We start from the raw sequence: 56,151 nt of genomic DNA, 5'->3' as shown, positions 1-56,151 counted from the left end.
GCGGCCGAGGCCGGTGCGGTGGCCGCCCTGGTGAGCAGGGAGGTGCCGCGGGCCCCGCTGGCCCAGATCGTGGTGGCCGACACCACCAGGGCACTGGGAGACCTGGCCGCCGCGGTGCTGTCCCGGCTGCGGAAGAACGCCCGGCCGCCGGTCGTGGTGGGCGTGACGGGCTCGGTGGGCAAGACCTCCACCAAGGACCTGCTCGCGGCGGTGCTGGAGACCTGTGGTGAGGTGATCGCCCCGGTGGGCTCCTACAACAATGAGATCGGCCTGCCCCTGACGGTGCTGCGCGCCACGGAGAACACCGCCGCGCTGGTGCTGGAGATGGGGGCCGATGCACCGGGGAACCTGACCTACCTGACCTCGATCGCAGCACCGGACATCGCGGTGGTGCTCGCCGTCGGCCGGGCTCACCTTGATGGTTTCGGCGATATCGGGGCGGTCGCCCGGGCCAAGGCCGAACTCGTGCAGAACATGCGAGCCGACGGCGTGGCGGTCCTGAACGCCGACGACGCGCGGGTGGCCGCGATGGCACCTGACGCGGCCGGGCGCAGGACCGTGTTCTTCGGCACCGGAGGTGATGCGCAGGTCCGCGCCGAGCAGATCGGCACCGATGATCAGGGGCGGGCGCGCTTCACGCTGCACCTGCACGGGCAGGCACACCCGGTGCAACTGACTCTGTACGGCCTCCATCAGGTCTCCAACGCCCTGGCCGCGGCAGCGGTGGCGTACGAACTCGGAGTAGACGCGGAGCAGATCGCGACCGCGCTCGGTTCGGCGTCCGCCCGCAGTCCGCACCGGATGCACGTGCAACGCAGCGACGCCGGGGTCACGATCATCGACGACGCCTATAACGCGAACCCGGACTCGATGCGGGCGGCGTTGCGCTCCCTGAGCCAGATGGCGGCCGGGTCCGGGGGCCGGGCGGTGGCGGTGCTGGGCCCGATGCGCGAACTCGGACCGGACTCGGCCGCCGAGCACGAAGCAGTCGGTGCCTTCGCCGTGCAGGTGGGAGTGGACCGCCTGATCGCCGTGGCGGAGGAGGCCCGCCCGCTGGCCACCGGAGCGCTGGCGGCCGGGATGCACCGGCGCGAGGTGCAGCGGGCCAGTGGGGTCTCGGAGGCGGTGGCCATGCTGCGCCGGTACCTGCGCTCCGGGGACGTGATGCTGGTCAAGGCATCCAACGGAGAGCAGTTGTGGCGGGTGGTCGAGGCGTTGGAACGAGCCCGATGATCGCCGTCCTGTCCGCGGGTGCCGTGGCGATGCTGGTGTCCCTGCTGGGCACACCGCTGTTCATCCGGTTCCTCGTCAAGCGCGAATACGGCCAGTTCATCCGGCAGGACGGCCCCACCGCGCACTTCACCAAGCGTGGCACGCCCACCATGGGCGGGGTGGTGATCATCGCAGCCACGGTGATCGGCTACGCGGTGGCGAACCTGGTGGCGGGCCGTCCGCCGAATGTCTCCGGTCTGCTGCTGTTGTTCCTCATGGTCGGTCTGGGCGTGATCGGCTTCGCCGACGACTTCACCAAGATCAGCCGGCAGCGCTCCCTCGGGCTGAGCCCGCTGTGGAAGATGATCGGCCAGGGCGCCATCGGTGTCACGTTCGCGGTCCTGGTCCTGCAGTTCCCGAACGAGCGGTACCGCACCCCGGCCTCCACCGAGATCTCCTTCACCCGCGACATCTCGGCCCTGGACCTGGCCTTCCTGGGCGCGGGGGTGGGACTGATCCTGTTCGTGCTGTGGGCCAACTTCCTCATCACCGCCTGGTCGAACGCGGTCAACCTCACCGACGGTCTGGACGGACTGGCCACCGGTGTGTCGATGCTGGTCTTCGGTGCCTACGTGGTGGTGGCGGTCTGGCAGTCCAACCAGAGCTGCCAGGTGCTCTCCCAGGTGGCGTCGCGGTGTTATGAGGTCCGCGACCCGCGCGACCTGTCCATCATCGCCGCCGCCATCGTGGGGGCCTGCTTCGGGTTCCTATGGTGGAACGCCTCACCGGCGAAGATCTTCATGGGCGACACCGGATCCCTCGCCCTGGGCGGTGCGCTGGCCGGGCTGTCCATCCTGACCCGCACCGAGGTGCTGGCCGCGATCATCGGTGGGCTCTTCGTGCTGATCGTGATGTCGGACGTGATCCAGATCGGCTGGTTCAAACTCACCGGTAAACGTGTGTTCAAGATGGCCCCGCTGCACCACCACTTCGAACTCATGGGTTGGGGTGAGGTGACGATCGTGATCCGGTTCTGGATCATCGCGGCACTGTTCGTCTGTGTGGGTCTGGGCATCTTCTACGCCGAGTGGGTCGTCGGATAGCGATGGAGGCTGCCGAGCTCTCCGGTGCGCGCGTCCTGGTGGCCGGGCTGGGGATCAGCGGCGTTGCGTCCGTGCAGGCACTGCACGACGTCGGAGCCCGGGTCAGCGCGGTCGATTCCCGTCCGGAGGTGGCCGGCGCCGCACCACTGCCCGCCGGGGTGATGGTGTTCACCGGGCAGGACTGGCCCGGGCTGGCCCAGCGGGCCCTGGAGGAGAAGCCGGAGGTGCTGATCGCCTCCCCGGGACTGCCACCGCACAACCCCCTGCTGCAGACGGCCGAGCAGAGGGGGGTGCCGGTCTGGAGCGAGGTCGAGCTGGCCTGGCGGTTGTGCCCGCCGGGGGTGCCGTGGTTGGCGCTGACCGGAACGAACGGCAAGACCACCACGGTGAGCATGCTCGCCTCGATGCTGGCCGCCGCAGGACGCAACGCCCCGGCGGTGGGGAACGTGGGTGACCCGATCGTGACCACGGTGCTCGGTGCCCGCGCCGCCGGGACCACCCTGGACGCCCTGGCGGTGGAACTGTCGAGTTTCCAGTTGCACTACACCCACACCCTCGCGCCGCTGGCCAGTGCGTGCCTGAACCTGTCCGCGGACCACCTGGACTGGCACGGCAGCCCGCAGAACTATGCCGCGGACAAGGCCCGGATCTACCAGCGCACCACCGCCGCCTGCATCTACAACGCACACGACGACGCCACCCGGGACATGGTGGCCGCAGCCGACGTCGCCGAAGGCGCCCGCGCGGTGGGGTTCACCCTGAACGTGCCGGCCCTGGGTCAGCTCGGGCTGGTCGAGGACGTGCTCGCCGACCGGGCGTTCACCCCGGGCCGGCGCACCCACGCCCAGGAACTGGCCACCCTGGCCGACCTGGCCCACCTCGGCGGCCCGCCGGTACCGGGTCACCTGGTCGCCAACGCGCTGGCCGCCGCGGCCCTCGCGCTGGCCGCCGACGTCGCCCCGGAGCACATCAGCGCGGGCCTGCGCGCGCTGGCGCCCGGTGCGCACCGCATCCAGGAGGTTGGCAGCCACGCGGGCGTTCGCTACGTCAACGACTCCAAGGCCACCAACCCCGACGCCGCGGCCGCATCGCTCAGTGCGCTGCCGCCCGGGCGCGGGATCTGGATCGCCGGTGGGTTGGCCAAGGACGCCGACCTCGGTCCCCTGGTCGCCGGCAGCGCAGACCGGCTGCGCGCCGTCGTCGTCATCGGCACCGATCCGGCCCCGATCGTTGCCGCACTCGACCGACACGCGCCGCACCTCCCGCGAGTCGTGGTGCCCGCTGGTGAGACTGAACCTATGCACCGTGCCGTCCGACATGCCGCCGATCTGGCCCGCCAGGGCGATGTCGTGCTGCTCGCCCCTGCGTGTGCCTCCCAGGATCAGTTCGACTCCTACGCGGCCCGCGGCGAGGCGTTCATCGATGCGGTCACAGGACTGGGGACGCCCCGGTGACCACGACCCCGACCCGACGCCCGGCGGTGCGCGCGCGCCCGGCCGACCCGCAGACGACGGCGAAGCGCACGTCGCGGAAGCCGGCCAGGTCCGTGCCCGGTACGGCCAGGTCCAAGACGGCCGAGTCCAAGGCCGAGAGACGGACCGCCCGGCAGACCACCGTGGCGGCGGCTTGGGACTCCCCGGTGACCAGTTACTACCTGGTCGGCGGTTCGGCGCTACTGCTGTTGCTGCTCGGGCTCGTCATGGTGCTGTCCAGTTCGTCGGTGTTGTCGCTGCAGTCCTCCGGCACCCCGTTCACCACCTTTCTCAACCAGGCCAGGTTCGCCCTGCTCGCGCTGCCGGTGGCCTGGGGGATCTCTCGGCTGTCGGTGTCCTGGATCCGCCGGCTGGCCTGGCCCGGAATGGCTCTGGCCGCACTGATGCAGGCGCTGGTGTTCATCCCCGGTCTGCAGGTCGCGGCCGGCGGGAACGCCGGCTGGGTGGTGATCGCCGGGCAGAACTTCCAGCCTGCGGAGTTCGGCAAACTCGGCCTGGCCGTCTGGCTCGGGGCGGTGTTGGCCGCCAAGGGCCGCCTGCTGCGGCACTGGTACCACGTCCTCTTCCCAGCGGTGTTCGTGGCCACCGGGATTCTGGCCATGGTGCTGTACACCCACGACTTGGGCACCGCGCTGGTGATCATGCTGCTGGTAGCCGGGGCACTCTGGGTGGCCGGGGTGCCGCTGTCGATGTTCACCCTGGCGGCGATGGCCGGGAGTGCGGCGGCGGCCTTCCTGGTGATCCCCTCGAGCAACCGGCGCGATCGTATCGCGATGCTGTTCGGGATGGGCGACGTCGACCCGATGGGGCTGGGCCTGCAGCCCCGCCGTGCCCTGCAGGGCCTGGGCACCGGCGGGCTGAGCGGGGTGGGGCTGGGGGAGTCCCGCTCGAAGTGGCTGTGGCTGCCCGAGGCCCACAACGACTTCATCTTCGCCATCATCGGCGAGGAACTCGGTCTGCTGGGCGCGCTGCTGGTGCTGGTGCTGTTCACCGCGCTCGCCGTCGGGTTGACCCGGGTGGTCCGGCGCCACCCGGACCGGTTCGTGAAGATCTCCACCGCCGCCATCGGGACCTGGATCCTGGGCCAGGCACTGATCAACATCGGCGTGGTGATCGGGGTGCTGCCGGTGATCGGGTTGCCGTTGCCGCTGGTCAGCGCCGGCGGTTCGGCCCTGGTCACCACGATGGCTGCGCTCGGGATCGTGCTGGCCTTCGCCCGCAACGAGCCCGGTGCCAGAGCCGCGCTGGCGGCGCGGCGCAGTTCCCTGCGTGCCCACCTGGCGGTCGTGGCTCCGCGGTCCCGGCGGTCCTCGTGAGCGCTCCGGTGATCGTGCTGGCAGGGGGTGGCACGGCCGGGCACGTGAACCCGTTGCTGGCGCTGGCCGAACGCCTGCCCGCGGAGTTGCCCGGGGTGCAACTGAAGGTGCTGGGCACCGCGGCCGGGCTGGAGGCCGACCTGGTGCCCGCCGCCGGGCTGGACCTGGTCACGATCGAGAAGGTGCCGTTGCCGCGTCGCCCCAGTGCCGAGTGGCTCACGCTGCCGGGCCGCTGGCGCCGGGCGATGGCCGCCGCCACCTCGGTGGTGTCCGGGGCTGACCTGGTGGTCGGATTCGGTGGGTACGTCTCCGCACCGGCGTACCTGGCGGCGCGGCGGGCCGGGGTCCCGATCGTGGTGCACGAGCAGAACGCCCGCCCCGGGCTGGCGAACAGGCTGGGTGCGCGGTACGCAGCCGCGGTGGGTATTACCTTTCCCGGCACCGCGTTGCGCGGGGGCGAACTCGTGGGCCTGCCGCTGCGGGCGAGCATCGCCGACCTGATCCGACGGCGTGAGCAGGATGCCGATGCCACCGCGCGCGCCGGTGCCCGGGCCCTGGGCCTGGATCCGGACCGTCGCACGGTGCTGGTGACCGGCGGATCCCTGGGCGCGGCCCGGTTGAACCAGGTGCTTCCCGAGATCGGCCCGGACCTGATCGAGGCCGGCGCGCAGGTGTTGCACCTGACCGGCCGGGGCAAAGCGGATCCGGTCCACCAGGCCACCGCCGACATGGCGCAGTCCCATCACTATCACGTGCGCGAGTACCTGATGGAGATGGAGCACGCCCTGGCCTGCGCGGATCTGGTGATCGCACGCGCCGGTGCGGGGACCGTCAGCGAACTGACCGCACTGGGCATTCCCGCGGTCTACGTCCCGCTCCCGATCGGCAACGGGGAGCAGGCGCTGAACGCCGGACCGGTGGTGACTGCCGGAGGCGCCCTGATGGTCGCGGACGAGGACTTGACCGGGGGGTGGCTGGCTGAGCACGTGCTGCCGCTGATGCGCGGGGACGAGGAACTGGCCGGGCTGCGTAGCGCCGCGTTCCGGGCGGGCATCACCGATGGCACCGACCGGCTGGCCCGGATGGTGACCACGGTGCTGGAGCAGCGCGGATGAGGATGCATTTCATCGCCATCGGGGGTGCCGGGATGTCGGTGATCGCCGAGTTGCTGGTGCGTCAGGGCTATCAGGTCAGCGGCTCGGACCGGGCCGACTCGCCCGCTCTGGCCAGGCTCGGGGGCCTGGGTGCCCGGGTGCACGTGGGCCACGCCGCCGAGCACGTGGCGGAGTTGGGCCCGCAGGACGCCGTGGTGATCTCCAGCGCGATCGGCCCCGACAACCCCGAGGTGCGCGCCGCTCGGGACCGGGGCGTGCCGATCCTGCACCGGTCCCAGGCATTGGCACTGGCCGCCCGCGGCAAGGACTTCGTGGCCGTGGCGGGCAGCCACGGCAAGACCACCACCTCGGCGATGCTCGCCGTCGCCCTGCGCGCTGCCGGGCTGGACCCCTCCTTCGCGATCGGGGGGCGCGTGGTCTCCATGGACACCGGCGCGTACCAGGGCGAGGGCACTGTCTTCGTGGCCGAGGCTGATGAGTCCGACGGTTCCTTCGTCAACTACTCGCCCCGGGTAGCGATCGTGACGAATATCGAGGCCGACCATTTGGACCACTACCGCACGGCGCAGGCCTATGCCGGGGCTTTTCTGGAGTTCGCCGCGCGGGTGCAGCCGGGGGGGCTGGTGATCACCTGCGCCGACGACCCCGGCGCGACGGGCTTTGCCGCCGCCCTGAGGGAGCGGGGAACCCGGGTGCAGACCTACGGCGTCAGCACCGACGCGGACGTGCGCATCGACATCACCCACCTCGCCCCGGGACAATCCGGCGCGCGCCTGACCAGCGCGCTCGGCGCGGTGGAACTGGACGTGGCCGTGCCCGGCGAGCACAACCTGGCCAACGCCGCCGCCGCGTGGTGTGCCGGTGTGGAACTGGGCGTGGACCCCGCCCAGATGGCCGCCGCCCTGGGCTCATTCACCGGGACCGCGCGCCGGTTCGAGTTGCGGGGCACGGTGGCCGGGGTGCGGGTGGTGGACGACTACGCCCACAACCCCACCAAGGTCGCCGCAGCGGTGGCCACCGCACGACGCGCGGCTGCCGGAGGGCGTGTGATCGCCGTCTTCCAGCCGCATCTGTACTCCCGCACCCGGGACTTCGCCGAAGAGTTCGCCCGGGTCCTGCGCACGGCGGACCATGTGTTGCTGGCCCCGATCTACCCGGCCCGGGAGGAGCCGTTGCCCGGGGTGACTTCGGCGCTGATCGCCGATCACCTCGACGGGGCCGAGGTGATCGAGGACTTCGCCGCCCTGGCCGCCGCAGCGGCCGCTCGGGCCGCGCCCGGTGATCTGGTGGTCACGATCGGCGCCGGGGACGTCACCGCGCTCCCGGAGCTGATCCTCGCCGAACTGGGGCGACGGTGAGGGCGCCGGTGAGCCCGCGCCCCCCGGGCGGGACGCCGCTGCGACGCCCCGGCAGGCCGGTGGCGGCCGAGGCCGACTCGGGCGCACCACAGCGCCGGATCTCCACCCAGTTCGGTGCCCGGCTGGCCGAACGCCGCCGGGCGCTCCGGCGGCTGCGGTGGCGCACCATCGCGATCGTGGCCGCAGCGGTGCTGGCGGTGGCCGCGGTGGTCTACCTGGTGCTGTTCTCCCCGGTGCTGGCGCTGCGCGCGCAGGAGGTACGGATCACCGGCGCCTCCGACCTGGTCGAGGTCGAGCAGATCCACGACCTGCTGGCCGCACACGACGGGCAGCCGCTGGTCCGGCTGGATACCACGGCACTTGCCCGGGAGGTCGAGGAGGTGACCGGCGTGCTCTCGGCCGATCTGGTGCGCGAGTGGCCACACGGTGTGCAGGTCCAGATCACACCGCGCACGCCCGTTGCGACGGTGCCCGACGAGGGGGAGTACCTGGTGCTCGACGGTGATGCGGTCAATCTGCAGGTGACGCCTGAGCCGCGCGAGGACCTCCCGCTGGTGGAGGTGGAGGTCGGCACCGAGACCTCCGCGGCCTCACTGGAGGCCGCGGTCACGGTGCTGGGCGCCCTGCCACCGGAGTTGTTCGATCAGGTCACCGCCGCCGGCGCGGCCAGCCCGGACCAGGTCGAACTCGAACTCACCGACGGCGCGGTGGTGGTGTGGGGGAGTGCGGAGGAGAACGAACTGAAGGCAGCCGTCCTCACGACGCTGCGTCAGGTACCGGCCGAGGTGTACGACGTGTCGGCGCCACGTAACCCCATCACCCGGGGCTGAGCAGAATCTCAAGGCCGACACGCCCCGCTAGGTCGTTGCCGCCGGGGTGCGGCGGACATAGCGTCATCGCTGTGAGGAAATGACATAACTCTAAACCTTAAGTAGAGGTTGAGGGTTTGACGAGAGGGAAGTGACGTGGCGGCACCGCAGAACTATCTAGCGGTCATCAAGGTAGTGGGTATCGGCGGTGGTGGAGTCAACGCCGTCAACCGGATGATCGAGGTCGGATTGAAAGGCGTGGAGTTCGTCGCCGTCAATACCGACGCCCAGGCACTGCTGATGAGCGATGCCGACGTCAAACTCGACGTCGGCCGTGACCTGACCCGCGGGCTTGGGGCAGGAGCCGATCCCGAGGTGGGCAAGAAAGCCGCTGAGGATCACACCGAGGAGATCGAGGAGGTGCTGCGCGGGGCCGACATGGTCTTCGTCACCGCCGGCGAGGGCGGAGGCACCGGGACCGGTGGCGCGCCCGTGGTCGCGAAGATCGCCCGGTCCCTGGGCGCGCTCACGATCGGGGTGGTGACCCGCCCGTTCACCTTCGAGGGCCGGCGGCGCGGAGTGCAGGCCGACGCCGGCATCGAGGCCCTGCGCAATGAGGTGGACACCCTCATCGTGATCCCGAACGACCGGTTGCTGTCCATCTCCGACCGCGGGGTCTCGGTCCTGGATGCCTTCCGGAGCGCGGACCAGGTGCTGCTCTCGGGTGTGCAGGGGATCACCGACCTGATCACCACCCCGGGTCTGATCAACCTGGACTTCGCGGACGTGAAGTCGGTGATGCAGGGAGCAGGCAGCGCCCTGATGGGGATCGGCTCCTCGCGTGGCGACGACCGTGCCGTGCAGGCCTCGGAACTGGCGATCTCCTCGCCACTGCTGGAAGCCAGCATCGATGGCGCCCACGGGGTGTTGTTGTCGATCCAGGGCGGCTCCGACCTGGGCCTGTTCGAGATCCACGAGGCGGCCCGGTTGGTCCAGGAGGCTGCCCACCCCGAGGCGAACATCATCTTCGGCGCCGTCATCGACGACGCCCTCGGCGACGAGGTGCGGGTCACCGTGATCGCGGCAGGATTCGACGGCGGCAGCCCGACCCCGACGGACGGGAGCAGGTCGATTGCGCACCCGGAGCCCAAGGTGGAGCGGACCCCGGAGCCCGTGGCGCCGGCCGAGCGTGCGGTACCCACCGTGATCGACGCCGACGAACCCGCAACCGCCGGGCGCGTCCCGGTGGCGGCGCACACCAACGGCGCACCGAAAGCCCCTTCGGCGCAGAGCCCCGCGGGCCCCCCGACCCAGGGGCTTGAGGTCCCGCGCATCTTCGACGAGGCGCCCCGCCGGCGGCGGGACGACGATCTGGATGTGCCCGAGTTCCTCAAGTAGGGCCGACGGCGCTGACGCCGACACCGTGATCCGGGTCGACCTCGGCCCGGGTGCGCGCGGACTGTTCACCACCCGCGCCGGCGGTGTCAGCGCGCCGCCGTTCCAGGCGCTGAACCTCGGGGGCGCGGCCGGCGACGACCCGGACCATGTGCGGACCAACAGGGCCATCGCCGCCGAGCTCCTCGGCGGGCCGGTCGCCTACGCCCGGCAGGTCCACGGCACCGACGTGCTCGAGCCGGGCTGTACCGACGGCACCGGTGACGCGCTGCTGGGGACGGGCAGCGGCGTCGGGGTCCTGGTAGCGGATTGCGTTCCGGTGCTGCTGGCCGGGCCGGGCCTGGTCGCCGCGGTGCACGCCGGGCGCCGGGGTCTCCTGGCCGGGGTGGTGCAGAACGCACTCGCTGCGATGCAGGCCCGGGGTGCCGGCGCCTCCCACGCCGTCATCGGTCCGGCGATCTGCGGCCGGTGCTACGAGGTTCCCGCCGACCTGCGCGCGGACGCCGAGGCGGTCGACCCCGCACTCGGCGGCACCACGAGCTGGGGCACCCCCTCGATCGATCTCGCCGCCGGAGTGGCCGCTGTGCTCCGCCGGGCCAGGGTGCCCCACATCGACGACGTGGGCCTGTGCACCTATGAGGACCGCCGGTTCTACTCCTACCGTCGGGACGGCCGAACCGGCCGGTTTGCCGGACTGGTTGCGCTCGGCGGCCGCGACACGCCGCGGTGACCTGCCCTGACGCGGTTCGCTGCTGGTCTAGCGTCGGAACCAACAGAACGCATCCTCACAGCGCACGCTGTGGGCGAGGGAACGAGGAGCACCCATGGCCGGAACGCTGCGCAAGTCGATGCTCTGGCTCGGGCTGTCCGAGCCGGAGGCCGAGGAGCACGAGGACTACGTGGACTACGACGACGAGGAGCCGGGTGAGCAGACCCCTCCGGCAGAAGTGACCCCGATCAGCCGCGCCGCGTCGCACAGGGACTCGGGCAGTCTGCGGCGGATCACGACGGTGCACCCCCGCACCTACAACGATGCCAAGACCATCGGCGAGGCGTTCCGCTCCGGAACCCCGGTGATCATGAACCTCACCGACATGACCGACGCCGAGGCCAAGCGCCTGGTGGATTTCTCCGCCGGCCTGGTGTTCGGGCTGCGCGGCGCTATCGAGCGGGTCACCAACAAGGTGTTCCTGCTCTCACCTGCCACGGTGGAGATTGCCAACGAGGAGCGGGAGCCGGAGACTGCTCAGGCAAGGTTCTTCAACCAGAGTTAGGTCTTGAGTGTCCGTCGTCCTGAGCGTTCTGTATCTGGCTGTACTGCTCTACGTGGTCCTGCTGCTGGTCCGGCTCGTGTTCAACTGGGTGCAGCAATTCGCCCGGGACTGGAAGCCCCAGGGCGTGACCTTGGTTGTGGCTGAACTCACCTTCACCGTCACCGATCCGCCGCTGCGAGCGGTCCGCAGGATCATTCCGCCGTTGCGAATCGGCGCCGTTGCCCTAGATTTGGGCTTCATCCTGGTGTTCATTGCCTGTTCCCTGCTCCTCGGGATTATTCAGCCGCATACGCTGTAGTCGGGCGTATCCTGTAGCAGGGCACGGGCGGAACTCCGCTAACGTACAAGTAGGTGGCATCCGCCACCCGATCAACAATCCGAGGTAGCTGAAAATGGCACTGCTGACTGCGGACGACGTCCTCAACAAGAAATTCCAACCGACGAAGTTCCGCGAGGGGTACGACCAGGATGAGGTCGATGACTTCCTCGACGAGGTCGTGGCTACCTTGCGGGTGGTCTCCGGCGAGAACGAGGAACTCAAGGCCAAACTCGAGGCTGCCGAGGCACGCATCGCAGAACTCAGCGCCGGCACCCCGGCCGACGAGACCGCCAACCTCGGCGTAGTGGCGGCTGCGCACTCGACCGAACAGGCCCCCGAAGAACCTTCACCGGCCGAGCCGTCCGCGGCATCCCCGGTGGAGCCGGAGCCGGAGCCGTCCCAGCCGAGCGCAGCCGATGCGACCCCGGCCGCCGGCATTGCCGCCGCGCAGACCGGCGAACCCGAGTCGGCCACCGGCATGCTGCAGCTGGCGCAGCGCCTGCACGACGAGTACGTCGCCAACGGCAAGGCCGAGGCGGACCGGATCCTGACCGAAGCCCGCACCGAGGGCGAGCAGATCGTCAACGAGGCCGAGGAGAAGCGTACTCGCACCCTGAACCAGCTCGAGGGCGAGCGCTCCCTACTGGAGCGCAAGATCGACGAACTCCGGGTCTTCGAACGTGATTACCGCACCCGGCTGAAGAGCTATCTGGAAGGGCTGCTCAGCGACGTCGAGGGCCGTGGTTCCGGCCTGAGCGGCTATGGCGGCGGGAGTTCGGAGAACGACCTGCGCCGTCCGTGATCGGTGAGCGAGTCCTCGAGTAGCGGTACCGGCGGGAACCGCGCCGCACCCGCCTCCCGGTCCCGGGCGCTGGCCTACCTGGTGGTCCTGACCCTGGCAGTGCTCGGTGTGGACCAGGCCACGAAGATCGTGGTGCTGGCAACCCTGGAACCCGGCGCGTACCACCCGGTGCTGGGGGATTGGTTCGGCCTGCAACTGGTGTTCAACCCCGGTGCGGCCTTCTCCCTGGCCACCGGACTGACCTGGGTGTTCACCGTCGCCGCCACCGTCGTCACGGTGGTGATCCTGGTCGCAGCGCCCCGGTTGCGCTCCCGGGCGTGGGCGATCGGACTCGGGCTGCTGCTGGGGGGAAACCTGGGCAACCTGGCCGACCGTCTCTTCCGCGACCCCGGTTTCGCCCAGGGGCACGTGGTGGACTTTCTCAACTACGCGGGTCTGGTGATCGGCAACGTCGCCGACATCGCGATCGTGGTAGCCGCTCCGATGATCGCGATCCTACTGATCCGCGGGGTGGGGCTGGACGGACTCCGTGAGCACGACTCCGCGGGCACCCCTGCGGTCTCCTCCGCCCCGCAGGAAGACCATGGCTGACCACCGCGCCCTACCGGTGCCCGAGGGACTCGAGGGCCAGCGTGCCGATGCCGCGCTGGGCCGCCTCCTCGGGCTGAGCCGCACGAAGGCCGCCGAGTTGCTCGGCGCCGGCGCGGTGACCATGGACGGGGACGTCGTCGGCAAGTCCGACCGGCTCCGGTCCGGGGCGTGGCTGGAACTCCGGTTGCCCGAGGCGCCCCCTGACGCGGCCCCGGCTCCACCCGAGCCGGTCCCGGGCATGGTGATCCGCCACGACGACGACGACATCGTGGTGGTGGACAAGCCGGTGGGCGTGGCCGCCCACCCGAGCCCCGGCTGGGACGGCCCCACGGTGGTGGGAGCGCTGATGGCCGCCGGGTACCGGGTCTCCACCTCCGGGGCAGCCGAACGCCAGGGCGTGGTGCACCGCCTCGACGTGGGCACCTCCGGGCTGATGATGGTGGCCAAGAGCGAGCGTGCCTACACGGCGCTGAAGCGGGCGTTCAAGGAGCGCACCGTGACCAAGATCTACCACGCCGTCGTGCAGGGACACCCCGACCCCTCGGCCGGCACGATCGACGCCCCGATCGGGAGGCACCCACGGCACGACTACAAGTGGGCGGTGGTGGCCGGAGGCCGCGAGTCCATCACGCACTACTCCACGCTGGAGGCGATGCGCGCGGCCAGCCTGTTGCGGATCCACCTGGAAACCGGACGCACCCATCAGATCCGCGTGCACTCCTCGGCGATCGGGCACCCGTGCGTCGGCGACCTGACCTACGGCGCCGATCCGGTGCTGGCCCGCAGGCTCGGCCTGCGCCGGCAGTGGCTGCACGCGATGGCACTGGGCTTTGACCACCCGGCCACCGGGCAGCCGCTCATCATCGAATCGACCTACCCCGAGGACCTCGCCGGAGCCCTGGAGGAATTGCGGCAGCCATGAGGATCGAACGTGTACATGGACTCTCCGGACTGGCCCGCGTGCACGGTCTGCGCTGGACGGTGTTCGTGGAGGAGCAGGGTGTGCTGCCCGCCGAGGAACTCGACGGGCGGGATGAGTCCGACTCCAGCGTGCACCTGATCGCGGTGGACCCCGACTTCCGCGATGTGGGAACCGCGCGGATGCTGACCGACGCCGAGCAGCCGGGCGTCGTGCACGCCACCAGGGTCGCGGTTCTCACCGAGGCCCGGGGCCAGGGGGTCGGTCGCGCCCTGATGGCCGAACTGGAACGGATCGCCTACACCGAGTTCGCCGTCGACGGGCAGGTGCGGGTGGAGTTGTCCGCCCAGGAGACCGCGCTGCCCTTCTACGAGTCCCTGGGGTACGAGGTCGGCGCCGAGCGCTACCTCGATGCCAGGATGTGGCACCGCGACGCGGTCAAGGTGCTGACGTCTGCGCCAGACGCTGCAGAGCCGCGTTGAGCACGTCCCAGGACTTGGTGAAGGTGAACCGCACCGATGCGGCGAGGTCCCGGTCGGCCCGGCTGCCGGGCACGGTGAAGGCACTCACCGGCACCGCGGCCACCCCGGCCAACTCCGGCAGGGCGCGGCACAGCGCCGCTCCGTCGGCCAGACCGTGCCGTTCCAGCCACGTCGAGGATTCGGCGATGACGAAGTAGCATCCCCGCGGCCGCACGACCTCGAAGCCCGCCTCGGTCAGTCCCGTCATGAGCAGGTCGCGCCGGGCGGACAGGTCGGCGGCGAGTTCGCCGACCCAGTGCTGATCAGGACCGGGGGTGATCTCCAGGTTCAGGGCGGTGGCCACCGCGGGCTGGAACGGGGCGCCGCCGGTGTAGGTGAGGAACTGCTTGATGCTGACCAGTGCCGTGATCAGATCCGCCGGACCGCTGGCCCAGCCCACCTTCCAACCGGTCACCGAGAACGTCTTGCCCGCCGAGGAGATCGTCACCGTCCGCTCGAACATGCCCGGCAGGGTGGCGATCGGGATGTGCCGGGCGCCGTCGTAGGTCAGGTGCTCATAGACCTCGTCCGAGACCACGACCGCGTCGTGGGCGATGGCCAGTTCGGCGATCAGCGCCAGGTCCTCGGCGCTGAGCACCGCACCGGTGGGGTTGTGCGGGCTGTTCAGCAGCACCACGGCGGTGCGGTCACTGAAGGCAGCCCGCAGGGCCTCGGCGTCCACGGTGAACCCCTGATCGGCGTGGCCCACCAGCGGAGCGCTCACGTGGGTGGCGCCGGCCATCGCGATCACGGCGGCGTAGGAGTCGTAGTAGGGCTCCAGGGTCAGCACCTCATCGCCCGGTCCGGCCAGGGCCAGGATCGACGCCGCGATCGCCTCGGTGGCCCCGTTGGAGACCGTGATCTGGTTGCCGGGGTCCAGTTCGATGCCGTAGTGGCGGCTCTGATGCGCCGCGATCGCTTCCCGTAACGGCACGATCCCGTTGCCCGGCGGGTACTGGTTCATCCCCTCGGCGATAGCGGTGCGCGCGGCCTCGGTGACCGTGGCCGGGCCGTCGGAGTCGGGAAAGCCCTGACCCAGGTTCAACGCCCCGGTCCGCTGGGCCAGCGCCGTCATCTCGGCGAAGATCGTGGGCCGTGTCCCACCCTCACCGTCGTCCAAACCGGCTGCCCGGACTACCTCGTGCCATCGCTTGCTCGTGCCCATGCTGCCACCCTATGCCCGGTCCACGCACGCGCCCGGTGAGCCGTCCGGCCGCTGTGGGCGAGCCCGCCTAGACTCGGGTGCCATGGCCGCCGATTTCGCTCACCTGCACGTCCACACCGAGTACTCGATGCTGGACGGGGCGGCACGGTTGGACGATCTGTTCGCCGAGGCAGCCCGGCTCGGGCAGACCTCGCTGGCCACGACCGACCACGGGTACCTCTTCGGGGCCTACGACTTCTGGCGCACCGCCCGCAAGTACGACATCAATCCGATCATCGGCGTGGAGGCCTACGTCACCCCGGGTACCTCCCGGTTCGACAAGACCCGCGTGCAATGGGGGGAGGGCTCCCAGGGCGGTGATGACGTCTCCGCCCGCGGCGCCTACACGCACATGACGTTGCTGGCCAAGAACAACACCGGGATGCACAACCTGTTCCGGATGAGTTCGCTGGCGTCCCTGGAAGGTCAGATGGGCAAGTGGCCCCGGATGGACCGGGACTTGCTGTCCACCTACGCCGAGGGGTTGATCGGCACCACCGGTTGTGTGTCGGGGGAGGTGCAGACCCGCCTGCGCCTGGGCCAGTGGGACGAGGCGGTGCGGGCCGCCACCGAGTTGCAGGACATCTTCGGGCGGGAGAACTACTACGTCGAGATCATGGATCACGGCATCGAGATCGAACGCCGGACCATCACCGACCTGATCCGGCTGGCCGAGCACATCGGCGCGCCGCTGCTGGCCACCAACGACCTGCACTACACCAAGCGCGAGGACGCTCACGCCCACGAGGCGCTGCTGTGCGTGAACTCCGGTTCCCGGCTCACCGAGCCGTCATACGCGCAGGGCGGGTCCCGGTTCGCCTTCGAGGGAGAGGAGTTCTACCTCAAGTCCGGTGCGGAGATGCGTGAACTGTTCCGCGACTACCCGCAGGCGTGCGACAACACCCTGCTGGTGGCCGAGCAGTGCGAGGTCACCTTCACCGAGGAGGTCGGCCGGTACATGCCGCACTTCCCGGTGCCCGAGGGTGAGAACGAGGTCTCCTACTTCACCCAGCAGGTCGAACTCGGGTTGCACCAGCGTTACCCGAACGGCATTCCCGACGATGTGCGCGCCCAGGCGAACTACGAGCACGAGGTGATCACCTCCAAGGGGTACGCCGGCTACTACCTGGTGGTGGCCGACTTCATCAGTTGGGCCAAGTCCCAGGGCATCCGGGTGGGCCCGGGCCGTGGCTCGGGAGCCGGGTCGATGGCCGCCTACGCGATGGGCATCACCGGATTGGACCCGCTGAAGAACGGGCTGATCTTCGAGCGGTTCCTCAACCCCGAGCGGATGAGCCTGCCCGACTTCGACATCGACTTCGATGAGCGCCGCCGCGGTGAGGTGATCCGCTACGTCTCGGACAAGTACGGCGAGGACAAAGTCGCCTACATCGTCACCTACGGCACCATCAAGGCCAAGCAGGCGCTGAAGGACGCCAGCCGGGTCCTGGACTATCCGTTCGCGATGGGTGAGAAACTCACCAAGGCGATGCCGCCGGCGGTGATGGGCAAGGATGTCTCCCTGGCGGGGATGTTCAACGCCGATGACTCCCGCTACGCCGAGGCCGGGGAGTTCCGCCAACTCATCAGCGAGGACCCCGACGCGGCCAAGGTACTCGAGACGGCCAAGGGCCTGGAGGGCCTGAAGCGCCAGTGGGGTGTGCACGCCGCCGGGGTGATCATCGCCAGCGAGCCGCTGATCGACATCATCCCGATCATGCGGCGCGAGCAGGATGGTGCGGTCATCACCCAGGTGGACTTTCCCGCCGGGGAGGACCTGGGCCTGGTGAAGATGGACTTCCTGGGACTGCGGAACCTGACCATCCTGGAAGACGCGCTGATCAACATCGAGGTCAACGGCAAGGACCCGGTGATCGTCGAGGACCTGCCGATGGACGACCGGGAGACCTACGCACTTCTCGGCCGCGGCGACACCCTCGGTCTGTTCCAGCTCGACGGTGGCGGGATGCGCACGCTGCTACGGCAGATGCGCCCGGACAACTTCGAGGACATCTCCGCGGTCGGTGCGTTGTACCGGCCCGGCCCGATGGGCGCCAACTCCCACACCAACTACGCCCTGCGCAAGAACGGCCTGCAGGACATCACCCCGCTGCACCCGGCACTGGCCGGGCCCCTGGACGAGATCCTCGGCACCACCTACGGGCTGATCGTCTACCAGGAGCAGGTGATGGAGATCGCCCAGAAACTCGCCGGGTACACCCTGGGTGAGGCGGACCTGCTCCGCCGGGCGATGGGCAAGAAGAAGCGGGAGGTCCTGGACGCCGAGTTCGACAAGTTCCACGCCGGGATGCGTGAGCGGGACTACCCCGAGGCGGCGATCAAGGCGCTGTGGGAAGTCCTGGTCCCGTTCAGTGACTACGCCTTCAACAAGGCCCACTCCGCGGCCTATGGGCTGGTGTCCTACTGGACCGCCTACCTCAAGGCCCACTACCCGGCCGAGTACATGGCCGCCCTGCTCACCTCCACCCGGGATGACAAGGACAAGTCCGCCCTCTATCTGAACGAGTGCCGCCGGATGGGCATCACGGTGCTGCCCCCGGATGTGAACGCCTCCGAGGGAACATTCACCCCGGTGGGCGATGACATCCGGTTCGGGCTGCGGGCGGTCCGCAACGTCGGTGACAACGTCGTCAGGGCGATCGTGGCCACCCGCGCGGACAAGGGCGCCTTCACCTCCTTCACGGACTTCCTGGACAAGGTGCCTGCGGTGGTGTGCAACAAGCGCACCATCGAATCGCTGATCAAAGCCGGTGCGTTCGACTCCCTGGGACACACCCGCCGGTCGTTGCTGCTCATCCACGAGCAGGCCGTTGACGCCGTGATCGGGGTCAAGCGGAAGGAGGCCGAGGGCCAGTTCGACCTGTTCGCCGGACTCGGTGACGCCGATGACGAGGTGTCCCTGACCGTGGAGGTCCCCGACCTGCCCGAGTGGGACAAGAAGCAGAAACTCGCCTTCGAGCGCGAGATGCTCGGGTTGTACGTCTCCGACCATCCGCTGTCCGGTATCGAGCACGTGCTCACCAAGGCCGCCGATGTGCCGATCGCGACCCTGCTGGCCGATGAGGCGCGACCTGACGGGTCCACCGTCACCGTGGCCGGGCTGATCACCTCGGTCGCACGCAAGGTCTCCAAGCAGGGCAACACCTGGGCGGCGGTGACCATCGAGGACATGGCCGGCAGCGTCGAGGTGATGTTCTTCGGGGAGACCTACCTGGCCTACTCCACCGCCCTGGCCGAGGACACCGTGGTGGTGCTGCGCGGCCGGCTGCGCCGGCGCGATGACTCCCTGGCCCTGCAGGCGATGGAGATGTCCCTGCCGGACGTGTCGGTCAGCGATGATGCCCCGATGACGGTCAGCCTCGCCGAGTACCGCTGCACCACCCCGGTGGTCCAGCAGTTGCGCGACATCCTGTCCACCCACCCCGGTGTGACCGAGGTGCGGTTGCGACTGACCTCACCCGGCCGGGCCACCGTGTTGCGACTGGACGATCAACTCCGGGTGGAGCGCACCCCCGCGCTGTACGGGGACCTCAAAGCCCTGCTGGGGCCGCACTGCGTGGCCTGAGCAGGGCCGGACCTCACCCGCTCACCCGCAGGTAGGTCCAGCCGACCGGTGCCTCGATACCGATCACATCCCCGCGGTTCAGTTGCCTGCCGCGGCGTGCCTCGATCTCACCGTTGACGGTCACCGCGGCCTCGGCGAGCAGCGCCTTGACCTCGATCCCGTCCTCGGCGACGCCGGCTAGTTTGAGGAACTGGCCCAGCCGGATCATGTCGTCGCGAATCGCCACGTCCTGCGGATCGGTCTGCGGTGTTGAGGGCATCACCTCATCATGGCAGCGCGCGTAGACTCATGCCTCGTGATGCGCACGATCGACCTTCGTAACACCGCACCCTCTGCGGCCCACCTGCGCCGGGTGCTTCCCCGTGCCGAGGTGGACGTGGCGGCCGCGATCGAGACCGTCAGGCCCATCCTGGAACGTGTCCGCCAGGAGGGGGCCCCGGCGATCGCGGACTACACCGAGACGTTCGACGGCGTGACACCGGCCTCCCTGCGGGTGCCGCAGGAGGTGCTCGCCCGGGCACTGGCCGGGCTCGTCCCGGATCTGCGGGCGGCGCTCACCGAGGCGATCGGTCGCGCCCGGAAAGCCCACCGCGCCCAGTTACCCGGCGCCGCCCGCACCACCTTCGGCCCCGGTGCACAGGTCCACCAGCGGTGGGTCCCGGTGCGTCGGGTGGGTCTGTACGTCCCCGGGGGACTGGCGGTCTACCCCTCCTCGGTGGTGATGAACGTGGTGCCGGCCCAGGAAGCCGGGGTGACGGCACTGGCGGTGGCCAGTCCGCCACAGAAGGACAACGACGGCTGGCCCGATCCGGTGGTGCTGGCCACCTGCGCCCTGCTCGGGGTGGAGGAGGTCTACGCCGTCGGGGGCGCTCAGGCGGTGGGCATGTTCGCCCACGGTGTCGAGGCCGCGCCGGGAGCCGGGGCGGAGAATGCCTGCGAACCGGTCGACGTGATCACCGGCCCGGGCAACATCTACGTGGCGGCGGCCAAACGCGCGGTACTGGGCCTGGTCGGCATCGACTCCGAGGCCGGCACCACCGAGATCGCCGTCCTGGCCGATGAGACCGCGCAACCCGCCTACGTGGCCGCGGACCTGATCTCCCAAGCCGAGCACGATCCGGCGGCGGCCTCGGTCCTGATCACCGACTCGGGAGCGCTGGCCGATCAGGTCGCCGGGCAGATCGAGGCGCAGACCGAGTTGGCCAAGCACGCCGACCGGATCCGGACGGCGCTGACCGGCCCGCAGTCGGCGGTGGTGCTGGTGCAGGACCTGGACCAGGGCGTGCAGGTGGTCAACGCCTATGCGGCCGAGCACCTGGAGATCCACACCCGCAATGCCGCGCAGGTGGCCGAGCGGGTGCACAACGCCGGAGCGATCTTCCTCGGCCTCCACTCGCCGGTGCCGCTGGGGGACTACCTGGCTGGGTCCAACCACGTGCTGCCCACCGGTGGGACCGCACGGTTCGCCAGCGGCCTGGGGGTGATGGCCTACCTGAAGTCGATGCAGGTGATCGACTACGACGCGGCCGGTCTCGCCGAGGTCACCGACCACCTCGTGGCCCTGGCCGCGGCGGAGGACCTACCGGCCCACGGTACCGCCGCAGTGCTTCGCCGGACGGAGTAGGAGCGGAGGCTCAGGGTCATCTCCGGGTGTTCCCCGATGGCGCACGTTGCCAGCGGCTCCCTACTCTTGGGTCCATGGACTCCTTCTTCGACGTCATCCGTAATCTCGGCTTCCGGCGCGGACCACGTCGGGTGCTGGCCGGCCTCGCCGGCGGCATCGCCGACGCCACCAATCTCGACGTGGTGCTGGTGCGGGTGTTGATGATTGTTGCGATGCTGCTGCCGGTGCTAGGACCCACCCTGTACATCGTGCTGTGGATCCTGCTCCCCTGGCAGGACGGCACCATCCCGCTGCAGCGGCTGGTGAACCAGTACCGCACCAACAGGAACAGCGACGCACCGACGATCGTGCCGGAGTAGCGCTCCCCGCCGGGCCCGTCCCCCGCGCTTGGCTCGGGAGTCTCCGGCTAGGCCGCGGCATCCGGGTATGACCACTGGCGGGCCGCCCGCAGGCGCTGGATCTCCCAGTTGCCCGCGATCACGCTGACGGCCCACTTCAGGTTCATCCGCCCACCGTTGACGGGGCTCAGGGCCTCCCCATGCGTCGGGTCCGCGGGGACCTCGGTTCCGGTCGGTGCGTCCGGCGGGGCAGGACCGAGGTCGCAAACCCCGGGGAGAGGCATCCCGTCGGGGTCGATGACCTGGACGTGGTCGCGCCTCATCGTCAGTGCGAAGCCGCCCTCATGGAGCAGACGGTGGTGCTGACCGCACAGCAGCACGAGGTTGTCCAGTTCGGTCGGCCCGCCGTGCGCCCAGTGCTGCACATGGTGCGCATGGATGTGCCGGCGCCGGTCACAAGCCGGGAAGCGGCACCCCTGATCGCGCGCCCACAGCGCTCGCATGAGGTCGGCATTCGGTGTGCGGGTGCGCTGCCCGACGTCGATGGTGCGGCCCGGATGGGTGCTCGGCACCGCGTTGTAGGCCGATTCGCCATCGTGCAGGTGTAGCACCACGCCGGTGTCACACGTCAGCCGTCGCGCGGTCTCAGGGTGAAGCGCCGGGCCGAGTTCGAGCCTGGCAGAGCCGACCGAAGCCGGGGCGGGCGGCGCCGGGGGCGGGTTCGCTCGCCTGGGTCGGCGTACCCTCGGCACAGATCTGGACCAGCGCGTCGGCCAAGGTGGCATGTTCCTCAGCCCCATCCGGCGCCGCTGCTGAGCCGGAAGCAGTCGATGGCCCGTTGGGATCGGTACTGCCCAGGTAGTCCCGTGCCAATTGGTCGCACTGGCTCTACGGGCGACGCCGAGGAGGCTCTCCTCGGTCTCCGGGGTGGCCACCCGGGTCAGGGCGCGAACCTTGGAGTAACTGACCAGGCCCGCTCGAAAGTCGGCGCTGATCAGCGGCAGCCCCGGGAGCGCCCGGGCTACCCGGAGGCCAGGCCGCTGATCTCTTCCTCCAGCCGGGTGGCAACTGTTGTGGTGTCGATGGTCTCAGTGATGGGGTGGCCGTCGTCGTGGTCATCGCGCTCGCCTTACTCGAACGTATGTTTGCCACGCTATCGTCGGGGTCCGACATCGCCGTGAGTACCTCCTGCGCTCAGGACGGTGCCTCCCGAGGCTCCCGCGGAAGCGCGACGGAGCGAACCTGCTGACGCTTCCGCGCCGGGCGCGGGACCGACCGCCGGGGCACACGTTCTAGACTCACCGGTGTGACCTTGCCGCTACGCCCGGACCTGATCGGGATCGAACCCTACGGCGCCCCCCAGTTGGACGTGCCGGTCCCGTTGAACACCAACGAGAACCCCTACCCGCCACCGGAGCAGGTGGTGGCCGACATCGCCGATTCCGTCGCCCGCGCCGCGGCGGGGGTGAACCGGTATCCGGACCGGGACTTCGTGGGCCTGCGTACCGAACTGGCCGGTTATCTGGCGGTCGAGTCCGGTGCTGATGAACTGCGGGCGGAGAACATCTGGGCCGCCAACGGTTCGAACGAGGTCATGTTGCACCTGCTGCAGGCCTACGGCGGTCCGGGCCGGACGGTGCTGTCCTTCGCACCGACCTACTCGATGTACCCCGAGTACGCCCGGGACACCTTCACCACCTACGTCGCCGGCACGCGGACGCCGGACTTCCGCCTGGACGCCGAGCACGCGCTGGAGCAGATCGCGAAGGTGCGCCCCGCCGTCGTCCTGATCGCCAGCCCGAACAACCCCACCGGTACCGCGATGGACATCGAGACCATCCGCGCGATCGTCGCCGGGACCACCGACACCGGCCCGGACGGCGCCGCGAGCCTCGTGGTGATCGACGAGGCCTACGCGGAGTTCCGGCGGGAGGGCACGGCCAGCGCGTTGAGTATCCGGCCCGATCACCCGCACCTGGTGGTGGCGAGGACGATGTCGAAGGCCTTCGCCCTCGCCGGCGCCCGGGTGGGCTACCTGGCCGGGGCCGCAGAAGTAGTCGATGCCCTGCGTGTGGTCCGCCTGCCCTACCACCTCTCGGCCATCACCCAGGCGGTGGCCCGCACCGCCCTGGCCCACGCTCCGGCCCTCCAGGAGGGCGTGGCCGCACTGCGCGCCGTGCGCGATGAGTGCGTGGCATGGCTGCGTGCGCAGGGCTTCACGGTTGCGGACTCCGACGCGAATTTCGTGCTGTTCGGCACCTTCGCCGACCGGCACCGCATCTGGCAGGGGCTGGTGGACCGAGGTGTGTTGATCAGGGAGACTGGGCCTGCGGGATACTTGAGGGTCTCGATCGGGACCGAAGAGGACATGGCCGCCTTCCGCGGCGCATTGAAGGAGGTGACCAGCCGGTGAGCTCACGCACCGCGAAGGTCGAACGCAGCACGTCGGAGTCCACCGTCAGCGTCGAGGTCAACCTGGATGGCACCGGCGCCACCGACATCTCCACCACGGTGCCGTTCTACGACCACATGCTCACCGCGCTGGGCAAGCACTCCCTGGTCGACCTGACCGTCCGGGCCGAGGGCGACACCGAGATCGACGCCCACCACACCGTGGAGGACACCGCCATCGCGCTCGGCCAGGCCCTGCGCCAGGCCCTGGGGGACAAGAGCGGCATCGCTCGATTCGGTGACGCCCTGGTGCCGCTGGACGAGGCCCTGGCCCGGGCCGTGGTGGACATCTCCGGGCGTCCCTACGTGGTGCACTCCGGGGAGCCGGAGGCCCAGGCCCACCACCTGATCGGCGGGCACTTCACCGGCTCCCTCACCGGGCACGTCTTCGAGTCGCTGGCCTACCACGCCGGAATCTGCCTGCACGTTCACCTGCTCTCCGGGCGGGACCCGCACCACATCGCCGAGGCCCAGTTCAAGGCGTTGGCCAGGGCGCTGCGCGCAGCGGTCGCACCCGACGCGCGGGTGGACGGGGTGCCCTCCACCAAGGGGGCGTTGTGACCGCGGTACCGCCCGGGGATGACGACGGCGACCGTGAGGAGCGGGTCGAGGACGAACGCCTCAACGGCGACGTCTTCGACCAGGCGGCCTTCGACGCCGCCTTCGCGGCCGAGTTCGGTCAGGCCACCGAACCCGACCGCCCCGCCGCCGCGCCGACCGAGCGCCATGATGAGATTGATCACGCCGACGGCAGCGCGGGCACCGAAAGCACCGACCAGCGCCGGATCATCGCGGTGGTGCTGACCCCGATCCGTTCGGCCGCGGCCCTGGCCGCGCTGTGCGCGATGGCCTCCATCGACGCCCACGTGATCGCCTCCAGGAACGGGGCGCTGGCCGTGCGCACCATCACCGGCCCGGTCGATGAGACCGAACTGCTGCTCACCGGCGCCCCGGCCGAGGCCGTGGAGCTGGCGCAGACGCTGTCCCGCACCGCCAAGGTCGGGGTGGTGCTGCTCACCGCGAACCTCGGCACCGGGCAGGACGGGCCCAGCGGCACCATCACCGGCCGGGAGTACACCGGCGGGGAGGCGGGGCAGGAGGTGCCCGCCGGACTGGTGCTGGCGAACGCTGACGACGTGCTGGAGTCCCTGCTGATCGGCGCCCTGGACCCATTGGATGCACCCGGACGGATCGATCCAGCGAAGGTAGCGCGCCCCGGGGGCCTGTTCGGAACCCGACGGCGCAAGAAGCGATGACGATCCCGCTCGCGCCGCGGGTGGCGGTGCTGGACTACGGGTCGGGGAACGTGCGCTCGGTGGTCCGGGGCCTGCGCCGGGCCGGTGCCCGGGTGGACCTGACCGCCCAGCCCGAGGCGGTCGCGGGCGCTGACGGGCTGGTCGTGCCCGGCGTGGGGGCCTTCGCCTCGGTGATGGCCGCGCTGGAGCAGGTCGGGGCGCCGCAGATGATCGGTGACCGGCTGGCCGCCGGCCGTCCGGTGCTGGGCATCTGCGTCGGCCTGCAGGTGATGTTCAGCGACGGACTCGAGCACGGCGTGCACACCCGAGGGCTGGGCCACTGGCCCGGCCGGGTGGAGCGCCTGGACGCCCCCGTCGTCCCGCACATGGGATGGTCCACCGTCGAGCCACCACCGGACAGCGCCCTGTTCGCCGGACTGGAGGAGGAACGGTTCTACTTCGTACACTCCTACGCCGCCCGGTCCGCCCCGGCGCACCTGCGCACCACCTGGTCCACCCACGGCAGTTCCGAGCGGAACACCCGCTTCGTGGCCGCGGTGGAGAACGGATCGCTGAGCGCCACCCAGTTCCACCCGGAGAAGTCCGGCACCGCCGGCGCCGCCCTGTTGCGCAACTGGTTGAACACCCTGACCTGAGGAGACCCTTGAGCACACTTGAACTACTCCCCGCCGTCGATGTGGCCGACGGCCAGGCCGTGCGCCTGGTGCAGGGAGAAGCCGGCACCGAGACGCACTACGGCTCACCACTGGAGGCGGCGCTGACCTGGCAGCGCGACGGCGCCTCCTGGGTGCACCTGGTGGATCTGGACGCCGCCTTCGGCCGCGGCTCCAACGCCGACCTGCTCGCCGAGGTGGTCGGGGCGTTGGATATCGATGTGGAACTGTCCGGCGGGATCCGCGACGACGAGTCGCTGCAGCGCGCCCTGGCCACCGGCTGCCGCCGCGTGAACCTGGGCACCGCGGCCCTGGAGGACCCGGACTGGACGGCCAGGGTGATCGGGGAGCACGGCGACCGGATCGCTGTGGGGCTGGACGTGCGCGGCACCACCCTGGCCGCCCGTGGCTGGACCCGGGAGGGTGGGGACCTGTGGGAGGTGCTGGCACGCCTGGAGGAGGACGGGTGCGCGCGCTACGTCGTCACCGACGTCACCAAGGACGGCACCATGCGTGGTCCGAACACCGACCTGCTCACCCGCGTGTGTGCCCGCACGGACGCCCCGGTGGTGGCATCCGGGGGGATCTCCAGCCTGGCCGACATCGAGGCCCTGGCCGAACTCACCCCGATCGGCGTCGAGGGCGCGATCGTGGGCAAGGCCCTGTACGCCGGTGCGTTCACGCTCGGCCAGGCCCTGGATGTGGCCGGGCGTTCCTGATGTCCCGGGAGTTGCCGCCGACGTCGGCCTTCGCCGGCGATGACGGCAGCACCGATCCTCACCTGGGCGCGGCCCTGGCGCGGACCGGTGCGCAGGAGCGGTTGCGGGCCGTGGTCGATGCCCTGGTCCGGGCCCGCCTGCTGGTACCGGTCGTGGCACACCTGGACGAACATGCCGAGGAAGTCGCCGGAGCCGGGGGCATGCCGATCGCGGGGGAGAAGCAGGCCTCGGCGGCCATGGTGACGGTGGCCACGCCCGACGGTCGCTCGGCGATGCCGGTGTTCTCGGCGCTGCAGACCCTGCACGCCTGGCGCCCGGACGCCCGCCCGATCCCGGTGCCCGGTCCGCAGGCAGCCCTGGCCACCGTGACCGAGTCCGACGGCCTGCTGGTGCTGGATCCAGCCGGCCCGGTCCCGGTGCTGGTGCCCCGGCCCGCGGTGTGGGCGCTGGCGCAGGGCCGTCCCTGGGTGCCCCCGGCCGACGACGACCAGTTGCGCGCGCAGGTCGGTGCGGCACTGCGCAAGGTGCCGGGGGTCGCGACGGTGGAACTGGAAGACGCACCGGGCGGGGCCACCACGGTGGTCCTGGGGGTACCAGCAGGGCTGTCCCGCGCGCAGGTGGCCCGGATCACGTCCCGGGCCGGTGCGGAACTGGCACGATGTGATCTTGTCGCCGAACGTGTCGACGCCGTTCAGTTGCGGGTGCGTGCGTGTTAGACTCGTCGCTGACCAACCGGTCCTGACGGGCCGGACCAAGCGGAGCCACTCCCACCCCTGCTCGACCGAACGGGTCACGCCGCACCAGAGCCTGGGTCCCGGTCGCGGGCAGTTGATGTCCGCACGAGCAGACGCTCAGACCACAGGCCTCCGCACACCCGCGGGGGCCTTTCTCGTGGGTGGAAGAAGATCACCTCACGAAGGAGCCACACATCAGCGATCCCCGCATCAACGATCGGATTCGCGTCCCGGAAGTACGCCTGGTCGGCCCGAGCGGCGAGCAGGTAGGAGTTGTCCGGGTCGAAGACGCGCTGCGCCTTGCCGCCGAGGCCGATCTCGACCTGGTCGAGGTCGCGCCGGACGCCCGGCCGCCGGTTGCCAAACTCATGGACTACGGCAAGTTCAAGTACGAGTCGGACATGAAGGCCCGTGACGCGCGGCGCAACCAGGCACACACCGTCCTGAAGGAAATCAGGTTCCGGCTCAAGATCGACGAACACGACTACGCCACCAAGAAGGGCCACGTCGAGCGGTTCCTCAAGGGCGGGGACAAGGTCAAGGTCATGATCATGTTCCGCGGCCGCGAGCAGTCCCGTCCGGAGATGGGCATGCGGCTGCTGCAGCGCCTGGCCGAGGATGTGGAGGAACTGGGTCACGTGGAGTCCGTGCCGCGCCAGGACGGGCGGAACATGACCATGGTGCTCGGCCCGAACACCAAGAAGTCCGAAGCTCGCAGCCAGCAGCGGCGCGACCGTCAGGCTCGAGAAGAAGCTCAGCAGAACGACGCGGCAACGTCGTCCTGAGACGTCCGCACCACCTCCCGGCCGGCGTGCCGGGAAGATCAAGGAAGAGGCCATGCCCAAGAACAAGACCAACTCCGGTGCCAAGAAGCGCTTCCGCGTGACCGGCTCGGGGAAGATCATGCGCCAGCGCGCGCGCCACGTGCACAAGTTCCAGGAACGAAGCAAGCGCCAGGCGCGCCGGCTGGTGAACGACGTGGTCGTTTCACCCGCGGACACCAAGAAGACCAAGAAACTGCTCGGCAAGTAAGCGCCCGGCACCCCAACCAAGGAGCATCACGTGGCACGCGTCAAGCGGGCGGTCAACGCCCATAAGAAGCGCCGGACGACACTGGAGCGCGCCAGCGGCTACCGCGGGCAGCGGTCCCGGCTGTACCGCAAGGCCAAGGAACAGGTCGACCACTCACTCAACTACGCCTACCGCGACCGCCGGGCCCGCAAGGGTGACTTCCGTCGGCTGTGGATCCAGCGGATCAACGCCGCGGCGCGTAGTTACGGCCTGACCTACAACCGGTTCATCCAGGGCCTGAAACTGGCTCAGGTGGAGGTGGACCGTCGCGTCCTGGCAGACCTGGCAGTCAACGACACCGAAGCCTTCGCGGCGCTGGTGAAGGTGGCCAAGGACGCCCTGCCGGAGGATGTGAACGCTCCGGCTACGGCTTGAGCCCACTCTCGAGCGCAGCCGAACGCCCGGCCGGCCCGGTGGACCTGACTGACGCCCGCGCACCGCGCGTCAAACGGGTCCGCGCGCTGGCCGGGCGTTCTGTGCGCGGGCGCCAGGCCAAGTTCCTCATCGAGGGGCCCCAGAGCGTGCGCGCGGTGCTGACGCACCAACCGGGCATCGTGGTGCAGGTCTTCCACACGCCCCAGGCGGCCGAGCGCCATCCCGACATCGCCGAACGCGCCCGGCAGGTGGCCGCCCGGAGCACCACGACCGCCTCGGAGCAGGTACTGCACGCGATGAGCCCGGACGCCCAGGGGGTGCTCGTGGTGGCCAGGATCGAGCCGGTTCCCGTGGAGGAGGCGCTCGAGGGGCCCTTGGTGGCCTTTCTGCACCAAGTGCGCGATCCCGGTAACGCCGGAACGGTGATCCGGGCGGCCGATGCCGCCGGGGCCGGTGGGGTGGTGCTCTCCGAAGCGAGCGTGGAGTTGCACAACCCGAAGACGGTGCGCTCCAGCGCGGGATCGATGTTCCACCTGCCGGTGGCCACCGGAGCGGACCTGACCGGCACCATCGAGCGGGCTCGCAATGCCGGAATGCAGGTGCTGGCGGCCGACGGCGAGGGGCAGGTGGAGTTGGACGACCTCGCCGACGCCGCGGGAACCGGGGACCTGTCCCGGCCGACCCTGTGGGTGTTCGGGAACGAGGCCCACGGCCTGACCGCCCGTGAGCGCGCGATGGCCGATGCGGTGGTGCGCATCGGAATCCGCGGCCATGCCGAGTCGCTCAACCTTGCCATGGCGGCCACGTTGTGCCTGTTCGCCTCGGCTCGGGCACAGCGCCATCGATGACGCCCCCAGCCAGGCTGACTGCCTCCCCGGGCGACCTGGGGCACCTGGTCGACCGGATCCGCGCCCTGTGCAACTCCGGCCGGGTGCTGATCGGTGTCAGCGGGCCGCCCGGAGCAGGCAAGTCCACTCTCACCGCGGCCCTGGCGCGGGAACTGCACGCCGAGCAGGTGGGCTGCGCCGTCGTCGGCATGGACGGCTTCCACCTGGCCCAGGCCGAACTGGACCGGCTCGGACGGGCCGAGCGCAAGGGCGCCCCGGACACCTTCGACGCCCACGGGTATCTCGCGCTGTTGCGCCGGCTGCGTCAGGAGAGCACCAACACCGTTTACGCACCGATGTACCTGCGCGGGGCCGTGGAACAGCCGATCGGCTCCGCGGTTCCGGTTCACCCCGGCGATCAGGTGATCCTGACCGAGGGCAACTACCTGCTGTTGGACACCACGCCCTGGGACCAGGTCCCGGGCCTGCTCGACGAGGCGTGGTTCGTGCGCACCGACGACGATGCCCGGCGCGAGCGACTCCTTGCCCGGCACCTGGCCGGAGGTAAGACGCGCGAGCGCGCCCTGGCCTTCACCGACGGGTCCGATGCTGCCAACGCTGCCCTGGTGGCCACCACCCGGGACCGCGCGGACGTCGTCATCGACTGGGTCTGAGGCCCTCAGAACATCAGTGCGCCGTACGGCGCGGTGTCGGTGCGCATCGCGCGGGACAGTTCGGCCACCGCGCCCGGACGCACCTCGGTGACGTACCCGGCAGCAGCCTGGCCGGCGATCGACCGGTTGCCCAGGTAGGTCGCGGCCAGGTCCGAGACGTCCAGGCGCACGTGCGCGTCGTCGTCGGTCCTTCGGCACCGCCCGGTGCCGTCGGCGCCGACCTGCAGGTGCCACCGCCCGGCATTCGGCGGGCACATCTGGTCGGTGACCTCCAGGACCACGTCACAGGGCGCGGCATACCCCCGCTGGGACAGCGCTTCGGCGACATCGATGATGCGCAGCCACAGGCTGTCCGACCCGCGCACCCCGGCCGCGCGGGGCCCCCCGGCCCACCACAGCAGCGGATCGTGCAGGGATCGGTTCGGCAGTTCGGCTCCGGTGGTCAGGTCCACATCCACCAATCTCCGACCCAGGGCGAGCAGCGCGGCGGAGTCGACCGCGGCCATCTCCCATACGTGGACCTTGCCCTCGGGCAGGCCGGCGCTGGACCACTTGGCCTGACGCCGGATGATCGCATATCCGACCGGCTCCTTCTCGCGCTGGGCCAGCAGCAGCCGGAGCGGTTCCTTGCTGCCGCGCTCGGTCGCGTGGTCCACCCACCAGGTGGCGCCCTGGGCGTCGCGGCGGGCCACCGCCCCCAGCGTGGCGGCGGTGGTGGCGCGGTGCACCTGCTGGACCAGGTCAGCGGACTCCGAGGCGGGCAACAGGTGGGTGCTGATGCCCTCGGCCGACCGCGCGATGTGCTCCGGCGCGGCCAGGGTGATGCCGCGGTTCAGGGTCAGGGTGATGTCCAGGGAGGCCACCGCGTACCCGAATCGCCCGTAGATCCCTGGTTCCGAGGCGTGCAGGCCGGCGAGCGCAGCGCGGCCCTGTTCACGCACCCGGTGCACCTGGTGGGAGATCATCGACCGCAACAGCCCGCGCCGACGGTGGTCCGGGTGCACCCCGACCCAGGTCAGGGCATCCATCGGGACCCGGCGCACCTGGTCACCCGGCCCGGGAACCGTCAGATCCATGTCCCACGAGGCGAAAGTGGCGGCCAGCGGGCGGGGCTGGGGAAGGGCCACGGGCTCGGGACCGGAGTACTCCACCCCCCAGACCATCTGCGGGTCCAGGGTCGCCATGAACTCCTGCGGGCTGAGCCCGGGCCGGTCGTGGAACCACACCAGCACATCGGTGGCGGTGAGCCGGTCGGCATCGGCGGGGGACAGGGGCATGATCCGGTAATTCTTCATGGTGCGATGATCCCGGCCGCCGGGGCTGGAGCGCGAGGGGATATTCTCGCGGATTGGCACGCGGCGGCGCCGCCGGTACGGTGTGGCGGTGCGGGCACAGCGGATCCTCATCTACGGGGTCACCGGGAGTGGGAAGACCACCTTGGCCCGCGAGCTCGCCGGCGCGCTGGGCGTGCGCGCGGTCAGCGTCGATGATGAGATCGGCTGGTTGCCGGGGTGGGTGAGCCGGCCGGCGGGCGAGCAGCGGAACCTGGTCGAGCAGGTCGTGGCGCAGCACGCCTGGGTGATGGACACCGCTTACGGCGCCTGGCTGGATGTGGTGCTCGGCCGGACCGAGGTGATCGTGGCGCTGGACTATCCGCGGGTGGTGTCACTGGGACGGTTGGTGCGCCGCAGCCTGGCGCGCGCGATCGACCGGCGGCCGATCTGCAACGGCAACACCGAAACCTTCCGGGTACTGTTCTCCCGCGATTCGATCCTCATTTGGCACTGCCGGTCCTTCGCCCGCAAACGAGCCCGGATCCGCTGCTGGGCGGCCGACCCACCGGCGGGCCGGGTGGTGGTGCTGCGCAGTCCGCGGCAGACCCGCAGGTTCCTGGCCGGCCTTGGCGCGGCGCCGGCGGCGCGGCCCTGACCTCGGGGGTGAGCCGGAACATCGCGTTGTCCGTCCCACGGCCCCGGTGGCCCCGCGGCGGCAGTATCGTGCACTGGATGGGAACGCAGCAGGCCGGCTCGTGGGCGGTCCGCCTCGGTTCGGGCATCATCGTGGCCATGCTGGTCGCGACGGTGCTGGCCACGCCGGCTCACGCGAGCCTGGGCGGGTCCGCGGAGGCCACCGGGATGCGCGGGCAGGCCCCCGAGGTGCGCCTGGAGGTCAGCGCCAGTGGCGCGATCTCCGCGGTGCAGCCGATCCTGGACCGGCTCACCCGCGATCCCATCCTGAGGGGCCGCCAGGAGATCGCCGCGCAGGTCCACACCCCGGAACCGCCTTCGGGCGCCGAGTCCCGGACCCAGCCGGAGCGCCGGATTCCCGGTCTGGTCACCGTCGAGGAGATCAGCGCGAGGACCGAGCGCGTCCAGGACGGCGACCTGTCCGCCCTGGCCCGTACCGGTCAGGTGGACGTCGGCCTGCTCGGCCTGGATGTGTTGCGGGTCGGTGGAGTGCACGCCCAGGTGAGCACTCATCCCACCGAGGAGCCCACTGCCTCAGCGGGCCGGCCGAGTGTGCAGTTCTTCGGCCGCCAGGTGCCCCTGCCGGTCGATGAGCCGGTGGACATCGATCAGTACCTGTCCACGGCCGATGCCCTGGAGGCGCTGGAGACGGCGGTGCCGGGACTGACCACGCTGGTGCAGACCCTGGGCGGGGTGTTCGAGGCCGGTGGCGGGGTGCAGGTGCGGATGGGCCGCACCGAGCAGGCCGATGCGGCCACCGGGTCGGCCACAGCGGTGGGCTTCTACGCCGCGGTACACCTGGAACTGGACGCACGTATCTGCATCCCGAACCTGTCCGGGGAGTGCCTGGCCGAGGTGACCATCCGGACCGATGCCGCCGTGCTGGACCTGGTGTTGGCCGAGACCTCGGTGGAGCGACCCGAGATGCTTCCGGTGATCGAGCGGATCGACTGGACCCTGGTGGTGCCGCTCACCGCGGCGGTAGCGCTGGTGCTGTTCGGCCTCGGCCTGGGACTGGGACGGTGGCGCCGTCGGCAGCAGCCGGACGTCGCCAGCAGCGCTGACCCAGGAGGGCAACCGGAATCCCCGGCGCAACGGGTCGGGCGGCGATGAGAGTCTTCGCCGCAGTCGACCTCGCTGCCGAGGCCGCCGAGCACCTCGACGGTGCGCTGGAGGTGATCCGCGACGCTGCCGGGTCGCGGTTGCGCTGGGTGCATCCCGCCCAGTGGCACATCACCACGGCGTTCTACGGGCAGGTTCCCGATGGGTCCGTGCCGGACCTGATGCAGGCGCTGACCGCGAATGCCGCGATGAGCCGGGCGATCACGCTGCGGCTGTCCGGGGCGGGCTCGTTCACCGGGCGCACGCTGTGGATGGGGGTGGCCGGTGCGGACCGGGCCGACGAGCGGGCGTTGGTGGGCTTGATGGCCTCCTGCGCCGAACTGACCACCGAGCCGGACCGTAGGCGCCGGCGCGGGCACCTGACCGTCGCCCGCACCGGCCGGCGCTCCGACGGCACCGAACTGCCCGGCCTGGTGCGGGCCCTCTCGGTCTACCGCGGACCGGCGTGGTCGGTGCGGGACGTGGGGCTGTACTCCTCCGAACTGGGCGCCGGCCCGGGCGGCAGTCCCCGGTATGAACTGCTCGGTACCGCCCCGCTGGGCCATGGCGAGAGTTCGGGCGCCGGCTGATCGACCGTCTCCGGCCTTTGCGAGCGGCGCCGGACCTGCCAGACTCTCGCCCATGGATCTGCCGCTGTCGTGGCCGCCGGCGCCGATGCTGGCCAAGGCCGCCAAACAAGTTCCTGCCGCCGACGCGATCGAGGGTGGGTACGCCTATGAACCGAAGTGGGACGGGTTCCGCGCCCTGATCGCACGGGACGGGGCGCAGGTCCGGATCGCCAGCCGCAGCGGCAAGGACCTGACCCGGTACTTCCCCGAACTGGCCGACACCCTCGGTGAGCACCTGCCCGCCCGGTGCGTCCTGGACGGGGAGGTGGTGGTGCGCACCGGAGAGCCCGGCGCCCAGCGCCTGGACTGGGAGGCGCTCTCGGCCCGGGTGCACCCGGCCGCCTCCCGAATCGCGCTACTGGCAGAGCAGACCCCCGCGGAGTTCATCGCCTTCGACGTGCTCGCACTGGGGGAGCAGGACCTGACCGGGGCCTCGTTCCGGACCCGCCGTACCCGCCTGAGTCAGGCTCTGTCCGGGGCAGGTGCCCCGGTGCACCTGACCCGGCTGACCGACGACGCCGAGGTGGCCCGGCACTGGTTCGCCACCTTCGAGGGGGCCGGGCTGGACGGCGTCGTCGCCAAGGCGTGGGAGAGCACCTACCAGGGTGGCAAGCGCACCATGGTCAAGGTCAAGCACGCCCGCACCGCGGAGGCGGTGGTGCTGGGCTACCGGGTGCACAAGTCCGGCCGGGGGGTCGGATCGTTGCTGCTGGGCATGTACTCCGGCGCCGGCGACTTGGTGAACGTGGGCGGGATCGCCGCGTTCACCGATAAACGCCGGGTCGAACTGGTCGAGGAACTGCGGCCCTGGGTGATCACCGACGACGACGGTGCCCCCGTCCTGGGGGAGACCGACCGTTCCCGGTTCAGCTCCGGCAAGGACATCAGTTTCGTCCGGCTGCGACCCGAGCGGGTGGTCGAGGTGGCCTTCGACCAGCTCGAGGGGAACAGGTTCCGCCACGCGGTGAGGTTCCTGCGCTGGCGCCCCGACCGGGAGCCGGAGTCGGCGACCCTGGAGCAGGTGGAGCGTGCGGTGGCCTACGACCTCGACGAGGTGCTGGCCTCCTGAGGCTCAGTACTCGCTGTCCGCGCGCCGCTTCTTCGAGGGCTGCACCCTGGGCGGCTCCCCGGGCATCTTGGGGTACTCCGGCGGGAAGGGTTCCTCACCCAGACCGTCCTGGAGGTCCTGCTCCCACCAGGACATCGCAACCTCCAGTGTGCCCAGGTGATCGTCCAGGTCCGCCCAGGCATCGCCGTCGGCCGCCAGGATGTCGGGCACGGTGCGCACCGTGAACTGGCCCGGGTCCAGCCCGTCCAGATCCGCCCACCGCACCGGCATCGACACCGGCGCCCCGGCCAGGGGCCGGGGGGAGTAGGCAGAGGCGATGGTGCGGTCCCGGTTGGCCTGGTTGAAGTCCACGAAGATCTTCTTCCCGCGCTCCTCCTTCCACCACGCGGTGGTGACCAGGTCCGGCATCGCCCGCTCCAGGCGCCGCGCGATCGCGATCACCGCGTGACGCACGCCGAGGAACTCCACGACCGGATCGATCCGGGCGTACACGTGCAGCCCGCGCGAACCGGACGTCTTCACCCAGGCGACCAGACCGGCGTCGGCCATCACCTCCCGCAACGCCATCGCCGCGGTGACCACGTCACCGAAGGTGCGGCCCGGCTGGGGATCCAGGTCGATCCGCAATTCGTCCGGGTGGTCGTTGTCACCCGAGCGCACCGGCCAGGGGTGGAAGGTCAGCGTGTTCATCTGCACTGCCCAGACCGCGGTGGCCACCTCATCGATCACGAGTTGGGGGTGGGACCGCCCCGACGGGTAGGTGCAGATCGTGGTACGGGCCCACTCCGGGACCCCGCGCGGGGGGTTCTTGGAGAAGAACTCCTCCCCGTCGACGCCGGTGGGGAAGCGTTGCAGCGTCACCGGGCGGTCTCCGACGGCCCGCAGGATACCGTCGCCGACGGCGATGGTGTACTCGGCCAGATCGGCCTTGGTGATCTGCTCCTGCGGCCACAGGAGACGGTCCGGGCTGGACAGGCGCACCTGACGCATAGTGGGTCCGGGGACGTCCAGCACGATCGCCTTGGCAGCCATGCGCTAAACGCTACTGGGTGGCGATCAGTGCGGCATAGCGGTTCAGGTCCACGTTCCCGCCGGACACGATCACCCCGATGCGCCCACCCCGGACGATCTCGGTGTGCGTCAGCAGCCCCGCCAGCGCGAGCACACCGGTGGGTTCGGCCACCAGCTTCGTCGTCATGGCCAGCACTCGCATCGCCTCACGCAAGGCATCGTCGCTCACGGTGAGCACATCGGCGGCGCCGCCGGAGATGATCGGGAAGGTCCACTCGCCCAGCGCCTGCGTCTGGGCGCCGTCGGCGATGGTGCGTGGGGTGTCGATGTGCACGATCCGACCGGCGCGCAACGAGCGGAGCCCGTCGTCCCCGGCCTCGGGCTCCACCCCGTAGATCCGGGCCGCCGGGGCCGCCTCCCGCGCCGCCAGGATGGTGCCGGCGAGCAACCCGCCCCCGCCCAGTGGGGCCAGCACCACGTCCAGCCCGGGAGCCTGGGCCAGGAGTTCGGCGGCCGCGGTGCCCTGCCCGGCGATGATGTGCGGATGGTCGTACGGGGGGATCAACGTTAGCCCGCGCTCGCGGGCCAGGTCCGCGCCGAGCTGCTCCCGGGTCTGGGCGTAACGGTCGTACCGCACCACGTCGGCGCCGTAGCCCTTCGTCGCGGCGACCTTCACCTCGGGGGCGTCGTGGGGCATCACTATCGTGGCCGGGACGCCCAACTCACCGGCAGCCAATGCGATCGCCTGGGCGTGGTTACCCGAGGAGTAGGCGATCACCCCGGCCGCCGCCTGGGCCGGGGCCAGCTGGAGCAGCGCGTTGAAGGCACCCCGGACCTTGAAGGCACCGGCGCGCTGCAGGTTCTCGCACTTGAGGAACACCCGGGCACCCACCCGGTCATCCAGACGCCGTGAGGTCAGCACCGGGGTGCGGTGCACATGCGCAGCGATCCGGTGGGCCGCCGCGGGTACGTCCTCGGGCAGCACCGGCGGGCTCAGGCGACCTCGCGGAAGGCCTGGGCCAGGCGGGTCACGCCCTCGCTGATCTCCTCCAGGCCGACCCCGGAGTAGGCCAGGCGGATCGCGTCCCGGGAACCGTCGGTGACGAAGTCCGAGCCCTTGACCACCGCGACTCCGCGTTTGGCCGCGGCCTCGGTGAGCGCGTCGCCGTCGACCCCCTCGGGCAACTGCACCCACAGGAAGTAACCCCCCTCGGGCTCGACGAAACTCACCTGCGGCAACTCCGCCCGCAACGCCTCGCCCAGGCGCTTGGCGCGCTGGGACAGCGCGGTCTTGACCGTCTCGATGGAGGAGTCGAAGGAGCCACCCCGGACGAACTCGTTCACGATCGACTGCGAGACCATCGACGGCGAGATGTAGGTGGAGGTGGCCAACTTGGTGATCGTGGCGATCAGGTCCGCGTCGCCCACCAGGTAGCCCACCCGGATCCCCGGGCACACGGTCTTGGAGAAGGAGGAGGCGTAGACCACCTCATCGCCACCGGCCAGGGACAACATGGTGGGTTCGGTGGTCCCGGTGAACCGCAGTTCCACGTAGGGATCGTCCTCGAAGATGGTGAAGTCATACTCCCGGGCCAGGGCCACCAGGGCCCGGCGCTTCTCACCGGAGAGGGTGTAGCCGGCCGGGTTCTGGAAGTTGGGGATGATGTGCGCCAACGTCACCGGTGTCCCGCCGGCGAGCAGTTCGGCCATCGCGCTCACGTTCACCCCGTCGGCCTCGAGTTCGACCGGGTGCACCTTCGCTTCGCGTCCTCGCAGGGACAGCAGCGTCCGGTCGTAGCTTGGCCGTTCGACGATCACACCGTCTCCGGCCTGCACCAGGGTCTGGAAGAGGAATGCGTCGGCCTGCATGGACCCGTTGGTGACGAGCACCTGGTCCTCGGCGACGCCGTGGCGCTGCGCGATCCACGCCCGCAGCGGCTTGTACCCCACGGCGGTGCCGTAGGCGAAGGAACCGGCGGGGTCCTTGCTGAAGGCGCGCTCGGCGGCTCGGCGCAGTCCGTCGACGTCGATGATGTCCAGCGACGGGGCGCCACGGGCAAAGGAGATCGGTGCAGGTTCAACGGCCATGCGTCCACCCTACCGACAGCACCGACCCCCGGCGGTCAGAGGTCCTGCGGCCCTCAGGGCTCCTCGCGCCGCCGGCGCCGGCTGCGTTGGAGCCGGTGCAGCACGAACACCAGCAGCGCGAGCCCGATCGCCACCAGGGTGAGGGTGGACAACGCTCCGCTCCAGCGTTGTAGTGCCGGTTGGATGGCCGGGCCGAAGCCGAAACCCAGACCGATCCAGATTGCGTTCCACAGCCCCGAGCCGATCGTGGTGTAGACGGTGAAGGCGCCGAGGTTCATCCGCACCAGACCGGCCGGGATCGAGATGAAACTGCGCACCAACGGCACGCACCGACCGGTCAGTACGGCGATCGCTCCCCACCGGGCGAAGAAGGCCGCCGCACGGTCCACGTCGCCGGTATCCAGCAGCGGGATGCGGCGCACCACCGACCGGGTGCGGTCCGGACCCAGCGCGGCCCCGATGCCGTACCAGAACCATGCCCCCAGCACCGAGGCGAGTGTGGCCGCAATGAAGGCTCCCCATGCACTCATCCGGCCCTCGTAGGCCAGGAAACCCGCCCCGGGCAGCACCGCCTCGGAGGGGATCGGGGGGAAGAAGGTCTCGATCAGCACCGCCAGGCCCACCCCGACTTCCCCGATCGACTCCATCAGGGACAGCACCCAGCCGATGAAACCCTCGTACCCGGCGGCGGGGTCGGTGGTGCCGGAGGAGGCTGGGTAGGCAGAGGAGGTCGGCACGCTCCAGTGTGACGCACCTTCCGGCCGCGGGCGCGCGCGACTGTGCCATGATGGGGCCATGGATATGCTCCCGCGCCGATTTAGCCGGCCCGTCTCCGGGCCGGCGCGCGGTCGCTGAGCGACGCAGTCACGCCCCGGGCGGGCAACCCCAGACCACCCTGCAGTGACGATTTGGAGAACGTTCGTCGTGTCCACCCCGCTCTCACCTCTGGATGCAGAGGCCATTAGTGCTGCCGTTGCCCGCGCCAGGGACGCGGTAGCCGCGGCCGGCAACCTCGATGAGCTCAAGGCGGCCCGCCTCGCGCACACCGGCGACGCCAGCCCGCTGGCCCTGGCCAACCGCGCGATCGGCTCCCTGGAGAAGTCCCAGAAGGCCACCGCCGGGCGCATGATGGGCCAGGCCCGTGGCGAGGTGAACAAGGTGATCGCGCAGCGTCAGGAGGTGCTCACCGCCGAGCGGGACGCGCAGGTGCTGCGCACCGAGGCGGTCGACGTCACCATTCCGGTGGACCGGCACGTCCTGGGCGCACGCCACCCCCTGGAGGTGCTCGGTGAGGAGGTCGGCGACTTCTTCGTCTCCATGGGCTGGGACATCGCCGAGGGCCCGGAGGTGGAGCACGAGTGGTTCAACTTCGACGCCCTGAACTTCGGCCCGGACCACCCTGCCCGGCAGATGCAGGACACCTTCTTCGTCGCCGATGACACCCCAGGTCAGAACGAGCACCTGGTGCTGCGCACGCACACCTCCCCGGTGCAGGCGCGCACGATGCTCTCCCGCGGCGTGCCGGTGTACGTGGCCTGCCCCGGCAAGGTGTTCCGCACCGACGAGCTCGACGCCACGCACACACCGGTCTTCCACCAGGTGGAGGGACTGGCGGTGGACAAGGGTTTGACGATGGCGAACCTGCGCGGGGTGCTGGACCAGTTCGCCCGAGCGATGTTCGGCCCGGATGCGCGCACCCGGATCCGGCCCAGCTTCTTCCCGTTCACCGAACCCAGTGCGGAGATGGACCTGTGGTTCCCGCAGAAGAAGGGCGGGCCCGGCTGGATCGAGTGGGGTGGCTGCGGCATGGTGCACCCCAACGTGCTGCGTGCCTGCGGCGTGGACCCGGACGTCTACTCCGGCTTCGCCTTCGGCATGGGCCTGGAACGCACCCTGATGCTGCGCCACGGCATCGATGACATGCACGACATGGTCGAAGGCGATATCCGCTTCTCGCTGCAGGGAGACCGCTGATGCCCTACATCACCGCGCAGTGGCTGCGCGAGCACGTGACGGTGCCCGCCGGCACCGGTGCCGCCGACCTGGCCGCCGACCTGGTCCGGGTGGGCCTGGAGGAGGAGGAGATCCACACCCCCGACATCACCGGACCGCTGGTGGTGGGACGCGTGGCGCAGCTGGTCAAGGAGGAGCACTCCAACGGCAGGACCATCTCATGGACCCAGGTGGATGTGGGTGAGCACAACCCGCCCGGGCAGCAGGGTCGCGGCATCGTGTGCGGCGCGCACAACTTCGACGTCGGCGACGCCGTGGTGGTCGCCCTGCCCGGGGCGGTGCTGCCCGGAGACTTCGCCATCTCGGCCCGCAAGACCTACGGGCACGTCTCGGACGGGATGATCTGCTCGGCGGCTGAGCTGGGTGTGGGCGAGGGGCCCGAGGCAGAGGCAGGAATCATCGTGCTGGACGAGGGCGCACCCGCCCCCGGCACTGATGCGCGCGGCCTGCTCGGCCTGGACGAGGACGTACTGGAGATCAACGTGACCCCGGACCGGGGGTACTGCTTCAGCGTGCGCGGCATCGCTCGCGAGTACGGACACTCCACCGGGGCGGAGTTCACCGACCCGGTGCTCGCCCAGGCCCCGCCGGAGCCGACCCCGGACGGATTCGAGGTGGCGGTCAAGGACGAGGCACCGATCCACGGCCGGGCGGGCTGCGACCGCTTCGCCACCCGGATCGTCCGCGGCGTGGACCCGGATGCGCCCACCCCGCCGTGGATGGCGCGCCGATTGCGCCAGGCCGGGATGCGCCCGATCTCGGTGGTCGTGGACGTGACCAACTACGTGATGCTCGACGTCGGCCAGCCGATCCACGCCTACGACCTGGACAGTCTCATCGCCCCGATCGTGGTGCGCCGGGCCCGCTCCGGCGAGCACCTGGTCACCCTGGACGACGTCCGACGCGACCTGGCCACGGAAGATCTGCTGATCACCGATTCCGCCGGTGGCCACGGTGAGCGCATCCTCGGCCTGGCCGGTGTGATGGGCGGTGCCGCGACCGAGGTCAGCCAGGACACCACCGACGTGCTGATCGAAGCCGCCCACTTCGATGCGGTCAGCGTCGCGCGGACCGCACGCCGCCACCGGCTGCCTTCCGAGGCCGCCAAGCGGTTCGAGCGCGGGGTGGACCCGGCTCTGCCGCCGGTCGCCGCCCAGATGGTGGTGGACCTGCTGGTGCGCCACGCCGGCGGACGTGCCGACCCGGCGGTCACCGACCTGGACCGCACGGCGCCGCCGGCGCCGATCCGGTTGGACGCCGCCGAGCCGGCCCGCCTGGTCGGGGTCGACTACACCACCACGCAGGTGGTCGAGACCCTCACCGAACTCGGAGCCCGGGTGGATGAGGGCGAGGAGCGCCACCTCGTGGTGACTCCACCGACGTGGCGCCCGGATCTGGTCGCCGCGGCGGACCTGGTGGAGGAAGCGGTCCGGCTGCGCGGGTATGACCAGGTTCCCTCGGTGCTGCCGCAGGCCCGGCCCGGACGCGGGCTGACCACCGATCAGCGCCGCCGGCGCCGGGTGGCCCAGGTGTTGGCCGACATCGGCCTGGTGGAGGTGCTCACCTACCCGTTCGTGGCCGGCTCCCGCGATGACGAACTGGGCCTGGCCGAGGACGACGAGCGCCGGCTCCGGGTGCGCCTGGCCAACCCGCTGGCGGACAACCAGCCCTACCTGCGCCCCACCTTGCTGCACACGCTCGTGGATGCCGCGGTACGCAACGTGGGCCGGGGATTGACGGATCTGGGCATCTTCGAGGTCGGCATGGTCACGGTCGGCACCGGCACCCGCGAAGCCAGCCCGCTCCCGCCGCTGGGCGTACTGCCCGGACCGCGGGACCTGGCGGCGATCGAGGCGGCCGTGCCGGACCAGCCCCGCCACGTCGCCGGGGTGCTGACCGGCAACGCCGAACCGCCCGGTGTGTACACCGCGGCGCGGCGGGCGGACCACACCGACGCCATCACCGCGGTGATCCGGATCGCGGACGTCCTCCGGGTGCCGGTGCGCATCGAGGCCGAGACCACCACCGCGCCGTTCCACCCGGGGCGTTGCGCGGTGGTGCGCGCCGAGGACGGCCGGGTGCTCGGCCACGCAGGTGAACTGGCCCCCAAGGTGGTCAGCGCCCTGGGGCTGCCCGAGCGGACCGTGGCCTTCGAGGTGGACCTGGACGCGATGCTGAGCGTGGCACCGCGGGAGCCGGTGCAGTTCGCTCCGCTCTCGACCTACCCGGCAGCCAAGGAGGACATCGCGCTGGTGGTCCCGGCCGATGTCCCGGCGGCCCAGGTGCTGGCCACGGTCGAGGAGGCGGCCGGGGACCTGGCCGAGGCGGTGCACCTGTTCGACCGATACACCGGTGAGTCCGTCGGCGCCGAGCAGGTGTCCCTGGCCTTCGCGCTGCGGCTGCGAGCCCCGGACCGGACGCTGACCGCCGCCGATGCCGCGGCCGTACGCGAGGCGGTGGTGGATCTGGCGGCCAAGCGGCACGGAGCCCGGCTGCGGACCTGAGCACCAGGGGCCTGCGAGGAGGGGCCCGAGGACCAAGGTCCCTGGAAGACGCCTGGTCGGCGGGGCACTCTGGAGGTATGAAGATCTTGGTCGCGGTGGCCTCCACCTATGGCGCCACCCATGAACTCGCAGGCTGGATCCGCGATGCCCTCGCCGACACCGGACACTCCGTCACGTTGTCGTCGGTGGAGCAGGTGGAGGAATTGGCCGACTACGACGCGGTGGTGCTCGGTTCGGCGGTCTACATCGGCCGGATCCTGACCCACGCCCGTCAGTTCGCCCGCCGTCTGGAGAGTGAGTTCGCGCCGAAGCCGGTGTGGGTGTTCGCCTCCGGGATGAAGAACGTCACCGCCAGCCCGCTGCAGGACCGGTACGCCCAACCACAGCAACCGCCCTACTTCGGGGGCCAGTACCCGATCTTCGGAGGGCGGGTGGATCCCGGCCAACTCGGCCCGGCCGAACGGGCGCTGGCCGGGTTCATGGGCTCGCACGGCAAGGATGAACGCGATCGGGACACGATCGAGGCCTGGGCGCGCCGCGTCGCCGTGCAGGCGGATCGGGCATCGGTGGCCTGACCGGTTCGAGATCTGGGGCCCTGTGTGTCGTCAGGGGAGCAGCAGCACCTTTCCGGTGGTCTCCCGGCCCTCCAGCGCCCGGTGGGCGCGCGCGGCTTCGGCCAACGGGAACTGCGCACCGATGTGCACGTCGAGGCTGCCCTCGGCCACGGCGGCGAAGACCGCCCGGGCCCGGTAGCGCAGTTCGTCGGTCTCGGCGATGTAGTGGAACAGCGTGGGCCGGGTGACGAACAGTGAGCCGGCGCTGTTCAGGCGCTGCAGGTCGAACGGTGGCACCTGTCCGGAGGCTCCCCCGAAGAGCACCAGCATGCCCCGCATCCGGACGCTGGCCAGGGAGGCGTCGAAGGTGTCCTTGCCCACGCCGTCGTAGGCCACATCCACGCCGCGCCCTTCGGTGAGGTCGCGCACCGCCTGGGACAGTTCGGTGGTCATGTCGGTGAAGGCGTCGTACCGGATCACGTCGGCCGCACCGGCGGCCCGGGACATGCGTTCCTTCTCCTCGGTGGACACCGTGGTGATCACGCGCGCTCCGCGGGCCACCGCCAGTTGGGTGAGCAGCAGCCCCACCCCACCCGCGCCGGCGGTGAGCAGCACATCGTGGCCGGGTTGGACATTGAAGGCACCCTCGACGAGCATGTGCGCGGTCATCCCCTGCAGGGGGACCGCGGCCGCCGTGCGCAGGTCGACGTTGTCCGGCACCGGGACCACCTTGGTGGCCGCGATCGCCAGGAACTTGGCATAGGAGCCTCCGCCGCTGCCGGCCCAGGCCACCCGGTCACCCACGGCGATGTGGGTGACGTCGTCGCCGACCGCGATCACCTCACCGGCGCCCTCGTTGCCGAGTACGAGCGGGAAGTCGGCCGAGTACACCCCGGAGCGGACGTAGGTGTCGTAGAAGTTGACCCCGGCAGCGGCCACATCCACCACCACCTCACCGCGAGCCGGGGTGGGCTCGGGGCGCTCCTGGAGCTGGAGGACGTCGGGGCCGCCTGGTTCTTTCGCTTCGATGACCTGCATGAGGCCAATCTATTACCTGCCGTCCTCCAGCGCGCTCCGTTCGGGATACCGGGCGGGCTCCTTGTCCAGCAGGAGGGCAACCTCGGTGCGCCGGGTGAACACCTCCTCGCGCAGGTCGGCCATCTCGGCCAGGACCCGTTTGCGCACCCGCTTGGCGAGCAGGTCGGTGTAGATCTGTCCGTGCAGGTGACCGGTCTCGTGCAGGAAGCAGCGGGCCAGGTAGCCGGTGGCCTCATGAGTCAGCGGCTCGCCGTGTTGATCCACCCCGCGCACGCGCACGTGGTAGGGCCGGTACAGGTCCGCCCCCGGGCCGGGGACGGACAGGCATCCCTCGGTCATCTCCTCGGTCTCATCGGGGGAGATGACCTCGATCGCTGGGTTGATCAGGTGTCCCACGTGCCGCACGCCGTCGGCATCGGTGAGGTCGTAGACGAAGAGCTGGGCGTCCACGCCGATCTGATTGGCGGCCAGGCCCACACCCTCGGCGACGAGCATCGTAGTGAACATGTCGTCGATCAGGGCGGCGAGGCCGTCGGTGCCGAAGTCGGTGATGCTGCGGCAGCGCCGGTGCAGCACGTCCTCGCCTATTTCGGTGATCCGGCGCACGTTGCCGCGGCGGGCCATCGGAGTGACGGGCCCGAAGTCGGCTACGTCCTGTCCCTGTAGCAGGGTGCGCACCGGACCCTGGGCGGGGTCGGCGGGGTCCTCGGTCAGCTCGGCGGCGTCGGTCATGGGCACCATTGTCCCGCATCGTGCGGAGCAGGTGACCCGGACGTAGCCACGTGCGTGTATAGTTATGCAAATGTCTGTATCAGTCGCCGTGGCAGGTGCCTCGGGATACGCCGGCGGGGAACTGCTGCGCCTGCTGCTTGCCCACCCGCAGGTGCGGATCGGTGCCCTGACCGCCCAGAGCAGTGCTGGGGATCCGCTCGGGCGGCACCACCCCCACCTGCCAGAACTCGCCGATCGGGTACTGCAGCCCACCACCGCTGCGGTACTGGCCGGCCACGACGTGGTGATCCTGGCGCTGCCGCACGGTGCTTCGGGGCCGCTGGCGGCGGATCTGGACGAGGACGTCCTGGTGTTGGACTGCGGTGCCGACCATCGCCTGAGCGATGGCCTCGCGTGGGAGGCCTTCTACGGCACCGCCCACGTCGGCACCTGGACGTACGGCATGCCGGAACTGATCCTGGCCGGGCACGAGCACGCCTCGCACCAGCGCGACCTGCTGTCCGGGCAGCGCCGGATCGCGGTACCCGGCTGCAATGTCACGGCCGTCACCCTGGGTCTGCAACCGGGGGTGGCCGCAGGCCTGATCGACACCGCCGACGTGGTCGCCGTGCTGGCCAACGGCTACTCCGGCGCGGGCAAGGCCCTGGCGCCGCACCTGCTCGCTGCGCAGGCCCTGGGCTCGGCCCAGCCCTACGCCGTCGGCGGGGTGCACCGGCACATCCCGGAGATCGAACAGAACCTGCACACCGCCGGTGCCGGCCAGGTCGGCCTGAGTTTCACGCCCACCCTGGTCCCGATGGCCCGGGGAATCCTGGCCACGATGAGCGTGCCCCTTGCCGCCGGGGCCGACCCCGCGGCACTGCGCCCCGCCTGGGCGCAGGCCACCGACGACGAACCGTTCGTACAACTGCTGCCGCAGGACCAATGGCCGACGACGGCGGCCACGGTGGGTGCCAACCTCGCCCAGGTGCAACTCACCTACGATGCCCGGGCCGGCCGGGTGGTGGCCATCTGTGCCCTGGACAACCTGGTCAAGGGCACCGCCGGAGCGGCGCTGCAGTCGATGAACCTGGCCCTGGGCCTGCCCGAGACGCTGGGCCTGCCGACGACGGGAGTTGCGCCATGACAATCACCACCCCGGCAGGGTTCCGGGCCGCCGGCGTGCACGCCGGGCTCAAGGCGCAGGGCAAGGACGTGGCCCTGGTGGTCAACGACGGGCCGCACCAGGTGGGAGCGGCGGTGTTCACCCGCAACCGGGTGACCGGTTGGCCGGTGCAGTGGTCTCGCGAGGTGGTGGCCGACGGCGTGATCAGCGCGGTGGTGCTCAACTCCGGCGGCGCCAACGCCTGCACCCCGGTACAGGGGCGCGAGCACACCCGCAGCACCGCCGAGCACGTCGCCACCCACCTGGGCCTTGAGCCCGAGGACGTGGTGGTCGCCTCCACGGGCCTGATCGGGGAACTCCTGCCGATCCAGACCCTGCTCGACGGTGTCACCGCGGCCACCGGCGACCTCAGCGGCACCGGTGGCGACGACGCAGCGCAGGCGATCATGACCACCGACACCGTGCCCAAGTCGGTGGCCGTGGACGGCGAGGGATACACCATCGGCGGGATGGCCAAGGGCGCGGGCATGCTCGCTCCCGCGCTGGCCACGATGCTCTGCGTCCTCACCACCGACGCCGTGATCGACACCGAGACGGCGCGCACGGCACTGGCCCGCGCCACCGCCACCACTCTGGACCGGATCGACTCCGACGGGTGCATGTCCACCTCCGACACCGTGGTGCTGATGGCCTCGGGGGCCAGCGGCCGGCAGGCCGACGCCGAGGAGTTCACCGCCACGCTGACCCGGGCCTGCGCGGACCTGTCCCGGGCCCTGATCGGCGACGCCGAAGGGGCCACCAAGGAGATCGCGGTGCAGGTCAACGGCGCCGGCTCCGAGGGTGCCGCCGAGGCCGTAGCCCGCGCGGTCACCCGCTCGAACCTGGTCAAGACCGCCATGTTCGGTCAGGACCCGAACTGGGGCCGTATCCTCGCCCAGGTGGGCACCGTGCCGCCGGAGGTGGCCGCCTTCGAGGCCGACCGCATCGACGTGGCCATCAACGGGGTGTGGGTGTGCCGCGACGGCGTCGCCGCGCAGGACCGCTCCGAGGTGGACCTGGCCGGCCGCGAGGTGCACATCCAGATCGAACTGCACGCCGGTGCCGCCGGAGCCACCGTCTGGACCAATGACCTGTCCCACGCCTACATCCACGAGAACAGCGCCTACTCCACATGAGCGCCGACACGACTCCCGACGATCTGGACCCCGACCTCAAGGCCGCGGTCCTGGTGCAGGCCCTGCCCTGGCTGGAACGCTTCGCCGGGGCGGTGGTGGTGATCAAGTTCGGCGGCAACGCCATGGTGGACGCCCGGCTCGAGCGGGCCTTCGCCGAGGACGTGCGGTTCTTCCGCTACGCCGGCCTGCAGCCCGTGGTGGTGCACGGCGGCGGACCCCAGATCTCGGCGATGCTGGACCGGTTGGCGATCTCCTCGGAGTTCCGCGGCGGCCTGCGCGTGACCACCCCGGAGACGATGGAGGTGGTGCGGATGGTGCTGACCGGCCAGGTCCAGCGCACCCTGGTCTCTGCGCTGAACACCGACGATCCGCTGGCGGTGGGCCTGTCCGGGGAGGATGCCGGGCTGTTCCGGGCGAAACGACGCCACGCGGTGGAGAACGGCGAGAACATCGACGTCGGGATGGTCGGTGACGTGGTGGACGTGAACCCCCGGGCCGTCCAGGACCTGCTCGCCGCCGGCCGGATCCCGGTGGTTTCCACCATCGCCCCCGACGTGGACGATTCGGCCGCGGTGCTCAACGTCAACGCCGACACCGCAGCCGCGGCCCTGGCGGTGGCCCTGGGGGCGGACAAACTCGTGGTGCTCACCGACGTGGAGGGCCTGTATGCGAACTGGCCGGACGCCGGCTCACTGATCAGCCAGGTCCGCGCCGACGGGTTGGCCGCGTTGCTGCCCACGCTCGCCTCGGGCATGGTGCCCAAGATGGAGGCCTGCCTGCGCGCGGTCCGTGGCGGAGTTCCCCAGGCGCACGTGATCGATGGTCGCCGGGCCCACTCGCTGCTGCTGGAGATCTTCACCGACGAGGGAGTGGGCACGATGGTGCTGCCCGATGAGCCTGTGGAGGGGCGACCATGAGTGAACTCACCGATCCCGGTACGGCGCCGGCGCAGGTGTGGCAGCGCCGCTACGCCGGTGCCCTGATGAACGCCTTCGGTGTCCCGCAACGGGTCCTGGTGCGCGGGGAGGGCGCCTACGTCTGGGACGCCGACGGCACCCGCTACCTGGACCTGCTCGCCGGTATTGCGGTGAACGCACTCGGGCACGCCCATCCCACCCTGACCGGGGCGATCAGCGCTCAACTGGGCACGCTGGGACATGTCTCGAACTTCTTCACCACCCCCACCCAGGTGGCCCTGGCCGAGCGTCTCCTGGACGTGGCCCTGCCGGGGCAGGTGCCTGAGGGCTCGCGGGTGTTCTTCACCAACTCCGGCACCGAGGCGATCGAGGGCGCCTTCAAACTCGCCCGGCTGCACGGCGGACCGGGGCGTCCGCGGGTGCTGGCCCTGGAAGGTGCCTTCCACGGACGCAGCATGGGGGCACTGGCCCTGACCCACAAGGCCGCCTACCGCGACCCCTTCGGACCACTACCCGACGGCGTGGAACACCTGCCCTTCGGTGACACCGACGCGCTGGCGCAGGCCTTCGCCACCGACGGCGACAAGGTCGCCGCGGTGGTCCTCGAACCGGTGCAGGGCGAGGCCGGTGTGCGCCCGCTCCCGTCCGGGTACCTGGCGCTGGCGCGCACCCTCAGCCGTGCGCACGGGGCGCTGCTGATCCTCGATGAGATCCAGAGCGGGATGGGGCGCACCGGCCGCTGGCTGGCCCACCACCACGACCACCTGGGCGGCGGCGTCACGCCGGACGTGATCACCCTGGCCAAGGGCCTCGCCGGGGGCTTCCCGATCGGCGCACTCGTGGGCGTGGGGGCGGCGGGAGGTATCTTCGCCCCCGGCCAGCACGGCACCACCTTCGGCGGCAATCCGGTGGCGGCGGCCGCCGCGCTGGCCACGATCGGGGTGATCGAGCGGGACGGACTTCTCGCCCACGTCGCCGCACTCGGGCACGCCTGGCGAGCCGCTCTGGCCGGATTGGGCCACCCGATGATCGCCCAGGTGCGCGGTGAGGGACTGCTCATCGCGCTCGAACTGAACGAGCCGGTGGCCCCGGCGGTGGCCGCCGCCGCGCTGGAGCACGGCTTCATCGTCAACGCCGTGGGACCGGCTGCCATCCGGTTGGCGCCGCCATTGATCCTGCGCGCCGACCAGGCCGCCGACTTCACCCGGGCCCTGCCCGCCATCCTGGACCACGTGGAGCAGAGATGACCCGCCACTTCCGCACCGACGACGACCTCACCAGTGCCGAACAGCACCGGGTGCTCAGCCGCGCCCTGGAACTCAAGGCAGACCGGTTCGCCTCCACCGCCCTGGCCGGGCCCGAGTCCGTCGCGGTCATCTTCGACAAGCCCACCCTGCGCACCCAGGTCTCCTTCGCCACCGGCATCGCCGAGATGGGCGGGTACCCCCTGGTCCTGGACGGGCGCTTGGCCGGGATCGGCCGGCGCGAATCGGTGGCCGACGTGGCCCGTGTGATCGGTCGCCAGGTGCGCGCCATCGTCTGGCGCACCTTCGCCCAGGCCGACCTGGAGGAGATGGCGGAACTGGCCCAGGTACCGGTGATCAACGCACTCACCGACCAACTGCACCCCTGCCAGGGCTTGGCCGACCTGGTCACGGTGGCCGAGCACACCGGCGGCCTCGCTGCCGATCGGCCGGCCCTGGCCGGACGCTCGCTGGCCTATGTCGGCGACGGGTCGAACAATATGGCCCACACCTACCTGCTCGCCGGAGCCGTGGCCGGGATGGACATCCGGATCGGCACCCCACCAGCCTTCCAGCCCGAGGCACGAATCCTGGCGCGAGCGGAGCAGATCGCCCGGGGCACCGGCGGGTCGGTGTCCGTGCACACCGATCCGGTGGCGGCGGTCCGGGGCGTCGATGCGGTCGCCACCGACACCTGGGTCTCGATGGGCCAGGAGGATCAGGCGGACCAGCGGGAGGCACCCTTCCGCCCCTACCAACTCAACGCCGACCTGCTCGCCGCGGCTTCGTCGTCGGCCATCGTGCTGCACTGCCTGCCCGCCTATCGCGGCAAGGAGATCACCGCCGACGTGCTGGAATCGGAGGCCTCGGTGGTGTGGCAGGAAGCAGAGAACCGCCTGCACGTGCAGAAGGCGGTGCTTGAGTTCCTGGTGGGGGAGGCATGATCCCGACCACCAAGGCGGCCCGGCACGCCCTGGTCCGGCGGATCATCTCCGCCACCCAGGTGCGCTCCCAGAGCGAACTGCTGCAGAACCTTGAAGCCGAGGGCGTCAACGTCACCCAGGCCACCCTGTCCAGGGACCTGGAAGAGTTGCGGGCCCACAAGGTGCGCGGTACCGACGGCGTGGCGCACTACGCACTGCCGCCGGAGGGTCACGCGGTCGGCGTGGCCCCCACGGCCAGCGCCGAGGACCTCTCGGCCCGGCTGGCACGGCTGTGTACCGATCTGCTGATCGGGGCCGATTCCTCGGGCAACCTGGTGGTGCTGCGCACACCGCCCGGGGCAGCCCAGTTCCTCGCCTCGGCGATCGACCAGTCCCTGCTCCCGCAGGTGCTGGGCACCATCGCCGGGGATGACACGATCTTGTTGATCGTCACCGACACCGAACCCGGCGCTGCGGCGGCCGTGGCGGAACGCTTCCTCGCCCTCGCCGATGGCGACACCACCCACCCCGAGAAGGAGAACCAGTGAGCAAGGTACTGACACAACTGCCCGTCGGCGAACGGGTTGGGATCGCCTTCTCCGGCGGTCTGGACACCTCGGTGGCGGTGGCCTGGATGCGCGAGGCCGGTGCGGTGCCCTACACCTACACCGCCGACATCGGCCAGTACGACGAGACCGACATCTCCGGGATTCCGGGCCGGGCCAAGGTCTACGGCGCCGAACTGGCCCGCGCCCTCGACTGCCGCGCCCCCCTGGTGGAGGAGGGGCTGGCGGCACTGGCCTGCGGCGCGTTCCACATCACCAGCGCCGGGCGGGCCTACTTCAACACCACCCCGCTGGGCCGGGCGGTGACCGGCACCCTGCTGGTCCGGGCCATGCAGGCCGACGGCGTGGACATCTGGGGTGACGGCTCCACCTTCAAGGGCAACGACATCGAGCGCTTCTACCGCTACGGGCTGCTCGCCAACCCGAATCTGCGGATCTACAAGCCGTGGCTGGACCCGCACTTCGTCGCGGAACTCGGGGGCCGCACGGAGATGAGCCAGTGGCTCACCGAGCGTGACCTGCCCTACCGGGACAGCGCGGAGAAGGCCTACTCCACCGACGCCAACATCTGGGGCGCCACCCACGAGGCCAAGACCCTGGAGCACCTGGACGTCTCCCTGGAGACGGTGCAGCCGATCATGGGCGTGCGGTTCTGGGATCCCGAGGTGGACATCGCCACCGAGGACGTCACGGTGGAGTTCGCCGAGGGCCGGCCGGTGGCTATCGACGGGCGCGTGTTCGACGATCCGGTGGCGCTGGTGCACGAGGCCAACACCGTCGGCGGGCGGCACGGGCTGGGCATGTCGGACCAGATCGAGAACCGCATCATCGAGGCCAAGTCCCGTGGCATCTACGAGGCCCCGGGCATGGCGCTGCTGCACATCGCTTACGAGCGGTTGGTCGCCGCCATCCACAACGAGGACACCATCGCCACCTACCGCGATCAGGGCCGCCGGCTCGGCAGCCTGCTCTACCAGGGTCGTTGGCTGGACCCGCAGGCGCTGATGATCCGGGAGTCGATCCAGCGGTGGATCGGTTCGGTCGTCACCGGCACGGTCACGCTGCGGCTGCGCCGGGGGGAGGACTACACGATCCTGGACACCACCGGGGCGAACCTGTCCTACCACCCCGAGAAGCTCTCGATGGAGCGCACCGAGGGCGCGGCCTTCGGGCCCACCGACCGGATCGGGCAACTCACCATGCGCAACCTGGACATCGCCGACTCCCGGGCCAAGTTGGAGATGTACGCCCAGCAGCCGGTGGACCAGGGCCAGGTGCTGGTGGAGCACGGCACGCTGTTCGGTGCCCTGCCCGGAGGTGGAGCCGAGCGGATCGTCGCCAACCCCGAGGCCGCGGACTCCGAGCAGGACGCGCTGGACGCCGCGGCCATGGAAGCGGGGACGGACTGATGGCCGGCGGCGGTGCGGCCCTGTGGGGCGGACGGTTCACCGGCGCGCCGGCCGACGCCCTGGCCGCCCTGAGCGTGTCCACCCACTTCGACTGGCGCCTGGCGCTGCACGACCTGGCCGGGTCCCGGGCCCACGCCCGGGTGCTGCACGGAGCCGGGCTACTCACCGCCGATGAATTCACCGCGATGCTGCAGGTACTGAACGGTCTCGCCGAGGACGTGGCCGCGGGCCGGGTGCAGCCCGATCCCGAGGACGAGGACGTGCACACCGCGCTGGAACGGCTGCTGATCGAGCGGGCCGGACCCGAACTGGGGGGCAAGCTGCGCGCCGGCCGGTCCCGGAACGACCAGGTCGCCACCCTGATCCGGATGTACCTTCGCGAGCAGGGTGCCTCGATCGCCGCTGCTGTGCTCGACGTGGTCGATGCCCTGTGCGACCAGGCCGGTGCCCACCCACAGGCCCCGATGCCCGGGCGCACCCACCTGCAGCACGCCCAGCCGGTGCTGCTGGCCCACCACCTGCTCGCGCACGCCTGGCCGCTGCTGCGCGATGTGCAGCGGCTGGTGGACTGGGACGTCCGCGCGGCGACGTCCCCGTACGGCTCCGGCGCCCTGGCCGGGTCCTCCCTCGGACTGGATCCGGCCGAGGTCGCGGCCGAACTGGGGTTCGACGCACCGGTGACCAACTCCATCGACGGCACCGCGGCACGGGACGTGGTGGCGGAGTTCTCCTTCGTCGCCGCGATGATCGCGGTGGACCTGTCCCGCCTTGCCGAGGACGTGATCGTGTGGGCGACGAAGGAGTTCTCCTTCATCACCCTGCACGACTCCTACTCCACCGGGTCCTCGATCATGCCGCAGAAGAAGAACCCGGACGTGGCCGAACTGGCCCGGGGCAAGGCCGGGCGCCTGATCGGGGACCTGACCGGGCTGCTGGCCACCCTCAAAGGGATGCCGCTGGCCTATAACAGGGATCTGCAGGAGGACAAGGAACCGGTATTCGACGCCGTGGACACCCTGGCGCTGGTGCTGCCGGCGGTCTCCGGCATGGTGGCCACCCTGACCTTCCACACCGAGCGGATGGCCGAACTGGCCCCGGCCGGGTTCTCGCTGGCCACCGACATCGCCGAATGGCTGGTGCGTGAGGGTGTGCCGTTCCGCTCCGCACACGAGATCGCCGGCTCCTGCGTGCGGGTGTGCGAGCAGCGCGGAATCGAGTTGGACGAACTCTCCGACGCCGATCTCGCCGGGATCTCGCCCCATCTGACCCCGCAGGTGCGCGAGGTCCTCACCGTGGCCGGATCGCTGGCCTCCCGCGACGCCGTGGGGGGCACCGCGCCGGTGCGAGTGGCTGAGCAGCTCGGCCAGGCCCGGGCCGAGTCGGCCCGGTGGCGCCGGACGTTCACGGCACGGGAGCCCGCACCGTCCCCGTGAGTGCCACCGATGCCGCCCTGGAGGTGATCACCTCCAGGATCCGCCATGCCCCGGCGCGGTTGGGCCCTGGCGAGGATGCGCTCACGCTGGTGTGCATCGACGGGCCGGCAGGCTCGGGCAAGACCACCCTGGCCACCCGGCTCAGCCGACGGACCGGCGCACACGTGGTGCACATGGATGATCTGTACGAGGGCTGGTCCGGCCTCCTGGAGGTCTCCACCCGTCTGCACGAGCAGATCCTGGTGCCGATGGCCGCTGGGGAGCAGGGGCGCTACCAGCGCTATGACTGGCACCGCGGCGAGTTCGCCGAGTGGGTGGACGTACCACGCACCCCGGTGCTGATCCTGGAGGGGTGCGGAGCGGGTTCGGCAGTGGTGCAGCCCCATCTGGGTCTGCTGATCTGGGTGAGGGCACCCGATGACCTGCGACTGCGGCGGGGCCTGGAGCGTGACGGCCCGCAGTCGGAGGGCCACTGGCGCGCATTCATGGCCGATGAGCAGGTGCTCTATGCGCGCGAGCGTACGGCCGAGCGCGCGAACCTGCGCCTCGATGGCTGGGGCCGGCTCGATGAGTAGAGACCCCGGTGGGCCCGATCGCACGCCCGATCTGACCGACACCGCGGTGTCGGTGGCGCCGGGCCTGCTCGGATCGGTGCTGACCAGCCGGATCGGTTCCGACACCGTGAGTGTCCGGTTGGTCGAGGTGGAGGCCTACGAGGGTGGGGCCGATCCCGGCTCGCATGCCTACCGGGGACGAACCGCCCGTACCGAGGTGATGTTCGCCGCCGCGGGACACCTCTACGTCTACCGCCACATGGGGCTGCACCACTGCGTCAACATCGTCACCGGGTCACCCGGACGCGCCTCGGCCGTGCTGCTGCGTGCCGGAGAGGTGATCGAGGGGGAGGAGATCGCGTTCGCGCGACGGCGAGCGGCCGGGGTGTGTCGGTCCGCGGTCGACCTGGCCAGGGGGCCGGGACGGCTGACCGTGGCCCTGGGTCTGACCGGGGCGCACAACGGGTCCCGGCTGGGTGCGGACGCCGACGCACCGCTGCAACTGCACCGGCCCTGCGCCGGGGACCGGTCCGTGCCGATATCGACCGGAGCGCGGGTGGGCGTGAACGGCCCCGGAGGGGACCCGGCGACCTACCCGTGGCGCTTCTGGATCACCGGCGACCGGCACGTCTCGGTCTTCCGGCCGGGGCGGCCGGCCGGTCACCCCGGCTCCGGACGCTCCCGGTAGGGTTCGGACCGGCATCACCTCCACCCGGACGCGGCCTGCGTCCCCGACCTCGCAGAAGGCACGATGAGCGACATCCTTGCCGATCTCCGCTGGCGCGGCCTGATCGCCCAGTCCACCGACGAACAGGCCCTCGGGCAGGCCCTGAAGAGCGGGCAGGTGACCTTCTACGGCGGCTTCGATCCGACCGCGGCCAGCCTGCACGTGGGGCACCTGGTGCTCATCCTGACGATGCGGCGCCTGCAGGACGCCGGGCACCGTCCGCTCGCGCTGGTCGGCGGCGCGACCGGCATGATCGGGGACCCCCGCGACGTCGGCGAACGCGCCCTGAACTCCGCCGAGGTGGTCACCGAGTGGGTGCAGCGCATCCGTGGCCAGATCGAACCCTTCCTGGAGTTCTCCGGCCCGGCAGCGGCGCAGATGGTCAACAACCTGGACTGGACCAAGGACCTGAGCGCGATCGACTTCCTCCGGGACGTGGGCAAGCACTACCGCCTGGGCACCATGCTGGCCAAGGACATCGTGGCCCGCCGGCTTCGCTCCGACGAGGGCATCAGTTTCACCGAGTTCAGCTACCAGATCCTGCAGGGTATGGACTTCCTGGAACTGCTCCGCCGCCACAACTGCACCCTGCAGGTGGGCGGCAACGACCAATGGGGCAACCTGTTGTCCGGGGTGGAACTGATCCGCAAGGCTGAGGGGGTCGCAGCGCACGCGCTGACCACGCCGCTGATCACCAAGTCCGACGGCTCCAAGATGGGCAAGTCCGAGGGTGGGGCCATCTGGCTCGATCCCGAACTCACCAGCCCGTACGCCTTCTACCAGTTCTGGTTGAACACCGCCGATGCCGACGTGATGCGCTACCTGAAGGTCTTCACCTTCCGCACCCGCGCGGAGATCGAATCCCTGGCCACGGACGTACAGGAGCGCCCCTACGCGAGGGCGGCCCAGCAGGTGCTGGCGCAGGACGTGACCACGCTGCTGCACGGGCGCGCCGCCACCGAGGCGGTGATGACCGCGAGCAAGGCACTCTTCGGACGCGCGGACCTGCGCGACCTGGACGCAGCCACATTGGCCGACGCCGTCGCGGAGATCCCCAGCGGTGCCCTCGACCTGGGCGAGGCAACGATCCTGGACGCCTTGGTGGCCGCCGGATTGAGCACCGGTCGCAACGCCGCCCGCCGCACAGTGGCCGACGGCGGGGCGTACCTGAACAACGACAAGGTCACCGACCCGGACCGGGTCCTGACCGAGAACGACCTGCTTGCCGGCAACGTGGCCCTCCTGCGTCGTGGACGGCGCAATCTCGGGGCCATCCGCGCCGGTTGACGCCCCCGGCGCCAACCTGGGGTGACCTGCGTCATACTTCCGTCGAGCAGCGGCCTCAACTGCCCGCCCGGCCTGCGGCGATTAGAGCGTTTGTGCAGGTCAGAGCGGGCACGAAAGCCAAAACCGGTCGGATCGGAGCGCCCCGGCAGAGATTTGACACCCGCCCCGGGGGCTCGTAATGTTACTTCTCGTTGCCCCGCAGCGAGAGGGACGGAAGCCGATCGGCGAACGGCCCGGCGCAGGGAAACACAAGCCCCATGACGAGGGCGGCGGATCCAGCAGGATCTACCGAACTCCGGTTGGACAAGCATCGCCCAGGTGATGTAGGCTTAAGAGGTTGCCCCGAGATGAGCCCGAGAGGGATCA

The 56,151-nt window shown here is 70.6% G+C and carries 57 protein-coding genes (1 of these 57 only partly in view); 47 read left to right on the top strand and 10 right to left on the bottom strand.

Going from position 1 to position 56,151, the window contains the following annotated elements; translation table 11 throughout:
• The 15 genes from ACPL7H_RS12270 to ACPL7H_RS12200 form a co-directional block, all read left to right on the top strand.
• On the top strand, positions 1-1,233 hold the 3' portion of the coding sequence (locus ACPL7H_RS12270) for a UDP-N-acetylmuramoyl-tripeptide--D-alanyl-D-alanine ligase (RefSeq protein ID WP_424797190.1). Its footprint begins 174 nt before the window's first position; 1,233 of the gene's 1,407 nt are visible here — the last part of the coding sequence; its start codon lies beyond the left edge, outside the window; its stop codon occupies positions 1,231-1,233.
• Positions 1,230-2,315, top strand: coding sequence for a phospho-N-acetylmuramoyl-pentapeptide-transferase (mraY, locus tag ACPL7H_RS12265; protein WP_424787930.1), 1,086 nt, complete (start codon positions 1,230-1,232; stop codon positions 2,313-2,315). The genes ACPL7H_RS12270 and mraY overlap by 4 nt, the downstream gene beginning before the upstream one ends.
• Before the next feature lie 2 nt (positions 2,316-2,317).
• Positions 2,318-3,769: a UDP-N-acetylmuramoyl-L-alanine--D-glutamate ligase gene (gene murD / locus ACPL7H_RS12260; RefSeq protein WP_424797189.1), complete on the top strand. Its 1,452-nt coding sequence runs from the start codon at positions 2,318-2,320 to the stop codon at positions 3,767-3,769.
• Positions 3,766-5,124 carry a peptidoglycan glycosyltransferase FtsW gene (locus ACPL7H_RS12255; protein WP_424797188.1) on the top strand — a complete coding sequence of 453 codons (1,359 nt, stop codon included), beginning with the start codon at positions 3,766-3,768 and terminating at the stop codon, positions 5,122-5,124. The genes murD and ACPL7H_RS12255 overlap by 4 nt, the downstream gene beginning before the upstream one ends.
• Positions 5,121-6,239 carry an undecaprenyldiphospho-muramoylpentapeptide beta-N-acetylglucosaminyltransferase gene (gene murG / locus ACPL7H_RS12250; protein ID WP_424797187.1) on the top strand — a complete coding sequence of 373 codons (1,119 nt, stop codon included), beginning with the start codon at positions 5,121-5,123 and terminating at the stop codon, positions 6,237-6,239. The genes ACPL7H_RS12255 and murG overlap by 4 nt, the downstream gene beginning before the upstream one ends.
• Positions 6,236-7,597 (top strand): UDP-N-acetylmuramate--L-alanine ligase, encoded by a 1,362-nt coding sequence (gene murC / locus ACPL7H_RS12245; protein ID WP_424797186.1) that lies wholly within the window; start codon positions 6,236-6,238, stop codon positions 7,595-7,597. Before murG ends, murC begins: the two co-directional genes overlap by 4 nt.
• A gap of 8 nt (positions 7,598-7,605) precedes the next feature.
• Positions 7,606-8,427, top strand: a complete 822-nt coding sequence (locus ACPL7H_RS12240; protein ID WP_424797185.1) for a cell division protein FtsQ/DivIB — start codon at positions 7,606-7,608, stop codon at positions 8,425-8,427.
• 135 nt (positions 8,428-8,562) lie between these two features.
• Complete coding sequence (gene ftsZ, locus ACPL7H_RS12235) at positions 8,563-9,804, top strand: cell division protein FtsZ (RefSeq protein ID WP_424797184.1); 1,242 nt, start codon at positions 8,563-8,565, stop codon at positions 9,802-9,804.
• 25 nt (positions 9,805-9,829) lie between these two features.
• On the top strand, positions 9,830-10,531 hold the full coding sequence (locus ACPL7H_RS12230; protein ID WP_424797183.1) for a polyphenol oxidase family protein: 702 nt from the start codon (positions 9,830-9,832) through the stop codon (positions 10,529-10,531).
• A 94-nt stretch (positions 10,532-10,625) separates the two neighbouring features.
• The gene (locus ACPL7H_RS12225) at positions 10,626-11,075 is read left to right on the top strand and encodes a cell division protein SepF (protein ID WP_424787922.1); all 450 of its coding nucleotides are present in this window, start codon (positions 10,626-10,628) and stop codon (positions 11,073-11,075) included.
• Between the two features lie 7 nt (positions 11,076-11,082).
• Entirely contained in the window at positions 11,083-11,373 is a 291-nt protein-coding gene (locus ACPL7H_RS12220) for a YggT family protein (protein WP_424797182.1), read from the top strand.
• Between the two features lie 94 nt (positions 11,374-11,467).
• On the top strand, positions 11,468-12,196 hold the full coding sequence (locus ACPL7H_RS12215) for a DivIVA domain-containing protein (RefSeq protein WP_424797181.1): 729 nt from the start codon (positions 11,468-11,470) through the stop codon (positions 12,194-12,196).
• A 3-nt stretch (positions 12,197-12,199) separates the two neighbouring features.
• Positions 12,200-12,787 carry a signal peptidase II gene (gene lspA, locus ACPL7H_RS12210; RefSeq protein WP_424797180.1) on the top strand — a complete coding sequence of 196 codons (588 nt, stop codon included), beginning with the start codon at positions 12,200-12,202 and terminating at the stop codon, positions 12,785-12,787.
• Complete coding sequence (locus tag ACPL7H_RS12205) at positions 12,780-13,709, top strand: RluA family pseudouridine synthase (RefSeq protein WP_424797179.1); 930 nt, start codon at positions 12,780-12,782, stop codon at positions 13,707-13,709. Before lspA ends, ACPL7H_RS12205 begins: the two co-directional genes overlap by 8 nt.
• Positions 13,706-14,188 carry a GNAT family N-acetyltransferase gene (locus ACPL7H_RS12200; protein ID WP_424797178.1) on the top strand — a complete coding sequence of 161 codons (483 nt, stop codon included), beginning with the start codon at positions 13,706-13,708 and terminating at the stop codon, positions 14,186-14,188. The genes ACPL7H_RS12205 and ACPL7H_RS12200 overlap by 4 nt, the downstream gene beginning before the upstream one ends.
• On the opposite strand, the gene ACPL7H_RS12195 is transcribed toward ACPL7H_RS12200, so the two are convergent.
• On the bottom strand, positions 14,145-15,392 hold the full coding sequence (locus tag ACPL7H_RS12195; RefSeq protein ID WP_424797177.1) for an aminotransferase class I/II-fold pyridoxal phosphate-dependent enzyme: 1,248 nt from the start codon (positions 15,390-15,392) through the stop codon (positions 14,145-14,147). The genes ACPL7H_RS12200 and ACPL7H_RS12195 overlap by 44 nt on opposite strands.
• Before the next feature lie 82 nt (positions 15,393-15,474).
• Between ACPL7H_RS12195 and dnaE the strand changes: the two genes are divergently transcribed.
• Positions 15,475-19,017: a DNA polymerase III subunit alpha gene (gene dnaE / locus ACPL7H_RS12190; protein WP_424797176.1), complete on the top strand. Its 3,543-nt coding sequence runs from the start codon at positions 15,475-15,477 to the stop codon at positions 19,015-19,017.
• A gap of 13 nt (positions 19,018-19,030) precedes the next feature.
• Here the strand turns inward: dnaE and ACPL7H_RS12185 are convergent, their stop codons facing one another.
• Positions 19,031-19,276 carry an RNA-binding S4 domain-containing protein gene (locus ACPL7H_RS12185; RefSeq protein WP_424797175.1) on the bottom strand — a complete coding sequence of 82 codons (246 nt, stop codon included), beginning with the start codon at positions 19,274-19,276 and terminating at the stop codon, positions 19,031-19,033.
• Between the two features lie 36 nt (positions 19,277-19,312).
• On the opposite strand from ACPL7H_RS12185, the gene hisD reads away from it, so the two are divergent.
• On the top strand, positions 19,313-20,641 hold the full coding sequence (gene hisD, locus ACPL7H_RS12180; protein ID WP_424797174.1) for a histidinol dehydrogenase: 1,329 nt from the start codon (positions 19,313-19,315) through the stop codon (positions 20,639-20,641).
• A gap of 74 nt (positions 20,642-20,715) precedes the next feature.
• Positions 20,716-21,000, top strand: coding sequence for a PspC domain-containing protein (locus tag ACPL7H_RS12175; RefSeq protein ID WP_424787912.1), 285 nt, complete (start codon positions 20,716-20,718; stop codon positions 20,998-21,000).
• 47 nt (positions 21,001-21,047) lie between these two features.
• Here ACPL7H_RS12175 and ACPL7H_RS12170 read toward each other — a convergent pair whose 3' ends face one another.
• The gene (locus ACPL7H_RS12170) at positions 21,048-21,593 is read right to left on the bottom strand and encodes an HNH endonuclease signature motif containing protein (protein ID WP_424797173.1); all 546 of its coding nucleotides are present in this window, start codon (positions 21,591-21,593) and stop codon (positions 21,048-21,050) included.
• Between the two features lie 692 nt (positions 21,594-22,285).
• On the opposite strand from ACPL7H_RS12170, the gene ACPL7H_RS12165 reads away from it, so the two are divergent.
• From ACPL7H_RS12165 to ACPL7H_RS12115, 11 genes are all read left to right on the top strand, one after another.
• Positions 22,286-23,392, top strand: coding sequence for a histidinol-phosphate transaminase (locus tag ACPL7H_RS12165; protein ID WP_424797172.1), 1,107 nt, complete (start codon positions 22,286-22,288; stop codon positions 23,390-23,392).
• Positions 23,389-23,991 carry an imidazoleglycerol-phosphate dehydratase HisB gene (gene hisB / locus ACPL7H_RS12160; RefSeq protein ID WP_424797171.1) on the top strand — a complete coding sequence of 201 codons (603 nt, stop codon included), beginning with the start codon at positions 23,389-23,391 and terminating at the stop codon, positions 23,989-23,991. The genes ACPL7H_RS12165 and hisB overlap by 4 nt, the downstream gene beginning before the upstream one ends.
• On the top strand, positions 23,988-24,686 hold the full coding sequence (locus tag ACPL7H_RS12155; protein WP_424797170.1) for a hypothetical protein: 699 nt from the start codon (positions 23,988-23,990) through the stop codon (positions 24,684-24,686). Before hisB ends, ACPL7H_RS12155 begins: the two co-directional genes overlap by 4 nt.
• On the top strand, positions 24,683-25,321 hold the full coding sequence (gene hisH, locus ACPL7H_RS12150; RefSeq protein WP_424797169.1) for an imidazole glycerol phosphate synthase subunit HisH: 639 nt from the start codon (positions 24,683-24,685) through the stop codon (positions 25,319-25,321). The genes ACPL7H_RS12155 and hisH overlap by 4 nt, the downstream gene beginning before the upstream one ends.
• 8 nt (positions 25,322-25,329) lie before the next feature.
• Positions 25,330-26,058 (top strand): bifunctional 1-(5-phosphoribosyl)-5-((5-phosphoribosylamino)methylideneamino)imidazole-4-carboxamide isomerase/phosphoribosylanthranilate isomerase PriA, encoded by a 729-nt coding sequence (gene priA, locus ACPL7H_RS12145; protein WP_424797168.1) that lies wholly within the window; start codon positions 25,330-25,332, stop codon positions 26,056-26,058.
• Positions 26,058-26,774, top strand: coding sequence for an SseB family protein (locus ACPL7H_RS12140; protein ID WP_424797167.1), 717 nt, complete (start codon positions 26,058-26,060; stop codon positions 26,772-26,774). Before priA ends, ACPL7H_RS12140 begins: the two co-directional genes overlap by 1 nt.
• A gap of 179 nt (positions 26,775-26,953) precedes the next feature.
• Positions 26,954-27,577, top strand: coding sequence for a translation initiation factor IF-3 (gene infC / locus ACPL7H_RS12135; RefSeq protein ID WP_424797166.1), 624 nt, complete (start codon positions 26,954-26,956; stop codon positions 27,575-27,577).
• 52 nt (positions 27,578-27,629) lie between these two features.
• Positions 27,630-27,824 carry a 50S ribosomal protein L35 gene (rpmI, locus tag ACPL7H_RS12130; protein ID WP_424787903.1) on the top strand — a complete coding sequence of 65 codons (195 nt, stop codon included), beginning with the start codon at positions 27,630-27,632 and terminating at the stop codon, positions 27,822-27,824.
• Positions 27,825-27,854: 30 nt separating this feature from the next.
• Positions 27,855-28,238, top strand: a complete 384-nt coding sequence (gene rplT, locus ACPL7H_RS12125) for a 50S ribosomal protein L20 (protein WP_424791404.1) — start codon at positions 27,855-27,857, stop codon at positions 28,236-28,238.
• Positions 28,235-29,086, top strand: coding sequence for a TrmH family RNA methyltransferase (locus ACPL7H_RS12120; RefSeq protein ID WP_424797165.1), 852 nt, complete (start codon positions 28,235-28,237; stop codon positions 29,084-29,086). Before rplT ends, ACPL7H_RS12120 begins: the two co-directional genes overlap by 4 nt.
• Positions 29,083-29,739: a nucleoside/nucleotide kinase family protein gene (locus ACPL7H_RS12115; protein WP_424797164.1), complete on the top strand. Its 657-nt coding sequence runs from the start codon at positions 29,083-29,085 to the stop codon at positions 29,737-29,739. The genes ACPL7H_RS12120 and ACPL7H_RS12115 overlap by 4 nt, the downstream gene beginning before the upstream one ends.
• A 5-nt stretch (positions 29,740-29,744) precedes the next feature.
• Here ACPL7H_RS12115 and ACPL7H_RS12110 read toward each other — a convergent pair whose 3' ends face one another.
• Entirely contained in the window at positions 29,745-31,034 is a 1,290-nt protein-coding gene (locus ACPL7H_RS12110; protein ID WP_424797163.1) for a GNAT family N-acetyltransferase, read from the bottom strand.
• A gap of 88 nt (positions 31,035-31,122) precedes the next feature.
• Here ACPL7H_RS12110 and ACPL7H_RS12105 point away from each other — a divergent pair, with 88 nt between their 5' ends.
• From ACPL7H_RS12105 to ACPL7H_RS12090, 4 genes are all read left to right on the top strand, one after another.
• Positions 31,123-31,668 carry an AAA family ATPase gene (locus tag ACPL7H_RS12105; protein ID WP_424797162.1) on the top strand — a complete coding sequence of 182 codons (546 nt, stop codon included), beginning with the start codon at positions 31,123-31,125 and terminating at the stop codon, positions 31,666-31,668.
• Positions 31,669-31,745: 77 nt separating this feature from the next.
• Positions 31,746-32,819, top strand: a complete 1,074-nt coding sequence (locus ACPL7H_RS12100) for a hypothetical protein (RefSeq protein ID WP_424797161.1) — start codon at positions 31,746-31,748, stop codon at positions 32,817-32,819.
• Positions 32,816-33,397 (top strand): RNA 2',3'-cyclic phosphodiesterase, encoded by a 582-nt coding sequence (gene thpR / locus ACPL7H_RS12095; RefSeq protein ID WP_424797160.1) that lies wholly within the window; start codon positions 32,816-32,818, stop codon positions 33,395-33,397. Before ACPL7H_RS12100 ends, thpR begins: the two co-directional genes overlap by 4 nt.
• A gap of 52 nt (positions 33,398-33,449) precedes the next feature.
• Entirely contained in the window at positions 33,450-34,505 is a 1,056-nt protein-coding gene (locus ACPL7H_RS12090) for an ATP-dependent DNA ligase (RefSeq protein ID WP_424797159.1), read from the top strand.
• A gap of 3 nt (positions 34,506-34,508) precedes the next feature.
• Here the strand turns inward: ACPL7H_RS12090 and ligD are convergent, their stop codons facing one another.
• Genes ligD through ACPL7H_RS12070 form a run of 4 tightly spaced genes read right to left on the bottom strand, consistent with a single transcriptional unit; the run spans position 34,509 to position 38,341 of the window.
• Positions 34,509-35,537, bottom strand: coding sequence for a non-homologous end-joining DNA ligase (gene ligD, locus ACPL7H_RS12085; RefSeq protein ID WP_424797158.1), 1,029 nt, complete (start codon positions 35,535-35,537; stop codon positions 34,509-34,511).
• A gap of 10 nt (positions 35,538-35,547) precedes the next feature.
• Positions 35,548-36,501 carry a threo-3-hydroxy-L-aspartate ammonia-lyase gene (locus tag ACPL7H_RS12080; protein WP_424797157.1) on the bottom strand — a complete coding sequence of 318 codons (954 nt, stop codon included), beginning with the start codon at positions 36,499-36,501 and terminating at the stop codon, positions 35,548-35,550.
• Between the two features lie 8 nt (positions 36,502-36,509).
• On the bottom strand, positions 36,510-37,604 hold the full coding sequence (locus ACPL7H_RS12075) for a PLP-dependent aminotransferase family protein (protein WP_424797156.1): 1,095 nt from the start codon (positions 37,602-37,604) through the stop codon (positions 36,510-36,512).
• Positions 37,605-37,657: 53 nt separating this feature from the next.
• Entirely contained in the window at positions 37,658-38,341 is a 684-nt protein-coding gene (locus ACPL7H_RS12070; RefSeq protein ID WP_424797155.1) for a DedA family protein, read from the bottom strand.
• Between the two features lie 163 nt (positions 38,342-38,504).
• Here ACPL7H_RS12070 and pheS point away from each other — a divergent pair, with 163 nt between their 5' ends.
• From pheS to ACPL7H_RS12055, 3 genes are all read left to right on the top strand, one after another.
• Positions 38,505-39,578 (top strand): phenylalanine--tRNA ligase subunit alpha, encoded by a 1,074-nt coding sequence (gene pheS / locus ACPL7H_RS12065; protein WP_424797154.1) that lies wholly within the window; start codon positions 38,505-38,507, stop codon positions 39,576-39,578.
• Positions 39,578-42,121 carry a phenylalanine--tRNA ligase subunit beta gene (pheT, locus tag ACPL7H_RS12060; protein WP_424797153.1) on the top strand — a complete coding sequence of 848 codons (2,544 nt, stop codon included), beginning with the start codon at positions 39,578-39,580 and terminating at the stop codon, positions 42,119-42,121. Before pheS ends, pheT begins: the two co-directional genes overlap by 1 nt.
• Positions 42,122-42,198: 77 nt before the next feature.
• Entirely contained in the window at positions 42,199-42,696 is a 498-nt protein-coding gene (locus ACPL7H_RS12055) for a flavodoxin domain-containing protein (RefSeq protein ID WP_424797152.1), read from the top strand.
• Between the two features lie 30 nt (positions 42,697-42,726).
• Here the strand turns inward: ACPL7H_RS12055 and ACPL7H_RS12050 are convergent, their stop codons facing one another.
• Together ACPL7H_RS12050 and def are read right to left on the bottom strand one after the other, a co-directional pair.
• Positions 42,727-43,713: a quinone oxidoreductase family protein gene (locus ACPL7H_RS12050; RefSeq protein ID WP_424797151.1), complete on the bottom strand. Its 987-nt coding sequence runs from the start codon at positions 43,711-43,713 to the stop codon at positions 42,727-42,729.
• Positions 43,714-43,725: 12 nt separating this feature from the next.
• Complete coding sequence (gene def / locus ACPL7H_RS12045) at positions 43,726-44,445, bottom strand: peptide deformylase (RefSeq protein ID WP_424797150.1); 720 nt, start codon at positions 44,443-44,445, stop codon at positions 43,726-43,728.
• Positions 44,446-44,509: 64 nt separating this feature from the next.
• Here def and argC point away from each other — a divergent pair, with 64 nt between their 5' ends.
• The 11 genes from argC to tyrS all read left to right on the top strand — a co-directional run bounded on the left by argC (position 44,510) and on the right by tyrS (position 55,785).
• A complete protein-coding gene (gene argC, locus ACPL7H_RS12040; RefSeq protein ID WP_424797149.1) occupies positions 44,510-45,571 on the top strand; it encodes an N-acetyl-gamma-glutamyl-phosphate reductase in 1,062 nt (353 codons plus the stop codon).
• The gene (gene argJ / locus ACPL7H_RS12035; RefSeq protein WP_424797148.1) at positions 45,568-46,725 is read left to right on the top strand and encodes a bifunctional glutamate N-acetyltransferase/amino-acid acetyltransferase ArgJ; all 1,158 of its coding nucleotides are present in this window, start codon (positions 45,568-45,570) and stop codon (positions 46,723-46,725) included. The genes argC and argJ overlap by 4 nt, the downstream gene beginning before the upstream one ends.
• Positions 46,722-47,642 carry an acetylglutamate kinase gene (argB, locus tag ACPL7H_RS12030; RefSeq protein WP_424797147.1) on the top strand — a complete coding sequence of 307 codons (921 nt, stop codon included), beginning with the start codon at positions 46,722-46,724 and terminating at the stop codon, positions 47,640-47,642. Before argJ ends, argB begins: the two co-directional genes overlap by 4 nt.
• Positions 47,639-48,889, top strand: a complete 1,251-nt coding sequence (locus tag ACPL7H_RS12025; protein WP_424797146.1) for an acetylornithine transaminase — start codon at positions 47,639-47,641, stop codon at positions 48,887-48,889. The genes argB and ACPL7H_RS12025 overlap by 4 nt, the downstream gene beginning before the upstream one ends.
• Entirely contained in the window at positions 48,886-49,830 is a 945-nt protein-coding gene (gene argF / locus ACPL7H_RS12020; RefSeq protein ID WP_424797145.1) for an ornithine carbamoyltransferase, read from the top strand. The genes ACPL7H_RS12025 and argF overlap by 4 nt, the downstream gene beginning before the upstream one ends.
• Positions 49,827-50,357: an arginine repressor gene (argR, locus tag ACPL7H_RS12015; protein WP_424797144.1), complete on the top strand. Its 531-nt coding sequence runs from the start codon at positions 49,827-49,829 to the stop codon at positions 50,355-50,357. Before argF ends, argR begins: the two co-directional genes overlap by 4 nt.
• Entirely contained in the window at positions 50,354-51,784 is a 1,431-nt protein-coding gene (gene argG, locus ACPL7H_RS12010) for an argininosuccinate synthase (RefSeq protein ID WP_424797143.1), read from the top strand. The genes argR and argG overlap by 4 nt, the downstream gene beginning before the upstream one ends.
• Positions 51,784-53,217 (top strand): argininosuccinate lyase, encoded by a 1,434-nt coding sequence (gene argH, locus ACPL7H_RS12005; RefSeq protein ID WP_424797142.1) that lies wholly within the window; start codon positions 51,784-51,786, stop codon positions 53,215-53,217. Before argG ends, argH begins: the two co-directional genes overlap by 1 nt.
• The gene (locus ACPL7H_RS12000) at positions 53,214-53,792 is read left to right on the top strand and encodes an AAA family ATPase (protein WP_424797141.1); all 579 of its coding nucleotides are present in this window, start codon (positions 53,214-53,216) and stop codon (positions 53,790-53,792) included. The genes argH and ACPL7H_RS12000 overlap by 4 nt, the downstream gene beginning before the upstream one ends.
• A complete protein-coding gene (locus ACPL7H_RS11995; protein WP_424797140.1) occupies positions 53,785-54,459 on the top strand; it encodes a DNA-3-methyladenine glycosylase in 675 nt (224 codons plus the stop codon). The genes ACPL7H_RS12000 and ACPL7H_RS11995 overlap by 8 nt, the downstream gene beginning before the upstream one ends.
• A gap of 63 nt (positions 54,460-54,522) precedes the next feature.
• Positions 54,523-55,785, top strand: coding sequence for a tyrosine--tRNA ligase (gene tyrS / locus ACPL7H_RS11990; protein WP_424797139.1), 1,263 nt, complete (start codon positions 54,523-54,525; stop codon positions 55,783-55,785).
• Positions 55,786-56,151: the final 366 nt, after the last annotated feature.

Source organism: Pseudactinotalea sp. Z1732 (genome assembly GCF_049724975.1).
In the GTDB taxonomy this organism is placed as follows: Bacteria; Actinomycetota; Actinomycetes; order Actinomycetales; family Beutenbergiaceae; genus CALKWS01.
This window is presented reverse-complemented; position numbering and strand designations above follow the sequence as displayed.

Excerpts from the sequence above, each read along its gene's own strand:
- argJ (WP_424797148.1), top strand. The coding sequence starts at position 45,568 with ATGACAATCACCACCCCGGCAGGGTTCCGGGCCGCCGGCGTGCACGCC.
- argB (WP_424797147.1), top strand. The coding sequence starts at position 46,722 with ATGAGCGCCGACACGACTCCCGACGATCTGGACCCCGACCTCAAGGCC.
- ACPL7H_RS12055 (WP_424797152.1), top strand. The coding sequence starts at position 42,199 with ATGAAGATCTTGGTCGCGGTGGCCTCCACCTATGGCGCCACCCATGAA.
- ACPL7H_RS12175 (WP_424787912.1), top strand. The coding sequence starts at position 20,716 with ATGGACTCCTTCTTCGACGTCATCCGTAATCTCGGCTTCCGGCGCGGA.
- rpmI (WP_424787903.1), top strand. The coding sequence starts at position 27,630 with ATGCCCAAGAACAAGACCAACTCCGGTGCCAAGAAGCGCTTCCGCGTG.
- ACPL7H_RS12200 (WP_424797178.1), top strand. The coding sequence starts at position 13,706 with ATGAGGATCGAACGTGTACATGGACTCTCCGGACTGGCCCGCGTGCAC.
- pheT (WP_424797153.1), top strand. The coding sequence starts at position 39,578 with ATGCCCTACATCACCGCGCAGTGGCTGCGCGAGCACGTGACGGTGCCC.
- hisH (WP_424797169.1), top strand. The coding sequence starts at position 24,683 with ATGACGATCCCGCTCGCGCCGCGGGTGGCGGTGCTGGACTACGGGTCG.
- ACPL7H_RS12140 (WP_424797167.1), top strand. The coding sequence starts at position 26,058 with ATGTCCCGGGAGTTGCCGCCGACGTCGGCCTTCGCCGGCGATGACGGC.
- ACPL7H_RS12215 (WP_424797181.1), top strand. The coding sequence starts at position 11,468 with ATGGCACTGCTGACTGCGGACGACGTCCTCAACAAGAAATTCCAACCG.
- ACPL7H_RS12025 (WP_424797146.1), top strand. The coding sequence starts at position 47,639 with ATGAGTGAACTCACCGATCCCGGTACGGCGCCGGCGCAGGTGTGGCAG.
- tyrS (WP_424797139.1), top strand. The coding sequence starts at position 54,523 with ATGAGCGACATCCTTGCCGATCTCCGCTGGCGCGGCCTGATCGCCCAG.
- thpR (WP_424797160.1), top strand. The coding sequence starts at position 32,816 with ATGAGAGTCTTCGCCGCAGTCGACCTCGCTGCCGAGGCCGCCGAGCAC.
- argR (WP_424797144.1), top strand. The coding sequence starts at position 49,827 with ATGATCCCGACCACCAAGGCGGCCCGGCACGCCCTGGTCCGGCGGATC.
- ACPL7H_RS12110 (WP_424797163.1), bottom strand. The coding sequence starts at position 31,034 with ATGAAGAATTACCGGATCATGCCCCTGTCCCCCGCCGATGCCGACCGG.
- def (WP_424797150.1), bottom strand. The coding sequence starts at position 44,445 with ATGACCGACGCCGCCGAGCTGACCGAGGACCCCGCCGACCCCGCCCAG.
- ligD (WP_424797158.1), bottom strand. The coding sequence starts at position 35,537 with ATGGCTGCCAAGGCGATCGTGCTGGACGTCCCCGGACCCACTATGCGT.
- argH (WP_424797142.1), top strand. The coding sequence starts at position 51,784 with ATGGCCGGCGGCGGTGCGGCCCTGTGGGGCGGACGGTTCACCGGCGCG.
- ACPL7H_RS12115 (WP_424797164.1), top strand. The coding sequence starts at position 29,083 with ATGACGCCCCCAGCCAGGCTGACTGCCTCCCCGGGCGACCTGGGGCAC.
- ACPL7H_RS12090 (WP_424797159.1), top strand. The coding sequence starts at position 33,450 with ATGGATCTGCCGCTGTCGTGGCCGCCGGCGCCGATGCTGGCCAAGGCC.
- ACPL7H_RS12075 (WP_424797156.1), bottom strand. The coding sequence starts at position 37,604 with ATGGCCGTTGAACCTGCACCGATCTCCTTTGCCCGTGGCGCCCCGTCG.
- ACPL7H_RS12100 (WP_424797161.1), top strand. The coding sequence starts at position 31,746 with ATGGGAACGCAGCAGGCCGGCTCGTGGGCGGTCCGCCTCGGTTCGGGC.
- ACPL7H_RS12205 (WP_424797179.1), top strand. The coding sequence starts at position 12,780 with ATGGCTGACCACCGCGCCCTACCGGTGCCCGAGGGACTCGAGGGCCAG.
- ACPL7H_RS11995 (WP_424797140.1), top strand. The coding sequence starts at position 53,785 with ATGAGTAGAGACCCCGGTGGGCCCGATCGCACGCCCGATCTGACCGAC.
- argC (WP_424797149.1), top strand. The coding sequence starts at position 44,510 with ATGCAAATGTCTGTATCAGTCGCCGTGGCAGGTGCCTCGGGATACGCC.
- dnaE (WP_424797176.1), top strand. The coding sequence starts at position 15,475 with ATGGCCGCCGATTTCGCTCACCTGCACGTCCACACCGAGTACTCGATG.
- argF (WP_424797145.1), top strand. The coding sequence starts at position 48,886 with ATGACCCGCCACTTCCGCACCGACGACGACCTCACCAGTGCCGAACAG.
- ACPL7H_RS12195 (WP_424797177.1), bottom strand. The coding sequence starts at position 15,392 with ATGGGCACGAGCAAGCGATGGCACGAGGTAGTCCGGGCAGCCGGTTTG.
- ACPL7H_RS12185 (WP_424797175.1), bottom strand. The coding sequence starts at position 19,276 with ATGCCCTCAACACCGCAGACCGATCCGCAGGACGTGGCGATTCGCGAC.
- murD (WP_424797189.1), top strand. The coding sequence starts at position 2,318 with ATGGAGGCTGCCGAGCTCTCCGGTGCGCGCGTCCTGGTGGCCGGGCTG.
- mraY (WP_424787930.1), top strand. The coding sequence starts at position 1,230 with ATGATCGCCGTCCTGTCCGCGGGTGCCGTGGCGATGCTGGTGTCCCTG.
- ACPL7H_RS12050 (WP_424797151.1), bottom strand. The coding sequence starts at position 43,713 with ATGCAGGTCATCGAAGCGAAAGAACCAGGCGGCCCCGACGTCCTCCAG.
- murC (WP_424797186.1), top strand. The coding sequence starts at position 6,236 with ATGAGGATGCATTTCATCGCCATCGGGGGTGCCGGGATGTCGGTGATC.
- ACPL7H_RS12225 (WP_424787922.1), top strand. The coding sequence starts at position 10,626 with ATGGCCGGAACGCTGCGCAAGTCGATGCTCTGGCTCGGGCTGTCCGAG.